The sequence below is a fragment of the Ruegeria sp. CF2 genome (genome assembly GCF_056537385.1).
The window spans coordinates 1119462-1173544 of sequence record NZ_JBQFRL010000001.1; the positions used below are offsets into that span (position 1 = coordinate 1119462).

The 54083-nt window shown below is 60.1% G+C and carries 61 protein-coding genes and 1 tRNA gene (1 of these 62 only partly in view); 30 read left to right on the forward strand and 32 right to left on the reverse strand.

The features are described from left to right. Positions 1 to 17: 17 nt before the first annotated feature. Positions 18 to 470 (reverse strand): iron-sulfur cluster assembly scaffold protein, encoded by a 453-nt coding sequence (locus ACR0IR_RS05480; RefSeq protein ID WP_170363493.1) that lies wholly within the window; start codon positions 468 to 470, stop codon positions 18 to 20. Positions 471 to 518: 48 nt separating this feature from the next. On the opposite strand from ACR0IR_RS05480, the gene hisI reads away from it, so the two are divergent. Further along, on the forward strand, positions 519 to 908 hold the full coding sequence (gene hisI / locus ACR0IR_RS05485; RefSeq protein ID WP_170363492.1) for a phosphoribosyl-AMP cyclohydrolase: 390 nt from the start codon (positions 519 to 521) through the stop codon (positions 906 to 908). 6 nt (positions 909 to 914) lie between these two features. Here the strand turns inward: hisI and gluQRS are convergent, their stop codons facing one another. The 4 genes from gluQRS to ACR0IR_RS05505 form a co-directional block, all read right to left on the reverse strand. Continuing rightward, positions 915 to 1802 (reverse strand): tRNA glutamyl-Q(34) synthetase GluQRS, encoded by an 888-nt coding sequence (gluQRS, locus tag ACR0IR_RS05490; protein WP_170363491.1) that lies wholly within the window; start codon positions 1800 to 1802, stop codon positions 915 to 917. After that, positions 1799 to 2413: a class I SAM-dependent DNA methyltransferase gene (locus ACR0IR_RS05495; RefSeq protein WP_480778987.1), complete on the reverse strand. Its 615-nt coding sequence runs from the start codon at positions 2411 to 2413 to the stop codon at positions 1799 to 1801. The genes gluQRS and ACR0IR_RS05495 overlap by 4 nt, the downstream gene beginning before the upstream one ends. Before the next feature lie 37 nt (positions 2414 to 2450). Further along, positions 2451 to 3791: a methylenetetrahydrofolate--tRNA-(uracil(54)-C(5))-methyltransferase (FADH(2)-oxidizing) TrmFO gene (gene trmFO / locus ACR0IR_RS05500; protein WP_170363489.1), complete on the reverse strand. Its 1341-nt coding sequence runs from the start codon at positions 3789 to 3791 to the stop codon at positions 2451 to 2453. Between the two features lie 274 nt (positions 3792 to 4065). After that, a complete protein-coding gene (locus tag ACR0IR_RS05505) occupies positions 4066 to 4851 on the reverse strand; it encodes an enoyl-CoA hydratase (RefSeq protein WP_170363488.1) in 786 nt (261 codons plus the stop codon). Positions 4852 to 4909: 58 nt separating this feature from the next. On the opposite strand from ACR0IR_RS05505, the gene ACR0IR_RS05510 reads away from it, so the two are divergent. Continuing rightward, on the forward strand, positions 4910 to 5353 hold the full coding sequence (locus tag ACR0IR_RS05510; RefSeq protein ID WP_170363487.1) for a PaaI family thioesterase: 444 nt from the start codon (positions 4910 to 4912) through the stop codon (positions 5351 to 5353). Between the two features lie 61 nt (positions 5354 to 5414). On the opposite strand, the gene ACR0IR_RS05515 is transcribed toward ACR0IR_RS05510, so the two are convergent. After that, a complete protein-coding gene (locus ACR0IR_RS05515) occupies positions 5415 to 5642 on the reverse strand; it encodes a DUF1127 domain-containing protein (RefSeq protein ID WP_093962029.1) in 228 nt (75 codons plus the stop codon). Between the two features lie 99 nt (positions 5643 to 5741). On the opposite strand from ACR0IR_RS05515, the gene ACR0IR_RS05520 reads away from it, so the two are divergent. The 4 genes from ACR0IR_RS05520 to ACR0IR_RS05535 all read left to right on the forward strand — a co-directional run bounded on the left by ACR0IR_RS05520 (position 5742) and on the right by ACR0IR_RS05535 (position 9201). Beyond that, complete coding sequence (locus ACR0IR_RS05520; protein WP_170339228.1) at positions 5742 to 7145, forward strand: aminotransferase-like domain-containing protein; 1404 nt, start codon at positions 5742 to 5744, stop codon at positions 7143 to 7145. A 164-nt stretch (positions 7146 to 7309) separates the two neighbouring features. Continuing rightward, the gene (rplM, locus tag ACR0IR_RS05525; protein ID WP_170339225.1) at positions 7310 to 7768 is read left to right on the forward strand and encodes a 50S ribosomal protein L13; all 459 of its coding nucleotides are present in this window, start codon (positions 7310 to 7312) and stop codon (positions 7766 to 7768) included. A gap of 6 nt (positions 7769 to 7774) precedes the next feature. Continuing rightward, positions 7775 to 8260 carry a 30S ribosomal protein S9 gene (gene rpsI / locus ACR0IR_RS05530; protein WP_005983014.1) on the forward strand — a complete coding sequence of 162 codons (486 nt, stop codon included), beginning with the start codon at positions 7775 to 7777 and terminating at the stop codon, positions 8258 to 8260. A gap of 221 nt (positions 8261 to 8481) precedes the next feature. Beyond that, on the forward strand, positions 8482 to 9201 hold the full coding sequence (locus ACR0IR_RS05535) for a class I SAM-dependent methyltransferase (protein WP_480778988.1): 720 nt from the start codon (positions 8482 to 8484) through the stop codon (positions 9199 to 9201). 49 nt (positions 9202 to 9250) lie between these two features. Here ACR0IR_RS05535 and ACR0IR_RS05540 read toward each other — a convergent pair whose 3' ends face one another. The 9 genes from ACR0IR_RS05540 to ACR0IR_RS05580 form a co-directional block, all read right to left on the reverse strand. Next, positions 9251 to 10411 carry an ABC transporter substrate-binding protein gene (locus ACR0IR_RS05540; RefSeq protein WP_170357792.1) on the reverse strand — a complete coding sequence of 387 codons (1161 nt, stop codon included), beginning with the start codon at positions 10409 to 10411 and terminating at the stop codon, positions 9251 to 9253. Between the two features lie 31 nt (positions 10412 to 10442). Beyond that, positions 10443 to 12329 carry an AMP-dependent synthetase/ligase gene (locus ACR0IR_RS05545; RefSeq protein ID WP_170363485.1) on the reverse strand — a complete coding sequence of 629 codons (1887 nt, stop codon included), beginning with the start codon at positions 12327 to 12329 and terminating at the stop codon, positions 10443 to 10445. Between the two features lie 5 nt (positions 12330 to 12334). Continuing rightward, the gene (locus ACR0IR_RS05550; RefSeq protein WP_170363484.1) at positions 12335 to 13108 is read right to left on the reverse strand and encodes an ABC transporter ATP-binding protein; all 774 of its coding nucleotides are present in this window, start codon (positions 13106 to 13108) and stop codon (positions 12335 to 12337) included. Then, positions 13105 to 13869, reverse strand: a complete 765-nt coding sequence (locus tag ACR0IR_RS05555) for an ABC transporter ATP-binding protein (protein ID WP_170338649.1) — start codon at positions 13867 to 13869, stop codon at positions 13105 to 13107. Before ACR0IR_RS05555 ends, ACR0IR_RS05550 begins: the two co-directional genes overlap by 4 nt. After that, positions 13866 to 14963, reverse strand: a complete 1098-nt coding sequence (locus ACR0IR_RS05560) for a branched-chain amino acid ABC transporter permease (RefSeq protein WP_170363483.1) — start codon at positions 14961 to 14963, stop codon at positions 13866 to 13868. Before ACR0IR_RS05560 ends, ACR0IR_RS05555 begins: the two co-directional genes overlap by 4 nt. A gap of 4 nt (positions 14964 to 14967) precedes the next feature. Continuing rightward, positions 14968 to 15843, reverse strand: coding sequence for a branched-chain amino acid ABC transporter permease (locus ACR0IR_RS05565; protein WP_005983028.1), 876 nt, complete (start codon positions 15841 to 15843; stop codon positions 14968 to 14970). A gap of 75 nt (positions 15844 to 15918) precedes the next feature. Then, positions 15919 to 16947 carry a zinc-binding dehydrogenase gene (locus tag ACR0IR_RS05570; protein ID WP_170363482.1) on the reverse strand — a complete coding sequence of 343 codons (1029 nt, stop codon included), beginning with the start codon at positions 16945 to 16947 and terminating at the stop codon, positions 15919 to 15921. A gap of 232 nt (positions 16948 to 17179) precedes the next feature. Continuing rightward, positions 17180 to 17731 (reverse strand): hypothetical protein, encoded by a 552-nt coding sequence (locus ACR0IR_RS05575; protein ID WP_170363481.1) that lies wholly within the window; start codon positions 17729 to 17731, stop codon positions 17180 to 17182. A gap of 208 nt (positions 17732 to 17939) precedes the next feature. Next, a tRNA-Ser gene (locus ACR0IR_RS05580) sits at positions 17940 to 18029 on the reverse strand. Positions 18030 to 18152: 123 nt separating this feature from the next. On the opposite strand from ACR0IR_RS05580, the gene ACR0IR_RS05585 reads away from it, so the two are divergent. The 9 genes from ACR0IR_RS05585 to ACR0IR_RS05625 all read left to right on the forward strand — a co-directional run bounded on the left by ACR0IR_RS05585 (position 18153) and on the right by ACR0IR_RS05625 (position 25623). Beyond that, positions 18153 to 18995, forward strand: a complete 843-nt coding sequence (locus ACR0IR_RS05585) for a DUF2059 domain-containing protein (protein WP_170363480.1) — start codon at positions 18153 to 18155, stop codon at positions 18993 to 18995. After that, the gene (locus tag ACR0IR_RS05590; protein ID WP_170363479.1) at positions 18995 to 19801 is read left to right on the forward strand and encodes a DUF2059 domain-containing protein; all 807 of its coding nucleotides are present in this window, start codon (positions 18995 to 18997) and stop codon (positions 19799 to 19801) included. The genes ACR0IR_RS05585 and ACR0IR_RS05590 overlap by 1 nt, the downstream gene beginning before the upstream one ends. 208 nt (positions 19802 to 20009) lie before the next feature. Continuing rightward, complete coding sequence (locus tag ACR0IR_RS05595) at positions 20010 to 20624, forward strand: 50S ribosomal protein L21 (RefSeq protein WP_170363478.1); 615 nt, start codon at positions 20010 to 20012, stop codon at positions 20622 to 20624. An 11-nt stretch (positions 20625 to 20635) separates the two neighbouring features. Further along, positions 20636 to 20905, forward strand: a complete 270-nt coding sequence (gene rpmA, locus ACR0IR_RS05600) for a 50S ribosomal protein L27 (RefSeq protein ID WP_005983052.1) — start codon at positions 20636 to 20638, stop codon at positions 20903 to 20905. Positions 20906 to 21001: 96 nt separating this feature from the next. Next, complete coding sequence (locus ACR0IR_RS05605; RefSeq protein WP_170363477.1) at positions 21002 to 21610, forward strand: LysE family translocator; 609 nt, start codon at positions 21002 to 21004, stop codon at positions 21608 to 21610. Further along, positions 21607 to 22143: a GNAT family N-acetyltransferase gene (locus ACR0IR_RS05610; RefSeq protein ID WP_170339204.1), complete on the forward strand. Its 537-nt coding sequence runs from the start codon at positions 21607 to 21609 to the stop codon at positions 22141 to 22143. The genes ACR0IR_RS05605 and ACR0IR_RS05610 overlap by 4 nt, the downstream gene beginning before the upstream one ends. A 37-nt stretch (positions 22144 to 22180) precedes the next feature. Continuing rightward, positions 22181 to 23215: a GTPase ObgE gene (obgE, locus tag ACR0IR_RS05615; protein ID WP_170363476.1), complete on the forward strand. Its 1035-nt coding sequence runs from the start codon at positions 22181 to 22183 to the stop codon at positions 23213 to 23215. After that, the gene (gene proB, locus ACR0IR_RS05620) at positions 23203 to 24309 is read left to right on the forward strand and encodes a glutamate 5-kinase (RefSeq protein WP_170363475.1); all 1107 of its coding nucleotides are present in this window, start codon (positions 23203 to 23205) and stop codon (positions 24307 to 24309) included. Before obgE ends, proB begins: the two co-directional genes overlap by 13 nt. A gap of 51 nt (positions 24310 to 24360) precedes the next feature. Further along, complete coding sequence (locus ACR0IR_RS05625; RefSeq protein ID WP_170363474.1) at positions 24361 to 25623, forward strand: glutamate-5-semialdehyde dehydrogenase; 1263 nt, start codon at positions 24361 to 24363, stop codon at positions 25621 to 25623. Positions 25624 to 25632: 9 nt separating this feature from the next. On the opposite strand, the gene ACR0IR_RS05630 is transcribed toward ACR0IR_RS05625, so the two are convergent. Continuing rightward, a complete protein-coding gene (locus ACR0IR_RS05630) occupies positions 25633 to 26229 on the reverse strand; it encodes a histidine phosphotransferase family protein (protein WP_170363473.1) in 597 nt (198 codons plus the stop codon). A 45-nt stretch (positions 26230 to 26274) separates the two neighbouring features. Here ACR0IR_RS05630 and ACR0IR_RS05635 point away from each other — a divergent pair, with 45 nt between their 5' ends. From ACR0IR_RS05635 to tsf, 5 genes are all read left to right on the forward strand, one after another. Then, on the forward strand, positions 26275 to 26457 hold the full coding sequence (locus ACR0IR_RS05635) for a DUF3553 domain-containing protein (RefSeq protein ID WP_170339192.1): 183 nt from the start codon (positions 26275 to 26277) through the stop codon (positions 26455 to 26457). Positions 26458 to 26565: 108 nt separating this feature from the next. Then, a complete protein-coding gene (gene olsB, locus ACR0IR_RS05640) occupies positions 26566 to 27321 on the forward strand; it encodes an L-ornithine N(alpha)-acyltransferase (protein ID WP_170363472.1) in 756 nt (251 codons plus the stop codon). Next, complete coding sequence (gene olsA / locus ACR0IR_RS05645) at positions 27308 to 28162, forward strand: lyso-ornithine lipid O-acyltransferase (protein ID WP_170363471.1); 855 nt, start codon at positions 27308 to 27310, stop codon at positions 28160 to 28162. Before olsB ends, olsA begins: the two co-directional genes overlap by 14 nt. A gap of 168 nt (positions 28163 to 28330) precedes the next feature. Next, the gene (gene rpsB / locus ACR0IR_RS05650) at positions 28331 to 29110 is read left to right on the forward strand and encodes a 30S ribosomal protein S2 (protein WP_093962056.1); all 780 of its coding nucleotides are present in this window, start codon (positions 28331 to 28333) and stop codon (positions 29108 to 29110) included. 76 nt (positions 29111 to 29186) lie between these two features. Next, complete coding sequence (gene tsf / locus ACR0IR_RS05655) at positions 29187 to 30062, forward strand: translation elongation factor Ts (RefSeq protein ID WP_093962057.1); 876 nt, start codon at positions 29187 to 29189, stop codon at positions 30060 to 30062. Positions 30063 to 30407: 345 nt separating this feature from the next. Here tsf and ACR0IR_RS05660 read toward each other — a convergent pair whose 3' ends face one another. The 3 genes from ACR0IR_RS05660 to ACR0IR_RS05670 all read right to left on the reverse strand — a co-directional run bounded on the left by ACR0IR_RS05660 (position 30408) and on the right by ACR0IR_RS05670 (position 32735). Continuing rightward, entirely contained in the window at positions 30408 to 31160 is a 753-nt protein-coding gene (locus tag ACR0IR_RS05660) for a LuxR family transcriptional regulator (protein ID WP_093962957.1), read from the reverse strand. Continuing rightward, entirely contained in the window at positions 31160 to 31609 is a 450-nt protein-coding gene (aroQ, locus tag ACR0IR_RS05665) for a type II 3-dehydroquinate dehydratase (protein ID WP_170339183.1), read from the reverse strand. Before aroQ ends, ACR0IR_RS05660 begins: the two co-directional genes overlap by 1 nt. 130 nt (positions 31610 to 31739) lie before the next feature. Further along, positions 31740 to 32735 carry an NADPH:quinone oxidoreductase family protein gene (locus tag ACR0IR_RS05670; RefSeq protein WP_170363470.1) on the reverse strand — a complete coding sequence of 332 codons (996 nt, stop codon included), beginning with the start codon at positions 32733 to 32735 and terminating at the stop codon, positions 31740 to 31742. A 154-nt stretch (positions 32736 to 32889) separates the two neighbouring features. On the opposite strand from ACR0IR_RS05670, the gene ACR0IR_RS05675 reads away from it, so the two are divergent. Genes ACR0IR_RS05675 through ACR0IR_RS05685 form a run of 3 tightly spaced genes read left to right on the forward strand, consistent with a single transcriptional unit; the run spans position 32890 to position 35571 of the window. After that, the gene (locus tag ACR0IR_RS05675; protein ID WP_170363469.1) at positions 32890 to 33708 is read left to right on the forward strand and encodes an SDR family NAD(P)-dependent oxidoreductase; all 819 of its coding nucleotides are present in this window, start codon (positions 32890 to 32892) and stop codon (positions 33706 to 33708) included. Positions 33709 to 33740: 32 nt separating this feature from the next. Continuing rightward, positions 33741 to 34766, forward strand: coding sequence for a phosphotransferase (locus ACR0IR_RS05680; protein WP_170363468.1), 1026 nt, complete (start codon positions 33741 to 33743; stop codon positions 34764 to 34766). Between the two features lie 10 nt (positions 34767 to 34776). After that, on the forward strand, positions 34777 to 35571 hold the full coding sequence (locus ACR0IR_RS05685; protein WP_367647654.1) for an IclR family transcriptional regulator: 795 nt from the start codon (positions 34777 to 34779) through the stop codon (positions 35569 to 35571). Positions 35572 to 35575: 4 nt separating this feature from the next. Here ACR0IR_RS05685 and ACR0IR_RS05690 read toward each other — a convergent pair whose 3' ends face one another. Beyond that, the gene (locus ACR0IR_RS05690; protein WP_170363466.1) at positions 35576 to 36181 is read right to left on the reverse strand and encodes a 2-hydroxychromene-2-carboxylate isomerase; all 606 of its coding nucleotides are present in this window, start codon (positions 36179 to 36181) and stop codon (positions 35576 to 35578) included. Between the two features lie 218 nt (positions 36182 to 36399). Here ACR0IR_RS05690 and ACR0IR_RS05695 point away from each other — a divergent pair, with 218 nt between their 5' ends. Then, a complete protein-coding gene (locus ACR0IR_RS05695) occupies positions 36400 to 37617 on the forward strand; it encodes a serine hydrolase domain-containing protein (protein ID WP_170363465.1) in 1218 nt (405 codons plus the stop codon). 49 nt (positions 37618 to 37666) lie between these two features. Further along, complete coding sequence (locus ACR0IR_RS05700) at positions 37667 to 38536, forward strand: acyl-CoA thioesterase (RefSeq protein WP_480778989.1); 870 nt, start codon at positions 37667 to 37669, stop codon at positions 38534 to 38536. Here the strand turns inward: ACR0IR_RS05700 and ACR0IR_RS05705 are convergent. Then, on the reverse strand, positions 38533 to 39300 hold the full coding sequence (locus tag ACR0IR_RS05705) for an SDR family oxidoreductase (RefSeq protein WP_170363463.1): 768 nt from the start codon (positions 39298 to 39300) through the stop codon (positions 38533 to 38535). The genes ACR0IR_RS05700 and ACR0IR_RS05705 overlap by 4 nt on opposite strands. A gap of 130 nt (positions 39301 to 39430) precedes the next feature. Continuing rightward, a complete protein-coding gene (locus ACR0IR_RS05710; RefSeq protein WP_170363462.1) occupies positions 39431 to 40660 on the reverse strand; it encodes an acyl-CoA dehydrogenase in 1230 nt (409 codons plus the stop codon). Positions 40661 to 40756: 96 nt separating this feature from the next. Between ACR0IR_RS05710 and ACR0IR_RS05715 the strand changes: the two genes are divergently transcribed. Further along, the gene (locus ACR0IR_RS05715; RefSeq protein ID WP_170363461.1) at positions 40757 to 41668 is read left to right on the forward strand and encodes a LysR family transcriptional regulator; all 912 of its coding nucleotides are present in this window, start codon (positions 40757 to 40759) and stop codon (positions 41666 to 41668) included. Position 41669: 1 nt separating this feature from the next. Here the strand turns inward: ACR0IR_RS05715 and phoB are convergent, their stop codons facing one another. The 7 genes from phoB to ACR0IR_RS05750 all read right to left on the reverse strand — a co-directional run bounded on the left by phoB (position 41670) and on the right by ACR0IR_RS05750 (position 47080). Beyond that, positions 41670 to 42359 (reverse strand): phosphate regulon transcriptional regulator PhoB, encoded by a 690-nt coding sequence (gene phoB, locus ACR0IR_RS05720; protein WP_170363460.1) that lies wholly within the window; start codon positions 42357 to 42359, stop codon positions 41670 to 41672. A 12-nt stretch (positions 42360 to 42371) separates the two neighbouring features. Further along, on the reverse strand, positions 42372 to 43073 hold the full coding sequence (phoU, locus tag ACR0IR_RS05725; protein ID WP_093962068.1) for a phosphate signaling complex protein PhoU: 702 nt from the start codon (positions 43071 to 43073) through the stop codon (positions 42372 to 42374). A gap of 16 nt (positions 43074 to 43089) precedes the next feature. Then, a complete protein-coding gene (gene pstB / locus ACR0IR_RS05730; RefSeq protein ID WP_260066122.1) occupies positions 43090 to 43869 on the reverse strand; it encodes a phosphate ABC transporter ATP-binding protein PstB in 780 nt (259 codons plus the stop codon). Positions 43870 to 43939: 70 nt separating this feature from the next. Beyond that, on the reverse strand, positions 43940 to 44986 hold the full coding sequence (locus ACR0IR_RS05735) for an ATP-binding protein (protein WP_170363459.1): 1047 nt from the start codon (positions 44984 to 44986) through the stop codon (positions 43940 to 43942). A 16-nt stretch (positions 44987 to 45002) separates the two neighbouring features. Then, positions 45003 to 45536 carry a gamma carbonic anhydrase family protein gene (locus ACR0IR_RS05740; RefSeq protein ID WP_170363458.1) on the reverse strand — a complete coding sequence of 178 codons (534 nt, stop codon included), beginning with the start codon at positions 45534 to 45536 and terminating at the stop codon, positions 45003 to 45005. Beyond that, positions 45533 to 46174 (reverse strand): guanylate kinase, encoded by a 642-nt coding sequence (gene gmk, locus ACR0IR_RS05745; protein ID WP_170363457.1) that lies wholly within the window; start codon positions 46172 to 46174, stop codon positions 45533 to 45535. The genes ACR0IR_RS05740 and gmk overlap by 4 nt, the downstream gene beginning before the upstream one ends. A 15-nt stretch (positions 46175 to 46189) precedes the next feature. Next, complete coding sequence (locus tag ACR0IR_RS05750) at positions 46190 to 47080, reverse strand: YicC/YloC family endoribonuclease (protein WP_170363456.1); 891 nt, start codon at positions 47078 to 47080, stop codon at positions 46190 to 46192. Positions 47081 to 47317: 237 nt separating this feature from the next. On the opposite strand from ACR0IR_RS05750, the gene ACR0IR_RS05755 reads away from it, so the two are divergent. Further along, positions 47318 to 47992, forward strand: coding sequence for a PAS domain-containing protein (locus ACR0IR_RS05755; RefSeq protein ID WP_170363455.1), 675 nt, complete (start codon positions 47318 to 47320; stop codon positions 47990 to 47992). A gap of 54 nt (positions 47993 to 48046) precedes the next feature. On the opposite strand, the gene ACR0IR_RS05760 is transcribed toward ACR0IR_RS05755, so the two are convergent. Next, the gene (locus ACR0IR_RS05760) at positions 48047 to 49417 is read right to left on the reverse strand and encodes a class II 3-deoxy-7-phosphoheptulonate synthase (RefSeq protein ID WP_093962074.1); all 1371 of its coding nucleotides are present in this window, start codon (positions 49415 to 49417) and stop codon (positions 48047 to 48049) included. A 169-nt stretch (positions 49418 to 49586) separates the two neighbouring features. On the opposite strand from ACR0IR_RS05760, the gene ACR0IR_RS05765 reads away from it, so the two are divergent. Then, a complete protein-coding gene (locus ACR0IR_RS05765; RefSeq protein WP_170338595.1) occupies positions 49587 to 50591 on the forward strand; it encodes a GlxA family transcriptional regulator in 1005 nt (334 codons plus the stop codon). A 3-nt stretch (positions 50592 to 50594) separates the two neighbouring features. On the opposite strand, the gene ACR0IR_RS05770 is transcribed toward ACR0IR_RS05765, so the two are convergent. Both ACR0IR_RS05770 and ACR0IR_RS05775 read right to left on the reverse strand, forming a co-directional pair. Beyond that, positions 50595 to 51005, reverse strand: a complete 411-nt coding sequence (locus ACR0IR_RS05770) for a hypothetical protein (RefSeq protein WP_170363454.1) — start codon at positions 51003 to 51005, stop codon at positions 50595 to 50597. Between the two features lie 32 nt (positions 51006 to 51037). After that, positions 51038 to 52135, reverse strand: coding sequence for a PQQ-dependent sugar dehydrogenase (locus ACR0IR_RS05775; protein ID WP_170363453.1), 1098 nt, complete (start codon positions 52133 to 52135; stop codon positions 51038 to 51040). A 167-nt stretch (positions 52136 to 52302) separates the two neighbouring features. On the opposite strand from ACR0IR_RS05775, the gene ACR0IR_RS05780 reads away from it, so the two are divergent. Together ACR0IR_RS05780 and ACR0IR_RS05785 are read left to right on the forward strand one after the other, a co-directional pair. Then, positions 52303 to 53484 (forward strand): ABC transporter substrate-binding protein, encoded by a 1182-nt coding sequence (locus ACR0IR_RS05780; RefSeq protein ID WP_170338589.1) that lies wholly within the window; start codon positions 52303 to 52305, stop codon positions 53482 to 53484. A gap of 131 nt (positions 53485 to 53615) precedes the next feature. After that, on the forward strand, positions 53616 to 54083 hold the 5' portion of the coding sequence (locus ACR0IR_RS05785; RefSeq protein ID WP_093962961.1) for an ABC transporter ATP-binding protein. The gene runs 321 nt beyond the window's last position; the window shows 468 of its 789 coding nt (coding positions 1–468); the start codon lies at positions 53616 to 53618; its stop codon lies beyond the right edge, outside the window.

Genomic DNA, 54083 nt, shown 5'->3' on the forward strand with positions numbered 1-54083 from the left:
GATTCAAAAGACCATGTTCAGGCGCAGTTGGCTTGTTCGGCCTTTTCGAAAGCCTCGGCGATCGCGTCCAGCGCAAGCATGATCGACGCGTGCCGGTTCTTGTAATCGCGGGCGGGCCGCAGAACTTCCAGTTCGTCAAACGGCGCATCCGGGGTGGGGCCGTCACTCTTGAGCATAGCCGCCAACTGGTCGCGCGCGGTTTCGATTTGGGGGCGGGTTGCCCCGATGACCGATGCACCGACCACCGCCGCTGCGGCCTGACCCAGTGCGCAGGCTTTCACGTCCTGACCAAACTCGGTAATCCGGCCGTCCCGCACTTTGATGTCCACGGCAACCGTCGAGCCGCACAAGGGCGACCGTTTCTTGACGGACGCATCCGGATCTTCCAACCGCTGCAGGTGCGGAATGTCGGCCGCCAGCGCCAGAATGCGCCCGGAGTAGAGCTTGATCAGGTCGGTTTCGCCGGACATGGGTTTCCCTCGGTGGCTGTTCCCCATACATAGTGGCCATGTTCTGGGATGCAAAAGGTTTTTGCGATGTCGCGCTCTGCTACGTTCGACCCGTCTACACTCAAATTCAATGAGGCTGGGTTGGTCCCGGCCATCGCGCAAGAGGAGAGCACCGGCGAGGTTCTCATGATGGCCTGGATGAACGCCGAGGCGATCCGAAAGACGCTGGAAACCGGGCGCGTCACCTATTGGTCGCGCTCGCGCCGGTCCTTCTGGGTCAAAGGAGAAAGCTCGGGTCACGTACAAGAGTTGGTGGATTTTCGCGTCGATTGCGATCGGGATTGCCTGTTGGTTCTGGTACGACAAAGCGGCCCCGCTTGCCACACAAACCGCCGAAGCTGCTTCTACACAGCCGTCCGGGAGGGGGAAGAGGTCGAAATGATGTCGCCGATGGTCTGAGGGCGCCTAGCAAACCTGAAGACCGACCATTGCGCGGACGTCTTCGGGCGTCGCTCCTTCGGCCCGGTATTTCGCAATTGCCCTGGCGTCGTCTCGCTTGGCCAGCCGTTTACCGGTATCGTCCCGGATCAGTCGGTGATGGTGATAGGTGGGCGTCTCCAACCCCAACAAGCGCTGCAGCACCACGTGAATCCCGGTTGCGTCAAACAGATCCTGACCGCGAACCACATGTGAGATGTTCTGGGCCGCATCATCCAGAACGACTGACAGGTGATAAGACGTGCCCATACCCCGTCTGGCGAGGACGACATCGCCGACGCCGTGCAGCATCTGTTCGTCCGACCTTTCGATCCAGCCAGTCGCGCCATCCGGACCGGACCCGGTCTCGCGAAACCTTAACCCGGTGGCGTCCTTCGCGATCCGGCGCAGCGCTTCGGACATATTGAGGCGCAGGGCCACATTCTCCGGGATCTTGGTCTGCACCTGATATGTCCATCTTTCACGGCATGTTCCGGGATATATGACGCCGTCAGGTCCGTGCAGAGGATACCCTTCCTGCGGCGCACTGGCGGCGGCCGCGACATCCTTGCGATTGCAGGTGCACGGATATAGCAGCCCTTGGGACCACAGCCGGTTCAAGGCCTGCCGGTAGAGCGGCATGCGATCGGATTGCCGCAACACAGGGCCAGGCCACGTCAAACCCAACCACGTCAGATCGTCATAGATCTGATCCTCCCAATGCTGACGCGCACGGGATTGATCGATATCCTCGATCCGCAGCAGGAACGTGCCGGAGTTTCGGTCAGCAAGGTCATACGCCAGCAATGCAGAATACGCATGACCAAGATGCAATGGCCCGGTTGGAGATGGGGCAAATCTTGTGGAGAATTTCACGTCTTTTCAACGATATATACGTCGGATTTCAAGTCCAGCCCTGGCAAGTGCGGTCCGTGTTCGCGAAACAGAAGGCGCGCCGCTCCCATGTCCAGCCATTCGTTCAGGCGCCCGGTATAGCCGGGGTCATCCAATGTATGGTCGTTGAACGAAAACGCCAGCAGGCCAACCTTGGGCAAGACTTTCATCAGCATGTCGAATGTCTGGGGCGGCGCGGCGCCGGCGCCGATCACTCCGATCGCGGCGATTGCCTTGTATGCCCCCGTCTCCAAAGGGTTGGGATCGGTGATGTCGATGGCAGCAAGGTTGCGGTAGACGCCCTTGGCAGCAGCACCTTTCAGCATCTCGGGTGTCGGATCGACGCCGTCGATTGCCCGGTATCCGACCTTGTGCAAGGCGACACCGGACAACCCGGTCCCGCAGCCATAGTCAAGGACAGGTGTGTCCGGTTGCGGCAACTTGGACCACAACGCCTCGGCCACGCGGCCCGGCGTGGCATACCCGTGCTCGGCCACCTCATCTTCGTAAGAGGCCGCCCATTTCTGGTAATGCGCCTGGGTTTCCTGCGGCGTGTTCAGATCATATGTGTTTTTGAGGAACTTCTCGCTCATGCCGTCAGTTTAGGCGCGTGGCCCGGTCTGCGTCCAGTCAGCTTTGCGTCAACCACTGCTGCCATGCCTCCTTGGCGCGATCGGTATAGGCTTTGTAGCGATCCTTGCGGCCGCGCCGTCCGCCTTTCAATCCGTCGACCGGTCGGAACAGGCCGAAATTCACGTTCATAGGCTGAAAGGTTTTGGCCTCGGCCCCGCCGGTGATGTGATGAATCAGCGCGCCCATGGCGCTGTCCTGTGGAACCGGGGGCAGGGCGTGGCCAAGGATCTCTACCGCCGCGAGACGACCTGCCAGCAGGCCCATCGCGGCGCTCTCGACATATCCTTCAACTCCGGTGATCTGCCCGGCAAATCGGATGTTTGGCTTGGATTTCAGGCGCATCTGCGCATCCAGCAAGGTGGGCGAGTTGATGAACGTGTTGCGATGGATGCCGCCCAGACGGGCAAAACTGGCATTCTCCAGCCCCGGAATCATCCGGAACACCTCGGTCTGTGCGCCATATTTCATCTTGGTCTGGAACCCAACGATGTTGAACAGCGTGCCCAAAGCGTTGTCGCGACGCAGTTGAACCACGGCATGGGGTTTTACGCCCGGCTGATGCGGATTGGTTAGGCCCACCGGTTTCATGGGCCCGTGGCGGAGGGTCTCGCGGCCCCGTTCGGCCATGACCTCGATCGGCAGGCAGCCATCAAAATAGCCGGCGGTTTCACCTTCGTGGAACTCGGTCTTGTCAGCGGCCAGCAGCGCGTCGATGAAGGCCTCGTACTGGTCACGGTCCATCGGGCAGTTCAGATAGGCGGTACGCTCTTCCTCGGTTTCACCCTTGTCATAGCGCGACTGCATCCAAGCCTTGCTCATGTCGATCGTGTCAGCGTAGACGATCGGGGCGATCGCGTCGAAAAAGGCCAGCGCCTCGGCCCCGGTCTCGCGCTGGATCGCTGCGCCCAACGCTGGCGAGGTCAGCGGACCGGTGGCAAATATCCAATGTCCATCGTCCGGAAGCGTAGTGACTTCCTCACCGGTGACGGTGACGCGTGGGTGCGCCTTCAGCTTGGCGGTCACCGTTTCGGCAAAAGGTTCACGGTCTACGGCAAGAGCGCCGCCCGCAGGAAGTCGGTGGGCGTCTGCCGTGGTCATGATCAACCCATTGGCCGCGCGCATTTCCCAATGCAGCAAACCAACGGCATTCTGCTCGTCATCATCAGACCGGAACGAGTTGGAACAGACCATCTCGCCCAGGTTGCCGGTTTGATGCGCAAAAGTGCCCACTTTGGGGCGCATTTCGTGAATCACGACGTCCACGCCCATTTCGGCGGCCTGCCATGCGGCCTCGGATCCGGCCATGCCGCCGCCAACGATATGCAATTTCTGTGTCATGTGCGTCCAAATAGGGCAGGTGGCCCGCGCGTGCAACGGCCATCGAAAACTGCCGCCAACAAGGCAGCAACGCTATGATTTTATTGGGAAGTCTTGGGGTCGCCGCTGCGGGAATGTCTGCGCCGGTGAGAGAAACCAGCTTGGAGGGACCTTCCGCCCACGGCGACCCAAAAGATAGTGAGGGCCTCAGCCCTGTCTCAGCTTTGCCACAGAGATGCCCTTTTGAAAAGTGCAAAAATGCGAACAGTCGATAATTTTAGCCATAACAATTGCGTCATTGGGTCCAATTTGGTGAGCGTTTTTCGATAAATGCGGAAATACCTTCCTCGGTATCTCGGTGCAGCATATTTTCGGCCATTACGCCTCCGGTATAGGCATATGCCTGATCCAAAGGCATCTGAAGTTGCTGATAAAACGCCTGTTTCCCGATCTTTACCGCCGCGCCCAGTTTGGACGCCAACTGCTCGGCCAACGACAGGGTTTCATGCTCCAGCAGCGTTTCCGGAACGACACGATTGACCAGGCCCAGCTCGGCGGCCCGCTCCGCTGGTATGAAATCACCGGTGGTCAGCATCTCAAACGCCAGTTTGCGCGGGATGTTGCGGCTCAGCGCCACCATCGGCGTCGAGCAGAAGAGACCGATGTTCACGCCATTGACGCCGAATCGCGTTCCTTCGGCCGCCACGGCCAGATCGCAGGTCGCCACCAGTTGGCAGCCGGCGGCCGTTGCAATGCCATGGACCTGCGCGATCACCGGTTGGGGCAGGGATTGGATCGACATCATCATTCGGGCGCAGCGATTGAACAGATCGGTGAAGTATGCCTTGCCGCCATCTTCAGCCTGCCGGCCCGCGGTCATCTGCTTGAGGTCATGACCGGCACAAAACGCCTTGCCTGCCCCTGACAGTATCACAGCGCGGATCGTGCGATCATCGCGCAGCGTATCCAATTCAGATTGCAGTGCCTCCAGCATTTCGTCGCTCAGCGCATTCAGCCGCTCGGGCGTATTCATTTTCAGATGAGCGATCGCGCCCGTGTCGTTACGTTCCAAAATTGCCATCTTGCCCTCCTGCCGGCTGTGGGGCCAACTTTAGGTCGGCAAATCGAGGAGGGGAAGCATGTCATTGGCAATGAACAAGGAAGAGCTGACGGAATATCTGGCGCAGGTCTTCCCGCAGGTGCACAAGGATTTCGTCGTCATGGATCTGACCGACGACTCGATCCGCATGCGCCTCGTTGTCGAAGATCGGCATCTGCGTCCGGGCGGAACTGTGTCCGGACCTTCGATGTTCGCCCTGGCCGATGTCTGTGTCTATTCAATGGTTCTGGCGCGAAAGGGTCGTCAATCCCTGGCCGTGACCACCAGCAGTTCTATTGATTTTCTGCGCAAACCTGCCGGTGGAGCCGACATGATTGCCGAGTGCAGGTTGCTGAAACTGGGGCGTACGCTGGCTGTTGGCGACGTCCTGATGTACTCGGAAGGGCAGGAGGCGCCGGTGGCGCGCGCAAGCATGACCTACTCGCTGCCACCTGCCGGCTCCGCCGCAGCTGCGTTCGGATAAAAAAATGCCGGGGACAAGCCCCGGCACAGGAAGAGGTCCCGTAATTGGGACTGGGGATATTCTAGCCAAGCCAGAATTGGCGGCGTGCTTCGCGGTCAGCCTCAAAGCGCGTCAGTCCGACATCCTTCAGCAGACGGTCGTCCAGCCTGCTCAGGTTGACGCGACTGCGGCGCCGGCGTTCCCATTGGGTGACAGTCGCCGCAAAACGCACGGCCAGCGCAGCGATCAGAGGCAGCCGGGGGCTGTCGTTCAGCAGCAAGAGGGCGGGGGTGTGCATTGCGCGTGTCATGGTAAGTATCCTTTCAAATTGTATTGACACAAAGCATAAATGTTCGGTACATTGTTGTGATACATTCACGATTGTGTTGAACGCAAAGGAAGAATTGTAATGGATACAATTTGGCCGACAGATCTGCCAAAATCCAAGGGGCCAAAGTACACACTGGTCGCAGATACAATTCGAAAAGCCATCGAAAACAAGCAGCTGGAAGTCGGGGTGAAGCTTCCTCCGGTGCGGGAACTGGCGTATCGATTGCAAATCACACCGGGAACGGTCGCCCGGGCCTATTCCATTCTGACCGAGGAGGGGTTGCTGCAGGCCGAGGTGGGGCGTGGTACATTCGTGGCACCACCGAAAATGCCATTGCTGGACGATGTCTGGTCACGGCAGCTTCATCTTCGCGACGACAAGTATGACGCCAATGTCAGCCTGTTCAGCCCGCGACTGCCAGATGTCGGACAGGTGTCCCTGATACGGTCATGCCTTGCCAAGGTGGCGCAGGGGGATCCGAAGATGTTCATGAACTATCCCACCCGCGACGCTTACCTGCCTGTACGCCAGGCGGTCGTTGATTGGCTCTCCGACTTGCCGCTGGGCGCTTTGAACGCCGATGACATCGTTCTTACGCATGGCGGGCAAAGCGGACTGTGCGTCGTGTTTCAGACCGTTCTGCGCGATCCGAAACCCGTTGTTCTGGTCGAGGACCTTTCTTATGCGGGATTCCGTCGCGCCGGTGAGTTGATGCGCGCTGAAGTTGTTGGTGTGAAAATGGACAAATGGGGTATCAGCCCGGATGCGCTGGACCACATCCTTCGTCAAACTCGGGCGCAAGCGATCTGCGTGTCGCCCGAAGTTCAGAATCCGACCGGTGGGCATTCGCCTCTTGAACGCCGCAACGAGGTGATCGAGATCGCCCGCCGCCACGATCTGCAAATCATCGAAGACGATTGCTATCGTATGGGCGAGGCGCGCGCGCCCAGCTACAGGGCTCTTGCACCCGAACGCGGCTGGCACGTGTCGTCGATTTCCAAGACCCTCACGCCGGCGTTGCGCGTGGGGTTCGCCATCGCTCCGCGGGAACGCAGCGGAGACCTGCGCCGATCGGCGGAATACGGGTATTTCGGATTGGCGCAGCCATTGGCGGAACTGACCCGCTTGCTCCTCAGTCACCCTCAATCCCGGCAAATGGCGCGGGATGTTCGCGCGAAGATGGGTGAGTATGTACGGGTGGCCGTCAATGCACTGGGTGGCTTCAATCTGAACTGGGACGCCGACATTCCCTTTGTCTGGCTAAGCCTGCCCTCCGGCTGGCGTGCTGCAGCCTTCAGCAGAGCCGCCGAGCGGGAGGGCATTCAACTCCGATCAGCAGATGAATTCGCGCTGAGGGATGGACGAGCGCCAAATGCCGTGCGCATTGCCATGAACGGGCATGTCTCGCTGAAGCAGTTCGAATCCGCCATGCTGCGTCTGCGCGCCTTACTGGACAATCCCCCCGAACAAATCAGCGTTTGATTTGGGGTAAATAGATACCTATTTTATAAGCTGATGTTTTATAATAATTAATTGGACGCTACCATTCTTGACGTGCACTTACGGGCCGTCTAAATACCCATCCATCGAATTCGGGCCGGTCCACCTTTGGGGCGGCCTTTCACATCAAACAGGATTGTCCTGACATGAAAACCTTCTCTGCAACTCCTGCAGACATCGACAAGAAGTGGATCCTGATCGACGCCGAGGGCGTTGTTCTGGGCCGTCTTGCCTCGATCGTCGCCATGCGCCTGCGTGGCAAGCACAAGCCGTCGTTCACCCCGAACATGGACATGGGCGACAACGTCATCGTCATCAACGCCGACAAGATCCAGATGACCGGCAAGAAGCGCGACGAGCACTTCTACTGGCACACTGGCCACCCGGGCGGCATCAAGTCGCGCACCAAGCAACAGATCCTGGAAGGCGCGCACCCCGAGCGTGTGGTCTTTCAGGCCGTCAAGCGCATGCTGCCGGGCAACCGTCTGTCGCGTCAGCAGATGACCAATCTGCGCATCTATGCCGGTGCCGAGCACCCGCACGAAGCCCAGGCCCCCGAAGTTCTGGATGTCAAATCCATGAACAAGAAAAACACCCGGAGCTAATGACCGATGGCTGATCAGATCAATACTCTCGAAGAGCTGAGCGCCGTCGCAGGCGTTGAAACCGTGGCCGAAGAAGTTGTTGTGCGCGAGCCCGTGCGTGACGAACTGGGTCGCTCCTATGCAACCGGCAAGCGTAAAGACGCTGTTGCCCGCGTTTGGATCAAGCCGGGTTCCGGCAAGGTCACCGTGAACGGCAAGGACCAGGACGTGTATTTCGCACGCCCCGTTCTGCAGCTGATCCTGCGCCAGCCGTTCCAGGTTGCTGGTGTCGAAGGTGAATTCGACGTTGTGGCAACCGTCAAGGGCGGTGGCCTGACCGGTCAGGCCGGTGCAGTCAAGCACGGCATCTCGAAAGCGCTGCAGCTGTACGATCCCAGCCTGCGCGGCGCGCTGAAGGCAGCCGGCTTCCTGACCCGCGACAGCCGCGTCGTGGAACGGAAGAAATACGGCAAGCGTAAAGCCCGCCGTTCGTTCCAGTTCTCGAAGCGTTAATCTACTCGCGTCTCGAGAATCAAGTATCTGGGCGCCTGCGCAAGCGGGCGCCCTTTTGCATGTGCATTATGCAACAAGCCACAAAAGAAATTTGCCTTCGGGTACAATGCATTTGGCCAAGCAGCTTCGGTGTAAGAACATCTCCCGGTGGCTGCATCGATTTCACGACAGCGGATCGTTTGCCGGCACGTCAAAAAGAAACAGCAGACTCCGGGACAGCAATGGACGATAAATCGATTGACCAAATTGTCGAAAACTCGATCCTTGTGAGTTCGAATAGACAAGAGCTTTGGGTCAATCTTGTCGCGGGACTGGAGTGTCGAAAGATCTGTGAAGTCGGTGTCTGGAAAGGGCGATTTGCCGAAGTTTTGCTGAACGGCGTCCCAGCAATCGAGAGGTACACCCTGGTCGATCCTTGGCGCAACCTCGCCGATTGGAACAAGCCTGCGAACAAGTCGAGCATTGAGTTCGAAGACATACGGAACGAAGCGCTGACCCGCGTCGCACCTTTCAAGACCAAAGTGGTCGAGATCCGAGATACGACGAAAAACGCTCAATCACGAATACCGAATGGCTCTCTGGATATGGCCTATATTGACGGCGATCATACGCTGCGCGGGATAACCATCGACCTTTATTCGATGCTGCCCAAAATACGACCGGGAGGTTTCATCGGTGGGGACGATTTTACCAAGTCGATCTGGCAACACTCCGAAGAATTCAGCCCCAGCGAAGTGTTCCCATACTCCATCTATTTTTGCGAGGCGCATGATTTGCCGATTTACACTTTGCCGTTTGATCAGTTTATGATCGTCAACACTGCAACCGGCTTTCGCGTGGTTGATCATGGCGAATACGCGGGTTTGGAACCGAGAGAAATCTACGGTCGCCCAAAAAGGCGTTCGTTCAGGAACAAGTTGAAAAAGATATTCAAGTCTTGAAACCGGAAAGGGGCTGCGGCCCCTTTCCGTTGAGCTATGGGTCGTGGTTTTACTCTTCGTAGACCATTTTCCACGCGCCGTTTTCCACCACGTTGACGTAGACCGTATCGGCGCCCTGATGGTCATCGGGGCCAAAGGTCATGTGGTTGCCGACCAGTTCATCCTGATAGTCCAGCGTCTCCATTGCTGCGATAAAACTCTCCTGGGTCAGGTCGGGGCCTGCCGCCTCCAACGCCTTGACCATCATTTCGGCCGCGGCATAGCCCAGCATCGAAAAGCCCACCGGGTCTTCGCCGGTGGCAGCCTTGTATTCCTCGATGAAGGCCTTGGGGGCGGGTTCATCCGCGCGGGCCCACAGGTCCTGCCACGAGGCGGCGGCGTAGAAGCCATCGGTCACGCCACCCGGCACCTGTGCCACCACGGTCAGGAAACTGGCCGAGGTGCCCAGGAACTTCATGTCCGTCAGGCCCATCTTCTTGGCGGTGCCGACCACGGTGATGGCCTGCCGCACGCCCAAGGCGATTGTGACGATGTCGCAGCCTTCTTCCTTCAGCTTGCTGAGCGAGCCCACGAAATCGGTTTCGTCAGGTTTATGAGTGGTTTCCGCGGCAAAGGTAATGCCGGCTTCCTTGGCGCCTTCCTGGCTGCCTTCAAGGATTTCCTTGCCGAAATCGGTGGGCAGATACATCGCGCAGACCTTGTCGCCGCCGAATTCCTGCGCCAGATACTTCACGCCCACGCGCGCCTGGTCGTAATAGCTGGAAAACGAGGTGAACTTATTCTTCATCGGTTCCTGCAGCATCTGCCGCGCGGCCGACAGGGGGGCGACGTTGGGAATGCCTTTCGGGTCCAGCAGTTTGAACCCGGCCAGGTTCATCGGCGTTCCCAGCGATTGCAGCATGGCAAACACCTTGTCGCGGTTCAGCAGCTTGTTGTAGCCCTGCATCGCGCGCGGCATCTGGTATCCGTTGTCCTCGACCACATAGCGGATCTTGCGGCCATGCACGCCGCCATTGGCGTTGACCCGGTCGAACACCACGTTCGCGCCCTTGGTGGCCGGAACCCCCACGGCGGCGAAAATGCCGCTGAGGTCATTGACCGAGCCGATGACGATTTCGTCGTCGGTCACGCCTTGCGTTTCGGCCCAGCCCATCGAGGCCAGGGCGGATAGGGCGGTTGCTGCCGCCAGCCGTCTGATTGCTTTGGTCATGTGTTTTCCTCCCTTGGGATTGATCCCTGTTCTATTTGTACATGTCTTCAATGAGATGCGCGTGTTTCTTTTCCACCAGGCTGCGTTTCAGTTTCATCGTCGCGGTCAGTTCGTCGTCTTCGGCGGTCAAGAGCACGTTGATCAGGCGGAAATCCTTGATCTGCTCGACCCGCGCGAATTCCTTGTTCACCGCGGCCACTTCCGCGCTGATCAATTCGCGCACCTCGGCCGCAGCGCAGAGCGAGGCGAAGTTCGAGAACGGCACCTTGCGGTCCTGCGCGAACTTCTCGACGTTTTCCTGATCGATCATCACCAACGCCGTCAGGTACTTGCGGCGGTCGCCGATGATCACCGCGTCCGAGATGTAATGCGAGAACTTCAACCGGCTTTCGATCTCGGCCGGGGTGATGTTCTTGCCGCCGGCGGTGATGATGATGTCCTTGAGGCGGCCGGTGATGGTGACATAGCCGTCCGCGTCCACGTGCCCCATATCGCCGGTGCGCAGCCAGCCGTCGGCGGTGAAGGTCTCGGCGGTCTTGGCATTGTTGCGCCAATAGCCCTGGAACACGTTCAGGCCGCGGATCTGGATTTCGCCCTCGTCCGAGATGCGCAGGTCGATCCCCGGTGCGGGCTTGCCGATGGTACCGATGTGGTTGGCCTCGGGCGTGTTCAGCGTGGCGATGCCCGAGGTCTCGGTCATGCCGAAGCCCTCGACCAGCGGCACGCCGATGGCCCAGTACCATTTCAGCAGCTCAGGAGAGATCGGGGCCGCACCGGACCCGCCGCGCCGCAGCCGGTCCATGCCCAGCATCCGGCGCAGGTTGCGCAGCACCAGCTGGTCCCACAGCCAGAAATTCGCGGCCACCGCCGGCGGCACCGGTTTGCCCTGCAGGATATACTCGGCCCGTTTCATCCCGGCCTTCAACGCCATGCCAAAGGCGGCGCGCCCGGCCGGGGTGGCCTCTTGCGCCATGATCAGCACCTGCGAATAGATCTTCTCCCACACGCGCGGGACGGCGGTGAAGGTCGAGGGCGACACTTCCTGCAGGTTGGCAAAGACCGTCTCGGGGCTTTCGGCGAAGTTCACCGTGCATTTCGAAGCCAACGGGAAATAGATCGAAACGTCGCGTTCAAGGATATGGCACAGCGGCAAAAAGCAAAGCTGTTCGTCGGTTTCCAGCGCGGGCAGGCAGCGTGCGCCGCATTCGATCGCGGCCATGATGTTTTCGTTGCTCAGCATCGCGCCCTTGGGCATGCCGGTGGTGCCCGAGGTATAGATCAGCAGCGCCGTGTCCTGCGGCGTGGCCAGCGCGATTTCAGCGTCGAAGCGGCCCGGTTCTTCGCGCTCGGCCGCGCGGCCGAGGGCGTAAAGATCCTCGATCATCATGCAGCGGGGATGGGCCAGGTCGTGCAAGCCTTCGTCTTCAAGGATGATGACCTTCAACAGGCCGGGCACCTCGTCTTCGATGTCCAGGAATTTGTCCAGCTGCTCTTCGTCTTCGACGATCAGAAAGCGGCTGTCGCTGTCATTGACCAGGTATTTCAGCTGGCTGGCGGAATCGGTGGTGTAGACGCCCGAGGCGATGCCGCCGACGCATTGGATGCCAAGATCGAACCACGCCCATTCCTTGCGGTCCTCGGACAGGATAGAGACGACCTCGCCGCGCTGCAGCCCCAGCTTGCGCAGCGCCAGCCCGATCCACTTGGCGTGCTGCCAGTAGTCGGCCCAGGAATAGGATTTCCAGATGCCCAGATCCTTTTCCCGATGCGCGGTGCGGTCGCCCAGGGCGGCGCAGCGTTTCTGGAACAGCTCGGGGATGGTTACGCAGCCATCGACCCGCACGGGGCGCTGGCCGGGGGTGGCGTTGAACTGGACGCCGTTGATGGTGGTCTGCGGGGGCAGGGTGGTCATGTTCATCCGGCTCACCTCCACGTCTTCTTGCGTTTCCAGCGGCGGTTTTCCCGCGCGCCTTCCTCCTGCACGCCCAGATAGAAGTTCTGGATGTCCTCGGACCGCATCAGCACGTCGGCGGGGCCGTCCATCACGATGCGCCCGACCTCCATGACATAGCCATGATCGGCCAGTTCCAGCGCGGCGTTGGCGTTCTGCTCGACCAGCATCATGGTCATGTTCTGTTCGTCGTTCAAACGTCTGAGGATGCCGAAGATCTCTTGGACCAGCAGCGGCGACAGGCCCAGCGAGGGTTCGTCCAGCAGCATGATGCGCGGGTTGGCCATCAGGCCGCGGCCGATGGCCAGCATCTGCTGCTGCCCGCCCGACAGGGTGCCGGCCTCTTGATTGCGGCGTTCCTTCAGGACCGGGAAGTAGGAAAACACCAACTCGCGGTCGCGCTCGATCTGGGCCTTGTCATGCAGGGTATAGGCCCCCAGGCTGAGGTTCTCGTTCACCGTCAGCAGCGGGAACACCTCGCGCCCCTCGGGCACATGCACGATGCCCTTTTGGACGATCTTGTGCGGCTCCAGCCCCTGGATTTTCTCACCGTCGAAGGTGATCGTTCCCTTTTCCGGGTCCATCACGCCCGAGACGGTCTTCATCAACGTCGTCTTGCCCGCCCCGTTGGCGCCCAGGATCGAAACGATCTGGCCCGGGCGCACGTCCAGCGACACGCCGCGTATCGCCATGATCGGACCATAGAAGCTTTCGATGTTGCGGATGCTCAGGATCGGTGCGCTCATGAAGCTTTCCCCAGATAGGCTTCGACGACGGCGGGGTGCGATTGCACCTGCGCCGGTGTCCCAAGGGCCAGTTTCGCCCCGTCGGCCATGGCCAGCACCCGGTCGGACACGCCCGAGACCAGCCCCATGTCATGTTCGACCATCAGCACCGTGATCCCCATCTGCCGCCGGATGTCGTCGATCCACCAACGCATGTCGGTTGTTTCCTCGACCGACAGCCCCGAGGCCGGTTCATCCAACAGCAGCAGCTTGGGGTCGGTGGCCAGCGCGCGCGCGACCTCGACCACCTTGCGCACGCCATACGGCAGGCCGGCGATCATCTTGTCGCGATAGGCTTGCAGATCGAGGAAATCGATGATCTCTTCGACCTTCTCGCGGTTCTCCAGCTCTTGCCGGCGAGCTGATGGGGTAAAGAACACCTCGGACAGCAGGTTGGTCCGCCGGTGGCGGTGCCGCCCGACCAGCAGGTTCTGCAACACGGTGGCATGTTCGAACAGTTCGATGTTCTGGAAGGTGCGCGCGACGCCATAGGCGGCCACGCCCGAGGGTTTGACCTGCAGCAGATCATGCCCGTCGAACCGGATCTGGCCCGCGAACGGGTCGTAGAAACGCGAGATCAGGTTGAACACCGTGGATTTGCCCGCCCCGTTCGGGCCGACGATGGCAAAGACCTCGCCTTCTTCGACCGAAAAGGACAGATCGTTCACCGCCGTCAGGCCACCGAATTTCAGGGTGACGTTCTCGAATTCCAGCAGGCTCATCTCAGGCGCTCCGTCTTGAGATAGGATTTCTGCCGCTTGAACATGTCCTTGCGGTAGAAGGGGAACAGCTCGAACCAAGTGCGGATTTTCAGCCATCGGCCGTAGATGCCCATCGGCTCGAACAGGATGAACCCGATCAGGATCATGCCGAAGATGCCGAATTCAAGCCCCGGAATGGCGACGGTTCCGCCACCGAACAGGGCGGCTGCGTATTCCTTGGCGATCGACAGGAACTGCGGCAGAAACCCGATGACGATGGCGCCCAGAAACGCGCCGTGGATCGAGCCCAGTCCGCCGATCACGATCATCATCAGCAGCTGGATCGAGATCACAACGCTGAAGGTTTCGTTGTTGAAGGCCCCGGCATACAGGCCCATCAGCGCCCCCGCCCATCCAGTCACGGCGCAGGACAATGCGAAGGACACGGTCTTGGTGCGCGCGATGTCGATGCCCATCGCCTGCGCGGACACTTCCGAGTCGCGCACCGCGATGAAGCTGCGCCCCAGCGGCGTACGCAGAAGGTTGATATAGCCCAGCGTGACCAGAACCGTGACGGCCAGAACCAGCCAGTAGAACTGCTCGGGCGTGCCCCAGCGATCGACCAGATGGCCGAATATCTCGACCCCGCCCATGTATTTGCCCGCCACGCCGCCGGTGATCGGTTCGGCCAGAACGATGAGGTCGTCCATCAGGATCGACAGGGCCAGGGTGAAGATCGCCAGATAGATTCCGTGTAGCCGCAGGGCAGGGATGGCAACCGTGACCCCGGCGATCCCGGTCAGGATGCCGGCCAACGGAAAGGCCACCAGAAACGGCACGCCTGACTCGATCAGGATCACGTTGGCATAGCAGCCAAAGGCCAGAAACGCCGCGTGGCCCAGGCTGGCCTGGCCGGTATGCCCGGTCAGGATCATCAGACCCAGCCCGGCGATGGCCCAGATCAGAACGTTCGTCAGCTCTCCCAGATAGAACGCGTCCAGCCACCACGGCGCGGCAAAGACCACCGCCAGCAGGATCAGGTAGAGCGACAGTTGGTATCCGTCCTTCCACGGGCGGATGTCCTGCATGTAGTCGGTTTTGAAAACGATCCTCATGCGCTCAGACCTTCTTGACCCGGACCTGGCTGAACAGGCCGTGCGGACGGAAGATCAGCACCGCCAGCAACAGCGCATAGGGCGCGATCTGGCTGTAGCCCGCAGCGATGTAGCGGCTGGCGAAGGGTTCGATCACGCCGACGATCAGGCCGCCCGCCAAGGCTCCGGGCAGGCTGCCGAATCCGCCGATGACCGCGGCCGCGAAGGCCTTGATCCCCAGCAGCCCGGTGGTCGGATCGACCGAACCCTTGGCGGCGAACAGGATGCCCGCGATCCCGGCCACGACACCGGCCAGACCCCAGATGAAACCCTGCACGCGCTTGACCGGGACCCCCATGTAATAGGCCGCCAACTGGTTCTGCGAGGCGCCCTGCATCGCCAGCCCCAGCTTGGTCTTGCTGAAGAACACATAGAGCCCCCAGGTCAGCAGCACGGTCACGACGATGACCGCCACGTCCTCCATCCCCAGAACCAGCCCGCCAAAACGGACCTCCTTGCCGGCCAGCGGATTTTCCAGCGTCTGCGGCTCGTGGCCCCAGATCAGCCCGGCGACAAAGCGGATCACGAAACCCAGGGCGATGGTCAGGATGACCACGGCGGTCTGGCTTTCCCCGAACAGGCGGCGGATGATCAGCCGGTCCAGCAGATACCCCAGCGCGCCCATGATCCCCAGCGAGATGGGCAGGGCCAGCCAGAAGGGCAGGCCCATATATTCGGTATTGGTCAGCCCGATGGTGACGAAGGCGCCCAGCATCATGAAATCGCCTTGGGCGAAGTTCACGGCCTCGGTCGCCTTGTAGATCAGAACGAAGCCAAGCGCGATCAGGCCGTAGACACAGCCATTCGCCAGCCCGCTGATCAGCAGCTGTGCGTTGTCCAAATTCTCCTCCCCATGCCGGTTTGCCCGGCGTCCTAACGCCCCGGATCTCCTCCAATCACCGGGGCGCCTGTTCTACTATGGCGTGATTATTACCTTACCGTCACTCTTTTTCAGTGCAACTGCCAGATCGGAAACGATTTTGTTCAGCGGGACATGCGCCGAGACATCCGTTTTCCACCGTCCGTCCGCAAAGCGGGCCTGCACCTCGGCAACCGCGCGCATCTGCTCTTCGGGTGGCGTGGACATCATCCATTTGGTCAGCCAGAAGCCCTCGATCTGCTTGCTCATGAAGATCAACTGGCCCATCTGGGTCAGCTTCGGCGGCTCGCTGCTGAGTTTGCCATAAGACACCCAGCGCGCGCCGTTGGGCATGGCGCAGAAGACCTGCTCGGACAGCTGATCCGAGACCGCATCCAGAAACACCCGCGGCTTGAGTTGCGCGCTGATGGCAGCAAACTTGGAGACGGCATCGTCTTCGGTGGTTACGATAACCTCGGCCGCTCCGTGGCTTTTGAGCAAGTCGACCGTTTCGGGGCGCCGCACCATCGCAATCGGCTTCAGGCCAAGGTCTCGGCCCAGCCCGCACATCAGCTTGCCCAACTGGCTGGTGGCCGCGGAAACGACAAAGGCCTCTCCTTCGGAACGCGCGATCTCAACCATTGCCATGGCGGTCAGCGGATTGACGATCTGTGCGGCACCGTCATCGTCCGAGATCTCGGGCCGCAAAGGAATGCACATCTGCGCCTGTGTCAGGGCATACTCGGCCCATGCACCGGACCCGGAGGCGACGAAGGCGACTCTTTGCCCCGTCAGCGCTTCGGCGCCCGCGCCGGTGGCCACGACGTCCCCGCACCCTTCGAAACCGGCCGGGGCACCCTTGACCCGCGGCTGACCGTACTCACCCTTGATGAAATGAAGGTCCGAGGGGTTCACCGATGCGGTGCGCAATTTGATCAGCACCTGGCCGGGGCCCGGCGTGGGCACCGGGATCTCGGCATTCTCAACCCAGTCGGCGGCGTCCTCGATCGCCGGGCCCGTGGCGGTACCCGAGTATCCGTCAAATTTCTGGATCACGGCAAACATGGATTTGGGGAGGTCAGTCATTCTTTTTCCTTTGTTTCCGACATTTTCAAGCAAACGGGTCGATCCGAGTGCACGCCCCGGGGCAGGGCGCACCGATGCCGACAATAGGTCGTCCCGACTTGATGCGACTGGTTGAGCCAAGCCAAACAAATGGCACCGGACAGGTCAATCGACCACAGGGTTAACGTTGGGGAATTGGGAAGCCGGTGCAGGTGTGACAAGGCCGGACAAATGCCGGCCTTGTCGAATGATCTTATTGCGTCAACAGGTTGCGCAGTTCCTGGATCTTGAGCGCAGCCGTTTCCGGCGCTTCCTTGATGCCATCGAGGATCTTGATCACCTGGTCCTGGATTTCCTGGCTCAGCTGGCTGTTTTTCACGGATTCAACCATCGCGTCATAGTCGAACTGCTCGGCCGACAGCATGCCTTCGTCAACCCAGGTATTCAGCAACTCCTGCCCTTGGGCAGTGAGGGCTGCAACCTGATCGCCTGCCTGGTTGGCCAGATCCGTCGCAGCATCGCCGGCCTGGTTAACCAGATCCGTGGCTGTCTGACCGGCTTGCTCGGCGGCTTCACCGGCCTGTTCGACGGCGGCCGAGGCTGCGTCACCCGCTTGCTGCGTGGCCGTCGACAAAGCCTCGCTGGCAGCTTCCTGGGCTGCGGTTGCGGCCTCGCCAACGGCCTCGCCGGCTTCTTTGGCGGCAGATTGCAGTTTCTCGGCCGGGGTGGGCTCGGGCTGATTCAGGTAGAAATACGCGCCGGCACCCAATCCGGCGATGATAATTAGGATGATAATGCGGGACATTGGGGTCTCCTTTTCGGATGTGTGCCGCTGATGTGGGGAGAAACTACCTGAGATCAAAGGGGAAATCCCAAAGATTCGGCGCATGTTCGGGGTTTGGGCCACTCGGCGCTGATCAGTCAGACGATCGGCGGCAACAACACGCCGCCGGCGAAAATACACGGTTGCAACCATCAGGCGAACAAGAAAGGGGGGCGTCATTGGGAAGTAGTGGCGGAGAGACAGGGATTCGAACCCTGGGTGGGCTTGCACCCACAACGGTTTTCGAGACCGCCCCGTTCGACCACTCCGGCACCTCTCCGCGGGGGTCTGTGAGGGGGGGATTTAGTTGTGATCGCCGAGGGGTGCAAGCAGAAAATTCCCGAATTCGCCAAACCGTGGATTTTCCATTGCCAGTCCGACGAAATCTCCTAGGCTGACATGTATGAGACATCTTCTGCACCGCATTTCGCTTCTGCTCATCCTGCCCGTGTTCGCGTTCGCTCTGATGGCTCAAAACGCCTTGTCCGCCAGCCGGGATCGGATTGAGGCTTTTCTGACGACGACGGGTTTTGACGTGGCGCTGGAAAGCATCGCACTGGCCTCGGCCTCGGCGCCTCAGATGCTGGGGATCGACCCCGAGGGTTTTGGCTCGCAATGGACGCGTCTGACGGAAGAGGTGTTCGACACCGATGACATGCATGAAACAGCGGTTGCGATTCTCGAACAGACGCTGAGCGACGAGGCCCTGAACCACGCGGTCGAGTTTTATGCCTCGGATCTGGGGCAACGGCTTGTCGAGGCGGAAAATGCCTCGCACCTTGTCGAGGATGACGAAGCCAAGCAACTTGAGGGGCAGGAGATCATATCCGATCTGGTCAAGTCCGGTTCGAGCCGCATCGAAAGCCTGAAGCGGATGAACAGCGCCATCGATGCCAGCGAAACCTCGTTGCGGGCGCTGCAGGAGATCCAGCTGCGGTTCCTGCTGGCCGCCAGCGCCGCCGGAGTGATCGACCTGCAGTTGGACGCGGACGGGCTGCGCCAGATGATGAAGCTGAACGAACCCGAGATGCGGCAGTCATTGCAACTGTCCGCCTTGGCCAACGCGGCCTACACCTATCAGGATTTCTCTGACGCGGATGTCGACGCCTATACCAAAGCGCTGGAACAGCCGCTGATGCAGGAAGTCTACGAGCTGTTGAACGCAATCCAGTACGAGATCATGGCCATGCGGTTTGAAGTGCTGGCAGCGCGCATGGCCGAACTGCGTCCGGCTCAGGACATCTGATGCGGCTGTTTCTGGCTCTGTGGCTGGTTTTGGCCGGTTGGGCCAGTGCGGTCACGGCGGACCAGGTCGACCGTCTGACCAAGGCAATGCATTTGTCCGACGTGATGCAGATTCTGCGTGATGAGGGTGTCGCGCAGGGGCGCGAACTGGACAAAAGCCTGCTGGACGGTGAGGGCGGATCGTTTTTCGAGGCCCAGGTTGAAGACTTGTACGACAAGGCGTGGATGCAGGCCAAGATTCACGACGCCCTGGCTGGCGGTATGTCCGAAGGACAACTGGAGCAGGCTGCTCTGTTTTTCGAAAGCGATCTGGGCCGCGCCGTCGTGTCCCTGGAAAACTCGGCCCGTCGAACTTTTTCCGACGAAGCCATCGAAGAGATGGCCATGGCCGCATATCGGGAGGCCGATCGTGATGCGGCCTATTTTCGTCTGATCGATGAGTATGTCGAGATCAACGACCTTGTCGATCGGAACGTGCGCGGAGCGTTGCAGGCCGATTACAATTTCTTCCGTGGGTTGGCGGACGGGCAGGGCATCACGGGCGACGACGGCGAAATGTTGGCCCAATTGCTGGCGCAGGGTGCGCAGTCCGAGCAACAAACCCGCGAGTGGCTGTACTCGTTTCTTCTGTTTGCGTACCAACCCCTCAGCGAGGCCCAGCTGCGCGAGAATATCGCCTTTTCACGTACTGAGGCAGGGCAGGCCTTGAACAACGCCTTGTTCGCGGGTCTGGACACCATGTTCAACGAGTTGTCCTACCAGCTGGGCGTAACGGTGGCGCAGGTTCTGCAAGCGTCGGATCTTTAGGCCGGTTTGCTGTTGACTTTGCCGTGTGATCCGTGGATAAGCGCGCATCCCGGCCGGAACCTCCGCGCCGGGTATCGTTATTGTTGGCCTGACGGGTGCGCCCTGACGGTCGTTCATCCGCCCGAAAAGGGCGCGCTGTTCGAGGTGGCCTTGGCCGAAACACCCGTCTGACGGGGACCACAGAACGCGGTAGAAAAAGGAAAGACGCATGTTTGCAGTCCTCAAGACTGGCGGCAAGCAGTACAAGGTTCAGGCGGGCGACATCCTCCGCGTTGAAAAACTGGCTGCCGACGCAGGTGAAAAAGTCCAATTCAACGACGTTCTGATGCTGGGTGGCGATGCCCCCGTTGTCGGCGCGCCGTTCATCGATGGTGCGGCCGTTCAGGCGGAAGTGATCGAACAGATCAAGGGTGACAAGGTCATCAAATTCGTCAAGCGCCGCCGCAAGCACAGCTCGAAGCGCACCGTTGGCCACCGTCAGAAGCTGACCCTGGTCAAGATCACCGACATCCTGCCCTCGGGTGCGGACAAGTCGGGCGTCAAGGCCGCAACCGGTTCGGCTCCGGCAGGTGAAGTTGCGAAAGCAGCGAAACCCGCCAAGAAAGCCGCTGCCAAGGCAGAAGCCCCGGCCGCTGCTGCTGCCGCTGACGATCTGACCAAGATCACCGGTGTTGGTCCCGCAGCTGCCAAGAAACTGGCCGAAGCCGGTATCGAAAGCTTTGCCGCTCTGGCCGCCTTGTCGGACGAGCAGATTGCTGCTATCGAGACGGTCAAAGTGAAACCCGAATGGGTTGAGCAGGCCAAAGATCTGGCCAAAGGCTAAGGAGAGAGAGAATGGCACATAAAAAAGCTGGCGGTTCCTCCCGTAACGGCCGCGACTCAGCGGGTCGTCGCCTTGGCGTGAAACTGTATGGTGGCCAGGCCGCCGTTGCAGGCAACATCATCGTGCGTCAGCGCGGCACCAAGTTCTGGCCGGGCGAAGGCGTGGGCATGGGCAAGGATCACACCATCTTTGCAACTGTCGATGGCGCCGTGAAGTTCCACAAGGGACTGAAAAACCGCACCTTCATTTCGGTCCTGCCAGTGGCGGAGGCCGCAGAGTAAGCCGAAACCCAGAAGGTTTAAGAAAAATTCATGGGGGACCGGCACAAAGTGCCGGTCCCCTTTCTCGTTTTGACGCAGATTTGATCGAAAGCCCCGATGCCCGTTGCAACCACCAGTTTCCTGATCTTTGCCGCCAGCCAGGTCGGCACGCCGGGACCAGCCAACATGGTCCTGTTGGGAACGGGTGCGCGCTATGGGTTCCGCGCTGCGCTGCCTTTCGTGGCAGGCGTGATTCTGGGCAAGCAGCTGATCATCTGGCCGTTGGGCTTTGGCCTTCTGCAACTGGCAGAACAAGCCCCCACCGCGTTTGCGGTTCTGAAATATGCTTCGGCGGCCTATATTTGCTGGCTTGCGTGGAAAATCGCCAACCTCCGCCTGTCCCATCAGGACGCGGGCGAGGCGGTTCCGGGTTTCTGGGCCGGGCTGGTGGTGCATCCGCTGAACCCCAAGGCCTGGGCGATGATCATCGCGGGATTCACCGGGTTCGTCGCGGCGGGAACGTCGGTGCTGAGTGCGACGCTCACGATCGCGCTCGTTTTGTTGACCTGCCAGTTGGTCCTGCACCCGATCTGGACCTTTGCGGGCGATAGAATTGCACGCGTGGTTGCGGGACGGCCGGCGGAAAAATATCTGATGTGGACTCTCGCGGGTCTGACTGTTGCATCCGTACTTTTCGTGTTGTTCGGAGGAGGAACACACCAATGAAACTTGAGGCAATCATAAATCAGCCGGTCATTGAAACCGAGCGGTTCGACCTGCGCCCGCTGCGCCGGTCGGACATGGGCCTGATCGAGCACTACGCCGGGGACGAGCGCGTGGCGCGCATGACCACGTCGATCCCGCACCCCTTGCCGCCCGGTTCGATCGAGGCTTTCGTGACCCGCGCCATGGCCGAGGACCGGGACGAGGACGTCTGGGCGATGGACGCCACCAAGGATGGCGGGCCCGAGTTGATCGGGGTGATCTCGCTCAAGCGGCTGGATCGCAACCAGTCCGAAGTGGGCTATTGGGTCGCGCCCTTGTATTGGAACACGGGCATCGCCTCGCTGGCGGTGGAAACGCTGGTTCAGGCGAATCCGTTGGAAAACGCCACGATGTTTGCCAGCGTGTTTCAGGACAATCCCGCCTCGGCACGGGTTCTGACCCATTGCGGGTTCCAGTATCTTGGCGATGCCGAAAGCTTTTCGGTGGCGCGCGACGCAAATGTGCCCACCTGGACGTACAGCAAAAAACTCTGACTTGTGGCCGATGGGGCCTTTGCAGTAGGGGACTGACATGAAATTTCTCGATCTTGCAAAGGTCTACATCCGGTCCGGGGCCGGCGGTAGCGGGTGCGTCAGCTTCCGACGCGAAAAGTACATCGAATACGGCGGCCCTGATGGCGGGGACGGCGGCAAGGGCGGGTCCGTCTGGGCCGAGGTCGTGGACGGACTGAACACCCTGATCGACTTCCGCTATCAGCAGCATTTCTTTGCCAAGAACGGACAGCCCGGCCGGGGTCAGCAGCGCACCGGCAAGGATGGCGACGACATCATTCTGCGCGTGCCCGTCGGAACCGAGATCCTGGACGAGGATCAGGAGACGGTGATCGCCGACCTGACCGAGGTGGGGCATCGTGTCCTGCTGGCGCGGGGCGGAAATGGCGGTTTCGGCAACCTGCATTTCAAATCGGCCACCAACCAGGCGCCGCGGCGGGCCAACCCTGGGCAGCCGGGCGTGGACCGCACGATCTGGCTGCGTCTGAAGCTGATCGCCGATGTGGGTCTGCTGGGCCTGCCGAACGCGGGCAAATCGACCTTTCTGGCCGCGACATCGAACGCCCGGCCCAAGATCGCCGATTATCCGTTCACCACGCTGCACCCCAATCTGGGCGTCGTCGGCGTGGACAACGTGGAATTCGTTGTGGCCGACATTCCCGGCCTGATCGAAGGCGCGCACGAAGGCCGCGGCATCGGCGACCGTTTTCTGGGCCATGTCGAACGCTGCGCGGTGTTGCTGCATCTGGTCGACGGCACGTCCGAGACCATCGCGCAGGATTATCACACCATCATCCACGAGCTTGAGGCCTATGGCGGCGCGCTGGCTGACAAGCCCCGGATCACCGTGTTGAACAAGATTGACGCGCTGGACGAAGAACAGCTCGAACTGGCCAAGGCCGAGTTGAAAGAGGCCGTGAGCGGCCCTGTCATGACCATGTCGGGCGTCGCCCGGCAGGGCGTGACCGAAGTTTTGCGGGCCCTGCGCGCCCAGATCGACGAAAACCGCCTGCGCCAGAAACCCACCGAGGAGCGCGAGACGTGGCAGCCCTGACCGACGCAAAGCGCCTGGTGGTCAAGATCGGCTCGGCTTTGCTGGTCGATCGTGCGACCGGCAAGCTGCGTTCGGAGTGGTTGCATTCGCTGGCGCAGGACGTGGCGTGGCTCAAGGGGCAGGGGGCCGATGTGGTTCTGGTCTCGTCCGGTTCGATAGCGCTGGGGCGCGGTGTTCTGGGCCTGCCCGCAACCGCGCTCTCGCTAGAGCAGTCCCAGGCCGCCGCCGCCGTCGGGCAGATCCGGCTGGCGCGGGCCTATGAAGAGGCGTTGGCCCCGCACGACATCACCACGGCGCAGGTTCTGGTGACGCTGGAAGACAGCGAGAACCGCCGCCGGTACCTGAACTCGCGCGCGACGCTGGAAACTCTGCTGGGGTTGGGTGTCGTGCCCATCGTGAACGAAAATGACACGGTGGCCACGGATGAAATCCGATACGGCGACAATGATCGACTGGCCGCGCAGATCGCCGTGACCGTCGGTGCGGATCAGTTGATCCTGCTGTCCGATGTCGATGGGTTCTACACCGGCAATCCAGCCGAAGACCCATCCGCCACCCGGTTTGACGTGATCGACCCGATCACGCCTGAGATCGAGGCGATGGCCGGTGACGCCGGTTCGGGGCTGTCCAAGGGCGGCATGAAGACCAAGCTGATGGCCGCGCAGATGGCGACGGCGGCGGGCTGTGACATGGCGATTACGGAAGGATCGCCTTTGAACCCGCTGAAACTGCTGAACAATGGCGCGAACAGCACTTGGTTCAAGGCCAAGCTGGACCCGCATGCGGCGCGCAAACGCTGGATCTCGGCGATGAAGCCGCGCGGCGAGATCACGGTCGATGCAGGGGCAGCGCAGGCGCTGGAGAATGGCAAAAGCCTGTTGCCGGCCGGCATCGTCGAAGTGACGGGCGATTTCGGACGGGGCGACCCGGTGGCGATCAAGGATCACGAAGGCCGGCGTTTGGGATTGGGCCTCAGCCGCTATACCGCGCACGAGGCCGATGCCATCAAGGGGCGCAAATCCTCCGAGATCGAGGACGCACTCGGCTATCCCGGCCGTGCGGTGATGATCCACCGTGACGATCTGGCTTTGTAGCCGCGAAAACTGATAGATTTGGCTGGTCCGACGACCGGAAAGGCAGATGACATGAAGGACTTTGATAGCATTCCCGCCCTGATGGCCGATCTTGGCAAGCGCGCCAAGGATGCGTCTCGGGATCTGGCCTTCGCTTCGGCCGAGCGCAAACACGCCGCGTTGATCGCCGCCGCCGAAGCCGTGTGGAAGAACCGCGCGCAGATCATCGAGGCCAACAGGAAAGACCTGGACTATGGCCGCGAAAAAGGTCTGAGCCCGGCCATGATGGACCGCCTGATGCTGGACGAGTCGCGCATTCAGGGCATGGTCGACGGGTTGCGCACCGTGGCCGAACAGTCCGATCCGGTGGGTGAGGTTCTGGCCGAATGGGATATGCCCTCGGGGCTGAACATCCGCCGGGTGCGCACCCCTCTGGGCGTGATCGGCGTGATCTATGAAAGCCGCCCGAACGTGACCGCTGATGCCGGGGCGCTTTGCCTCAAGTCGGGCAACGCCGTGATCCTGCGCGGCGGGTCGGAAAGCTTTCATTCCTCGACCGCGATCCACGCCTGTCTAGTCGATGGTCTGAAGGCCGCCAACCTGCCCGAGGATGCGATCCAGCTGGTGCCGACCCGTGACCGGGCGGCGGTGCAGGAATTGCTGACCATGACCGACTATGTCGACGTCATCGTGCCGCGCGGCGGCAAGGGACTGGTTGGGCTGGTCCAGCGCGAGGCGCGGGTGCCGGTCTTTGCCCATCTTGAAGGGATCGTGCACATCTACATCGACAAGGCTGCGGATCCGCAGAAAACGCTGGACGTGGTGCTGAACGCCAAGACCCGCCGCACTGGCATCTGCGGGGCGGCCGAATGCCTGCTGGTGCATCAGGATATCGCGGAAACGCTGGGGCGCGACGTGATCGCCGCGCTGCTGGCCGCGGGCGTCGAGGTCCATGCCGCGGGCGCGCTGGCCATCGACGGCACCGTGCCGGCCAGCGATGACGATTGGGGCAAGGAGTTTCTGGACAGCATCATCGCCGCAAAACCGGTGGCCGATATCGACGAGGCAATTGCGCATATCCGGCAATACGGATCGAACCACACCGATTGCATCATGACCGAGGATCAGTCCGCCGCCGACCGCTTCTTTGAACGGCTCGACAGTGCGATCCTGATGCACAACGCCTCGACACAATTTGCCGACGGGGGTGAGTTTGGAATGGGCGCCGAGATCGGGATCGCCACGGGCAAGATGCACGCGCGCGGCCCGGTGGGGGCGGCGCAGTTGACCAGTTTCAAATACCTGGTGCGCGGCAACGGCACGACGCGCGCCTGAGGCGCTGCGTCAGAACCGCAGCACCACGCGGGTTGCGCCCGTCTCGGCCGAAACCCGGCGGCCCTGAGCGGCCGCCGTCTGCGGCAGCAGGGCGAACTGCACCTGCGCCGGCGTGACCTTGTTGGCGAATGTGCCGGTTGGGAGGCCTTTCCACAGGTCGGGATCGACATTCATGCGGTCGGCCGTACCAGTGACCGTCCATTTGTCGCCCACGCTGTCGATCTTGACCTCGCCGCCCATCGGCATGGCGCTTTCGCAGCACATGATGGCCAGAAAGGCCAGTTTGATCTGATTGCGCGGCATCGCCTCGGTGACGTTCCAATGAACCCGGACTCGGCCCGCACGCTCGACATCGCGCAGCAGGTCGGCCACTTCGCTGCGGCCCAACGGCTGATCGCTGGCCCCGCCAAAGGCCACGCGAAAGAACCGGATCCGCGCCCCGGCGCTGCCAACGCTGCCGGTGATCAGTTCCATCTCGGGGCCCTGGGTGCCACCAACCATCTCCAACAGTTCCAAACCGTTCGTGATCGCGCCGATCGGGCTGATCAGATCGTGGCAGATCCGAGAGCCGATCAACTCGGCCAGGTTGACGTTGGTGTCGCCCATGCGTACCTCCTGTGGTATCCCCCATGCCCGACCCGGAGCCGTCGCATGACAGATCTGAATGCCATTCTTGCACCGGGCATGTTTGTCCGCCACCCAGATTTCCCTGACTGGGGCGTTGGACAGGTCCAGTCCAACATCGGGGGCAAGATCACCGTGAACTTTCGCGACCAGGGCAAAGTGGTGATTGACGGAACACGCATCGCCTTGATGCCGGTTCTTGATCCATGAAACTGGTTTAGGAAAGGTTAACGGGGCTCGCCACCCGGTTCGTGTTGCCATTCGCCGCGCAGCTGCGGTATCAGCGCTGGGATCGCAACAAGACGACGACCATTCCACATGCCGGATACGGGCCCTTCATTCACTGTCAAACTTGCCGAAACCGACGAGGAACTGCGCGCGGCGCAGCGGCTGCGTTATGACGTCTTCGTGCGTGAATTGGGCGGTGGCGGAGAGATGGTCGATCATGCAGAGGGCCTGGAACGCGACCAGTTCGACCCGTATTTTGATCACATGCTGGCCTATGACGACGCCACCGGAGAAGTGGTCGGAGTCTATCGCCTGTTGCCGGGTGACCGCGTAGCTGAAGTCGGACGGTTCTACTCTGAGGATGAATACGACCTTACCGTTCTAAAAAACAGCGGCCGCAAATTGCTGGAACTCGGTCGGTCCTGCCTGCATCCAGACTATCGCGGCGGAACCGCAATGTATCATTTGTGGAATGGCCTCGCGAAATATGTGTCCGAACGGGAGATCGAGGTTCTGTTCGGCGTTGCCAGTTTTCACGGCACAGACGTCAAGCACCTTGCCCAGCCTCTGTCGATGCTGCATCACAACCACCTGGCTCCACCCGAACTGCGGGTGCGGGCGCAGCCGGAAGTTTTTCAGAACATGAACTTGGTTCCGAAAGATGCGCTGGATCGACGGAGTGCGATGTTGCAGGTTCCGGCCTTGATCAAGGCCTATCTTCGATTGGGCGGGTTTGTGGGCGAGGGGGCATTCATCGACCATGCATTCAACACCACCGACGTTTGCCTGATCCTCGACACCACACGGATGAACGAAAGACAGAGACGCATCTATGGCGGAGCGTGACGTGCCAAACGGTGCTGTCTGGCACAGCTCGGACGACCCGGACCCGGTTGAGTTGGGCGTGTGGGGTTGGATTTTGGTGATCCTCCGGGGGCTTCCTCTGGCTGTGCTGGTGTTCGGTGGTCTGATCGTTCTTTTGCTTGTGCGCCTGGTCGAAAGACCCATCTTTGGTCTGCGTCGACCAATAACGCCGTTCATTGCCCAATTCGTGTGTCGCAATGCGTTTCGAATTCTGGGGATCGGATTTTCAAGCTCGGGTGAGCTGATGCAGCAGCGCGGGGCTGTCGTCGCCAATCACACGTCCTGGCTGGACATCTTCGCGCTCAACGCCCGCAAGCGTGTGTACTTCGTGTCCAAGGCCGAGGTGGCGAATTGGCCCGGCATCGGTTGGCTGGCCCGGGCCACCGGAACCGTGTTCATCGAACGCAATCCCAAGAAAGCGCGCGAGCAGACCAGATTGTTCGAAGACCGTCTGAAGGCCGGGCACAAGCTGTTGTTTTTTCCAGAGGGCACATCGACGGACGGACTGCGGGTTTTGCCATTCAAAACAACGCTTTTTGCGGCATTCTTTGCAGATGAACTGCGTGATTTCATGTATGTTCAGCCGGTTTCGGTTGTCTATCACGCGCCCGATGGGCAGCCGGATCGGTTCTATGGCTGGTGGGGCGACATGGATTTTGCCCCGCATCTTCTGAAGACGCTGGGCGCGCGGCGGCAGGGGCGGGTCGAATTGATCTATCATTCTCCGGCCCGGGTCAGCGATTTCGACAACCGCAAGGCTTTGGCCGCGCATTGCGAGCAGGCCGTTCGCCACGGGCATGCCTTGGCGCGGCCAGAAAAATAGGGGCAAAAGCCCCTTGCACCGTCAGTCAACCTGCCGTATACGCGCGGCATTCAAATCCGCAGGCGGGGTTTGGTCGTTTTGAGGGAGACATCCTCATCAAGGCCGCCGGTTGGAGCAAACGCTTCTTTCACCCCCGCCAAGGCGAAAACCGGAAAAGGAAAACATAGCATGGCTCTTCCCGAGTTCACCATGCGTCAGCTGCTGGAAGCTGGCGTTCACTTTGGTCACCAGACACAGCGTTGGAACCCCCGCATGGCGCCTTTCATCTATGGCGCACGCAACGGCATCCACATCATGGACCTGACCCAGACCGTTCCGATGCTGGACCAGGCGCTGCAGGCGGTACGTGACACCGTCGCCAAAGGCGGCCGCGTTCTGTTCGTCGGCACCAAGCGTCAGGCTGCACAGCCGATCGCCGAAGCCGCTGAAAAGTCGGCCCAGTATTACATGAACCACCGCTGGCTGGGCGGCACGCTGACCAACTGGAAAACCGTTTCCCAGTCGATCAACCGTCTGAACCAGATCGACGAAGCCATGGAATCGGGCGCTGAAGGCCTGACCAAGAAAGAGCGTCTGGGCATGGAGCGTGACCAGGCCAAGCTTCAGGCTTCGCTGGGCGGCATCCGCGAGATGGGCGGCGTTCCTGACCTGCTGTTCGTCATCGACGTCAAGAAAGAAGCACTGGCCATCGCAGAAGCCAACAAACTGGGTATCCCGGTTGTGGCCGTCGTCGACACCAACTGCTCGCCGGATGGCGTGGACTACATCATCCCCGGCAACGACGATGCTGCCCGTGCAATCGCACTGTATTGTGACCTGGCCGCACGCGCTGCGCTGGACGGCATGACCGCTCAGCTGGGCGCCGCCGGCGTCGACCTGGGCGAGTTCGAAGAAGCACCGGTTGAAGAAGCCGTTGCAGAAGAAGCCGAAGCGTCGGCCGAAGCGTAAGCTGCCCGTCACGTAAATGACATATGGGGCAGGGTAGACCTGCCCCAATTCCGTTTGAATTGAGGAGAGCCAAGAGATGGCAATCACTGCAGCAATGGTGAAAGAACTGCGCGACTCGACCGGCGCAGGCATGATGGACGCTAAAAAAGCGCTGACCGAAACCGGCGGCAACATGGACGAGGCCGTTGACTGGCTGCGCACCAAAGGTCTGGCGAAGGCCGCAAAGAAATCCGGCCGTACCGCAGCAGAAGGCTTGGTTGCCGTTCACGTCGAAGGTGGCAACGGTGTTGCTGTCGAAGTGAACTCGGAAACCGACTTTGTCGCGAAGAACGCCGAGTTCCAGGAAATGGTCGGCAAGATCACCTATGCAGCCCAGGGCGTTGACTCGGTTGAGGAACTGCTGGCTGCTGATCTGGGCGGCAAGTCGGTTGCCGACACGCTGACCGACAAGATCGCCACCATCGGCGAAAACATGTCGGTCCGCCGCATGGCCAAACTGTCGGGCGACACCGTAGTCTCGTATGTCCACAACGCCGCAACCAACGGCATGGGCAAGATCGGTGTTCTGGTTGCTCTGTCGGGCGGCGATGAAGCCATCGGCAAGCAGGTCGCGATGCACATCGCAGCCGTGAACCCGGCCGCTCTGTCCGAAGCCGACCTGGATCCGGCCGTTGTCGAAAAGGAAAAGCAGGTCCAGATGGACATCGCGCGCGAATCCGGCAAGCCCGAGCAGGTCATCGAAAAGATGATCGAGGGCCGCATGAAGAAATTCGTCGCGGAATCGACCCTGCTGAGCCAGCAGTTCGTTGTGAACCCCGACCTGACCGTGGAAGCAGCGGCCAAGGAAGCCGGCGCAACCATCACCGGTTTTGTTCGCCTGGAAGTTGGCGAAGGCATCGTGGTCGAAAAAGAAGACTTTGCTGCCGAAGTCGCCAAAGCGGCTCAGGGCTGACGCCTGTTCAGCCCGGGTTTTCCGGGCTGCTCCAAAAACATCCGAAACCGGTTGCGCGACGCGCGACCGGTTTTTTATTGGCGAATTTCCGATTGATCAGAGTAGTAATTGGAGGGCCCCGCAAGATGGGGATGGTCGAGGCCCCCCAAAATTTCCGACATCGGCACGCGGACGAATAAGCGCCCTTTGTCAGAGCGAACGGAGAGCCTTGGCAATACAAAGATCCGTCCAAATGTTCCTTGGCTAAAGCCACCACTCACGGAACAGGATCAATGTGCAATTTCTGCGCAGTTTTAGGAAGTCATGTATTCCTTACCTAAGGTCAACTGTCGTGCGACAGCGGCTTCAGACCTCCATTACGAACATCTGATTCTGCAGCGAAGCCTTCAAAACCGCCTGTGCGGTCGTTTCGACGGAAAGAGCCTCGCGCGCCAGCCTGAGGTGTTTTTCAACAGTTGCCGAGGTCAGTCCCATCAGCAGGGCAATGTCCTGGGTGGTTTTGCCGTCACCCACCCATTCCAGAGCCTCGCGCTGCCGCTTGGTCAGGGCGCGGTTCGGGGGATTGTAGGGCAGGGTCAGGATCTTGAGATGGGCGATGTTGTTCATCAGCAGGATGTCATCACCATGCTCGGCCCACATCTCGTCCATCTCGTCCTGGCTGCGGTTCAGAGCGGCCAGCGAAATTGCCCCCTTCGACCGCATGGACACCGAAGTGAAACTGATCGTGTAACCGACCGTGATCCCTTTCGAGCGGTTGAACTCGTACACCTTGCGTTCTTCGTTGGTCATCGTGCCGCTGGACATCATCTCGCGGATCATGCTCCAACTTGCAGCTCCCTCGTGATCCAGCGCCCATTTCAGCATGGGCGCATGGAAATACAGACCATCCCGAAGGAAACCGTCCATGTATTCCTTGCAGTGATTGGTCAGGATCACGAAGTCTTCAGGGTCGCCCAAAGACGTTTGGGTGCGGTATTGTGTGTGTCCGTACAACAGGCGGTCAAAACCATACTTGGCCATCTGTTCGGTGTGCGCGGCCCAAAGCTCCTCGAGGGTTTTCACATAGCTCAGAAAGTTGAGGTATTCCTTGAGCGTCATCATGCGCCGCCACCCTCCTGAAGATGCGCGGCCAGCGCTTCCAGCGCCAGAACATAGCTTTGAGCGCCAAAGCCGCAGATCTGCCCGATGGCGACGGCCGAGATGTAGGACTTGTGCCGAAATGCCTCGCGGGCGTGGATATTGGACAGGTGAACCTCGACCACCGGCAGTTGCGCCGACGAAATGGCATCCATCAACGCTATTGACGTGTGGGTATACGCGCCGGCGTTCAGGACGATCCCGTCATGGGTCCCGCGCGCGGCGTGGATAGCATCGATCAACACACCTTCATGGTTTGATTGGGCGCACTCGACACGCAACCCGATCGATGCACCATGCGAAACGCACAAGTCTTCGATCATCTTCAAGGTGGTATGACCATAAACCTCGGGCTGCCTTGTGCCCAAAAGGTTCAGGTTCGGTCCGTTCAATACAAGAATACTACGCATTATTTTTCTGTCCCCATACCTGTTTCATAGCCGCGAATTGAAAACGCGTCTACCGGCTTTGCTCTCATGAGGCGAGCAGGTGCAGGTCAGGTCATGGGGTCATGCTGTGAAACGACCGTGAATGTCGTTCCTAGTCGATGGACACGACAACTTTGCCGAGAACCGACCGATCGCCCAGCATCTCCAAAGCTTCGGCGGCGCGGGGCAAGGAAAAGCGGGCGCTGATACGCGGCTTTATCTTGCCGCCATGATACATGGCAAACAGTTCCCGCAAGTTTTCGGCATGTCCGGCCGGATCGCGGAATACGGACGCGCCCCAGAATACGCCGACGATCTCACAGCCCTTTAGCAAAGGCAGATTCAACGGGATATTGGGGATTCCGGCCGGAAAACCAACGACCAGAAACCGCCCCTTCCAGGCCATCGCGCGCAATGCCGGTTCGGCATAGTCGCCGCCAACCGCATCATAGACCACGTCAACGCCATCACCGCCCGCCAACTTCTTGATTTCGGCGGAGAACGCTTTTTGCGCCTCTCGCGTCATCTCTTTGGAGTAGACGATCGTCTCATCAGCGCCCAAATCCTTGCAGAACTGAGCTTTGTCTTCCGTGGACACCGCGGCAATTACACGCGCGCCCATCGCTTTGCCCAATTCAACCGCGGCCGAGCCGACACCACCGGCGGCCCCAAGAACCAACAAGGTCTCACCGCCCTTGAGCCCGGCGCGATCCTTCAGCGCATGGTAGGACGTTCCGTAGGTGAAGATGAAACAAGCCGCATCCTCGTACGGCATGGACTCCGGGATCGGAACGGCGCTGGCGGCCGGAATGCACAGCTGCTCGGCGAAACCTCCGTGGCCTGTCAGGGCCAGAACGCGGTCACCGATCTTCAGATCGGAAACACCATCTCCAACGGCGATCACATCGCCCGACACCTCTCCTCCGGGCGCGAAGGGGCGCGGTGGTTTCATCTGGTACAAATCGCGGATGATCAGCGTGTCCGGAAAATTCACGCCTGCCGCACGTACCCGGATCAGTACCTGACCCTTTTTGGGCGTTGGATCGGGCAGGGTGGTCAGTTCAAGTGTTTCCGGACCACCCGGGGCGACGCTGAGTAATGCTTGCATTTCGTTTTCCGATCTCCGCCATTTGTTGGCCCGAAGGTCGGGTCCTGACACTATGTTGTCAAGGCAGATGTGAAATGCAATTCTGCACAGTGAAACTGACCCGACCTGAAATAGAACTCAGGACGCAACAAAAACGAATTATGGGGAGAGGCTGATGAAACCGGAGAACTTATTTTCGCTAGCGGGCAAGACTGCTCTGGTCACGGGCGGCGCGACCGGCATTGGTCGGATGGCAGCCGAGGCTCTGCTGCGCGCGGGAGCGCGGGTGCTGATCGCTTCGCGCAAGGGCGAAGCCTGCGAAGCTGTGGCCGCCGAACTGAACGCGCTGGATGCGCCCGGAACCGCCGAAGGGTTTGCCGGTGACGTCAGCAGCGAGGCCGGTATTGATGCGCTGGTCGAAGAGGTAAACAACCGCACCCAAAAGCTTGATATCCTTATGAACAATGCCGGCGTTTCGTGGGGCGCGCCAATGGGACAGTTTCCCTATGACGCCTGGGACAAAGTCATGTCCGTGAATGTCGCCGGCATCTTTCATCTGACCCAGAAGCTGCTTCCTCTGCTGATGCAATCGGGTTCGGACGATGATCCTGCACGGGTGATCAACGTCGCATCGGTGATGGGAGAGGTTCCCATGGGAGATGGCGCCTACAGCTATTCCGCGTCGAAGGCGGCCGTCATCCATCTGACCAAGATCATGGCAAAGGAGCTGTCGCCCTACCGCGTGACTGTGAATGCTCTGGCACCGGGACCGTTCGTTTCGCGCATGACCGCCTTTGCCACCGCTGACGAGGAAAAACGCGAGAAAGTGGGCAAGTCGGTCCCGCTGGGCCGTGTCGGGCGCGACGAGGACATCGCGGGCTGTATGCTGTTCCTCAGCGGGCGCGGTGGCAGTTACGTGACCGGCGCCGTGATCCCGGTTTCGGGTGGAATCAACGTTCTGACCGGAGGAAACATCTTTGCCGATGCCCTGTGAACCCTGGTCCAGTGTCAAGCGAGGCCGATCGCATGAGCGATGACCCGAACACCCTCGACCTTGTCGCCGTAGATGCCTATCTGAGCGCCAACCTGCAAGGCTATGCCGGTCCGCTTGAGGCGACGAAGTTCACAGTTGGTCAGTCCAATCCGACCTACGAACTGCGCACGCCGGGCAAATCCTATGTTCTGCGGCGTAAACCGCCCGGAGTTCTGCTGAAATCTGCCCACGCGGTCGACCGCGAATTCCGTGTTCAGACCGCGTTGGCGCACAGCAAAGTGCCGGTGCCGCGCATGTACGTGCTGTGCGAGGATGACAGCATCATCGGCTCTGCCTTCTATGTCATGGAGCGTCTGGACGGTCGGAATTTTCTGGAACCGACTATGAAGGGCGAAACCAACGAAACCCGCAGCGCCGTTCTGGAAGAGATGAACCGGGTTCTGGCCGAATTGCACATGGTCGACATCGACGCCGTGGGCCTGTCCGACTACGGACCGACCGGCAACTACTTTGAACGCCAGATCGCGCGCTGGACCAAACAGTATCGCGCCTCGGAAACCGAAACGGTTGCCGACATGGATGCGCTGATCGACGCGCTGGAAAGCTCGATCCCGGCGGATGATGGCCAACGAACGCTGGTTCATGGCGACTATCGCATCGACAATCTGATGTTCGAGCGGGACGGCACCCGCTGCATCGGGGTCCTGGATTGGGAGTTGTCCACCATCGGCCATCCCTATGCCGATCTGGCGGCCGTAATCATGCAATGGCAGATGCCGCCGGGCAAAGAGGGGCGGGGGCTGGCCGGTGTTGACCGAAGCAGCCTTGGGTTGCCCAGCGATCAGCAGTTCATCGCCTCATACTGTCAGCGGCGCGGACTACCGGGCATCGACAATTTCGGCTTCTATCTCGCGTTCAACTTTTTCCGCATGGCCGGAATTCTCCAGGGCGTCTACAAACGCGCCCTGGACGGGAACGCCTCCGATCCGGCCCGGGCGCGTGCATTCGGAGCCTATGTGCCGATGTTCGCCAAACATGGTCTGGCAGCGCTGGGATAGAGGGGCAGGCGTGGTATCCGAGACATCATCAAGCGCCGACATTGGCAAGGATCGGAACTTCGTCACTGCACTGGCGCGGGGGCTTGAACTGCTGCGGTGCTTTCGCCACGGCGAAACGGCCCTGACCAACACGGATTTTGCTGAACGCACGGGTCTGCCCAAGCCAACGATCTCGCGGTTGACCCATACGCTGTGCCAACTGGGTTACCTTGTTCAGGATCACTCAGGCGGTTCGTATCGGCTTGGCGTCGGAGTGCTGCGGCTGGGATTCGGAGTTCTGGGTGCGGCTGACATATGCGAGCGTGCCGTCGAGGTGCTGAGGGAACTGCGCGATGGAGCCAATCCGTACCTGACGGCCGCCCTGGGCGAAGCACATCGGGCCGAGGTCGTATACGTCGCGGTCAGCAGGTCGACGCAGAATGTGGCGCTCACCATGCATGTCGGATCCCGGCTGCCGTTGTTCTCCTCGGCCATGGGGCGGGCCATTCTGGTTGGCATGACCGAGGATCAAAGGGAAACGGCGATTGACGCTGCTCGACGCGATCTGAACCTGCCCGAAAATCACCTGCGCGACTCGATAAAAACCGCGTTGGATGAATACGATACACAAGGTTATTGTACCGGATATTCTCTGTGGCGGGACGACGTCCATGCCATTTCCGTTCCGGTGTCCACCGCCAGCGACGGGCGGGTATTTGGATTGAATATCGGCGGGCCCAGCTTTTACGTGACCCCGGAAGAGCTTGAAGGAGACCACGCGCACAAGCTAATAGATGCCGCCCGGCAATTGGGATTGCGTCCCTGAAACCTCAGTGTGACGCCTCGAGTTCAAGTTCTACGTTGGCCAGGCTGTTCTTACCAAAAAACATCTCGGACCCGACAAACAGGCTGGGCACCCCGAAAACTCCGCGGCGAACGGCCGCCTTTGTCTGATCCTTCAAGGTCTGCTTGGCCAAATCGCCGGTGATCGCCTCACGGATTTTTCGTACGGGCAGGTCACGTTCTTGAATGATGTCGGTCAAAACATTCAGGTCGTCAATCTTCTGCCCGTGCACCCATATTGCGTCAAAAACGGCGTCTACATATCTGTCTTCCCATGATTTTCCCATCGCTGCGACCGCCCCACGCATGGCGAATTTCGTGTTCAGCGGAAAATAGGGGCTCATATGAAGGTTCAAGCCGCGCCGCCGCGCAAAGCGGTGCAGGTCATGGGTCAGATACGCCGATTTCTTCCGATTTTCCGAGAACGCCCGAAATGGGCTCTGGTTGTTGGTAGCCTTGAAAACTGTGCTCAGAAGAACGGGCACAAAGCGAATCGCGGCCCCGTGGCGCGCGGCGAGATCTGGCAAAACCTTATGAGCGAGGTAAGCGTTCGGGCTGCAAAAGTCGTATACGAATTCCACGTTCTGCGTCATCTGGCACCTCCGGCCGGTGGCGAATTCAGGGGTAACGGCTGCAAATCACGAATCCAGAACGCCGTCAGTCTAGCAGTGTCGCGGGTCGTGGCCGAGAGCAGACTTGCAGATCGCCCGCCCGGCAGTTTTCGCCGGCTGTGTTTTTAGGGCTGTTTTTCTTTGCCACAGGACGGCAGGATTGCGCGCAGGTGAAAGAAAAAACGGGGAAATTTCGGCCAATGCAGTTTGATCGGACGAGGCTGAACCGCATTCAGACATGGATGCAAAGGTATGTGGACGAACGAAAATACCCCGGGTGCGCCTTTCTGTTGAAGCAGCACGGGCGCGAAGTTTTCTTTCACGATTGCGGATTGCGCAGTCTCGAGAGTGATTTGCCGTACGACCGCGAGACCTTGGTTCGCATCTACTCGATGACCAAGCCGGTGACCACGACAGCGCTGATGATCTTGGTAGAGCAAGGTCTGATGCACCTTGAGGCGCCGGTATCCGAGTTTCTGCCGGAATTCGCCGAAATGAAGGCGTTGCGGAAAGACGCGCAATCCATTGAACAAACAGAAGACTCGACGCCGCCGACCCTGCATCAACTGCTGACCCACACCAGCGGGCTAAGCTATCCGTTCAATCCGGGCCTTCTGCCTGCTGCGATGGATGCTCAGGACCTGATGTTCAAACCGGACCAGGGTCCACTGGCCGATCAGGTTCGGGCCGTGGCTGCATTGCCGCTGGCGTTTCAACCCGGCAGCCGCTGGGAGTATTCGGTCGGAATCGACGTTATCGGACGGGTAGTCGAAGTCGTGTCCGGCAGGAGTTTGGACCAATTCTCTGCCGATGAGATCTTTGGGCCGCTTGGGATGGCCGAAACCGGGTTTTCGGTTCCCAAAGGGGCAGGGGACCGGTTCGCCTCGCTCTACACACCGCTCGAGGGAGACGCGATGGCCCTGAACGCGGCCAGGTCCGGCGGCGAAACGTTGCGATTGGTGGATCAGGCCGGAAACTCGCCATTCGAAGCGGCCACGCTGTTTTCCGGCGGTGGTGGGCTGGTCAGCACGATCGACGATTTTGCCCGTTTCGCCGAGATGCTGCGCGCCAAAGGGCAGGTGGGTGATCAACGACTGCTGGGCCCGAGCACGGTGGATTTCATGATGCGCAACCACTTGCCGGGCGACATCGCGTCCATGGGTCCTCAAAGCTTTGCCGAACAGCCGATGGACGGCATGGGGTTCGGGCTTGGCGGCGCTGTGGTTTTGGACCCGGGCCGTGCACGTACCCCTGGATCGGTAGGAGACTTCAGTTGGGGCGGAATGGCGTCGACCTTTTTCTGGGTCGACCAAAAGAACGACCTGTCGGCTGTTTTCTTTACACAGCTATCGCCCTCCAGCTCCTACCCGTCACGCTCAGAACTCAAAGCCCTGGTTCACGCCGCCCTCATTGAATGACCCGCGCGGGCCTGCTAGGCCGATCACGAACAGAACCAGAGAGAGTCGAATGACCGAAGCCGAACGCATCCTGTTGGATTTGCTGGACATTGAACGCCTTGAGGTAGACTTGTTCCGAGGCACCGGGTCCGGCGGTGAATCGCCCACGCGGATATTTGGCGGTCAGGTCATTGCGCAGGCTCTGGCGGCCGCGTACCGAACGGTCGAAAACCGCCTTTGCCATTCACTGCATGCCTATTTCATCCGTCCGGGTGATCCGGAAATTCCGGTTATCTATCAGGTAGATCGCGCGCGGGATGGCGGGTCGTTCACCACACGGCGCGTGGTGGCAATCCAGCACGGCAAGCAGATCCTCAACATGTCGGCCTCGTTCCACATTCAGGATGAAGGCTGGAACCATCAGCACGCGATGCCTGATGTCCCAGCGCCCGAAACGCAACCGTCCCGCGATGAATTGCGGCAGAAATACCTGAGCCGCGTTCCCGAAAGGCTGCGCACCGAATTGCTGCGCGAACGTCCGATCGAGGTGCGCGAGATTGATCCCCGGGACATATTCCAGCCCGAAAAAAGCGACGACCGAAACCATCTTTGGTTCCGCATGGGAGCAGCGGAACAGGCTGATCACGTGACCCAACACCTGTTGCTGGCCTATGCCTCGGACATGGCGCTACTGAGTTCCGGCATGCGTCCACACGGGTTGAGCTGGTTCACGGGCGAAATCAATGGCGCGAGCCTGGATCACGCGATCTGGTTTCATGCGCCGGTTCAATTCCAGAATTGGCATCTCTATTCCATGGAGTCGCCATGGACGGGGCAGGGACGCAGCTTCAACCGCGGGTCAATCTATGCGCAGGACGGTACCTTGGTCGCCTCCGTCGCGCAGGAAGGCCTTCTGCGCCGCGCCCGAAAGAAAGTCTAGGTATCGCCTGCAAACTGCTGATTTAACTTGTTCATTCCTGAAATCCAACGGTCGTAATCGGCGGTTTTCAAGCGCATGTAATCCAGAACCTGCGGATGCGGCAGAATCAGAAAGGTCTCGGTGCCAATGGCCTCGACACAAGCCTGTGCCACGTCCTCGGGTTCAAGCATGCCATCAATCGCGGCAACTGAGTCTTCAAACCCTTTGGTCATTTCCGATCGGACGGCCTGAGGACACAAGACCGAGACCCGGATGCCTTTGTCGGCATAGGTCAAAGCCAGCCATTCCGCGAAACCAACCGCCGCATGTTTGGTGACTCCGTATGGCACGGCTCCGGGCTGGTTGAGCAGCCCCGCAGCGGAAGCCGTGATCAATATGTAGCCGCCGCCGCGCGCAATCATCCGCGGCACCAGATGGCGTGCCGTCCACACATGAGACATGACGTTGATCTTCCAGATCCTGTCCCAATGCGCATCGGGAACATCGAGACCGCCAAGCGTCAGAATGCCGGCGTTGGCACAGAACAGATCAATGGGGCCGATCCTGGATTCAACGCTTTCGATCATTTGCTGGATATCGTGTTCGTCGGCCACATCGCATTTGACCGAATGCCCGCCAATGTCCTGGGCGACTGCTAGGGCGCCGGCTTCATCAATATCCGCACAGATCACACGCGCGCCGTCCGCCGCGAAGCGCGTCGCCATACCTTTGCCGATGCCTTGGGCTGCACCGGTAACAACTACGATTTTTCCCTGAAGGTCCATCAGCGCATCCTGTCTTGGGTTCACACAGGACCGTAACAGGTTGAAATAGCACCGCCAACGCGAACGTAGCGGTGCCAAGTCTCACAGTTTTATTTACATAATACCGATTACGCGATCTTTAGATTGCGGATCAGTAGAATGCCTGCAACCCGGTCTGCGCCCGCCCCAAGATCAACGCATGAACATCATGCGTGCCCTCGTAGGTATTAACGGTCTCAAGGTTGACCATGTGCCGAATGACTTGGAACTCCAACGAGATCCCGTTGCCACCATGCATGTCCCGCGCCATCCGCGCGATATCCAAGGCCTTGCCGCAGTTGTTCCGCTTGATGATCGAGATCATCTCAGGCGCTGCTTCGGCTTTGTCCATCAACCGTCCGACCGTGAGGCTGGCTTGCAAGCCCAAGGCGATTTCAGTCTGCATGTCCGCCAGTTTCTTTTGGAACAGCTGTGTCTGCGCCAACGGACGATTGAACTGCTTGCGATCCAATCCGTACTGACGAGCTGCGTGCCAGCAGCATTCTGCGGCCCCCATGACACCCCAACTGATGCCATAGCGTGCTCGGTTCAGGCATCCGAACGGCCCTTTCAGGCCCTGGACGTGCGGCAACAAGGCACTTTCGTCGACCTCCACGCCATCCATAACGATTTCGCCGGTGATTGACGCGCGCAGGCTGAGCTTGTTTTGGATCTTGGGTGCGCTTAGGCCCTTGGCGCCTTTTTCCAGTACAAAGCCGCGGATCTTTCCGTCATGCGCATCGGACTTGGCCCAGACAACAAACACATCGGCAATTGGCGCGTTGGAAATCCACATCTTGCTGCCGGTCAGACGGTAGCCGCCGTCGATCTTCTCTGCCCGGGTTTTCATACCAGCCGGATCAGACCCCGCATCCGGTTCGGTCAGGCCAAAGCAACCGATCCATTCACCACTGGCCAGTTTCGGCAGGTATTTCCGGCGCTGCTCTTCGCTGCCATAGGCATAGATCGGATACATCACCAGCGAGCTTTGCACCGACATCATCGAGCGATAGCCGGAATCCACACGTTCGACCTCGCGCGCGACGAGACCGTAGGTTACGTAACCGGCGCCAATCCCACCGTATTCTTCGGGAATTGTGGTGCCCAGCAGGCCCATTTCGCCCATCTCGCGGAAGATTTCAGGATCGGTTTCCTCGTTCTGAAACGCCTGTGTCACCCGAGGCTGCAGCTTTTCCTGCGCATACGCACGCGCGCTGTCGGCGATCAGGCGTTCATCCTCGGTCAGTTGATCAGACAGGCGGAACGGATCGTCCCATGTAAAGCGGCCAAGATCGGGCGCATCCTTTGCGCGCAATGCAGGTTTGGTGTCGGGGGCGTTCATCTTCTGGCTCCAAACTGAAGTTCATACGCACCCTACCCTGCAATTTACGCAAAAAACAGCGAGACATTTGCAAGTTTTCATGAGTAAAACGCATAGATGGATACGCCTCGTCGACTCTTTCCGTCAATTTCTTCGCTTCGCGCGCTCGAAGCGTTGGACCGTTTGGGTTCCGCCTCGGCCGCCGCGGAAGAGCTTGCGCTGACCCAGAGCGCCGTCAGCCGGCAACTGCAGACGCTCGAGACCCAGCTGGGCGTGCAGCTCATTCTGCGTGACAAGAAGCGATTGGCGTTGACGCCGGTGGCGCAGGAGTATGTCGCGGAAATACGACAAGGTCTGAACCAAATTGCGCAGGCCTCCCTGAAACTGCACGTCGCGCCAGTGGGTGGAACGCTGAATCTGGCAATCCTGCCGACATTCGGAATGCGTTGGCTGGTGCCACGGCTGCCGGATTTCGCCCGTTTGCATCCTGACATCACGATCAACATGTCCACGCGTCTGAGGCCATTCAACTTCTCATCAGAACCCTTTGATGCCGCGTTACATTTCGGGGAACCAGATTGGCCCGGAACTGAGCGTCTGCTGCTGAAGGTGGAAAGGGTTCTGCCGGTATGTGCCCCCTCGCTGCTGCCAGGAGGCGCGCCGGACGATCCGCGCGAATTGCTGAAACTGCCCCTTCTTCACATCCAGACCCGCCCGCGCGCCTGGCAAGACTGGTTCAAGCAAATGGGCGTTCCGCATTCAGGCGCCCTGCCCGGTACGGTGCACGATCAATTCACGACCATCAATCAAGCCGCCCTGCATGGGCTGGGCGTCGCCCTGCTGCCCAACTATCTGATCGAGCAAGACCTGGCGACCGGCAGGCTTGTTGCAGCCTGCAAGGATCCGGTTGAAACCATGGGGGCATATTACCTGGTCTGGCCAAGCTCAAAGTCCGAAGATCCGACACTTCGGCACTTCCGTCACTGGTTGGCGTCTCAGGCCCAAAACGACGAAACACTGCCCAGATAGGCTAATCCAGCGCGTAACCAGCACCTCGAACCGTTCGAAGGGGGTCGGCTCCGCCAAACGCCGTCAAAGCCTTGCGCAGTCGACCAACATGGACATCCACGGTGCGGGAATCGACATAGACGTCGCGCCCCCAGGCACGGTCCAATAGCTGATCGCGACTGAACACGCGCCCCGGTTTTTCCATGAAGGTGCACAGCAGCCGGAATTCGGTTGGCCCCATCCGGAGCGGCTTGCCCGCCCGACTGCCCTTGTGGCTTTCGAGGTCCACGACGATGTCGTGATATTCTAGGGTTTCCGCAGCCGCCGCCGGGCGTACCCGACGCAGTTGAGCTCGGATCCGCGCCATCACCTCCGCCATCGAATATGGTTTGGCCACATAGTCATCGGCCCCCGTCTCCAAACCGCGCACCTTGTCCGCCTCATCGGACCGCGCCGACAGCATGATAATCGGAATCGCGCGAGTCTGCGGGCGTGCCTTTAGCTGACGACACAGCTCAATCCCGCTGAGATTGGGCATCATCCAGTCAAGAACAATCAGATCAGGCGCCACCTCTTGAACCAGCACCAGGGCTTCTTCGCCGCTTGCCGCCTGAACCACTTCGTACCCGGCGGACTGCATGTTGTAGGCCAGCACCTCGCGCAGCGCGGGCTCATCATCGACAATCAGGATAGTCGGCTGGCCCGTCGGCATGCCGGCCACCCCCTACAGAGATTGCGAGGTGTTGTCTGCTTTCGGGCGGGCTTCGGTCGGCCGTTCGCCGGTCACCAGATAGATAACCTGTTCGGCGATGGCAGTGACGTGGTCGCCCATCCGCTCGATGTTCTTGGCGATGAAATGGAGATGCATGCAGGCCGTGATGTTGCGCGGGTCTTCTGCCATGAAGGTCAGCAACTCGCGGAACAGGCCGTTGTACATCTGGTCCACTTCCTGGTCCCGATCGATGACGTCACGGGCCAGTTCAGCATCCCGTTGAATATAGGCATCCAATGCGTCACGCAGCATCCGCTCGACCTCGCGCGCCATGCGGCGCAGTGCGGCGGTGCTGCCGCCGATCTGGTTGGCCTCGACCAGAATGGTGGTGCGCTTGGCGATGTTCTTTGCGTAATCGCCGATGCGTTCCAGGTTGGCCGAAACCTTGAGAACGGACAGCACCAACCGTAGGTCGCCGGCGGTGGGCGCCCGCAGAGCGATTACCCGGGCGGTTTCCTCGTTGATCAGGTCCTCAAGCGCATCAATCGCCTTGTCGCCCTGCCGTACCTGCTGTGCAAGCTCCTCATCCCGCGTTTCCAGCGAACGGGCCGCACCTGTAATCGCGGCCTCGACCAGACCACCCATTTTCATGATGTGGGCTTGAACCGCCTCAAGATCGCGGTCGAAGGCAGATGCAATATGTTGTTCGCTCATGGTCTTTTACCTGTTCTCAGCCGATACGGCCGGTGATGTAGCTTTCGGTACGCGGGTCTTCGGGGTTGGTGAAGATTTGGGCGGTATCACCGAACTCGACAAGATTGCCCAAGTGAAAAAACGCCGTTTTCTGGCTGACGCGCGCCGCCTGTTGCATCGAGTGGGTGACAATCACGACCGAAAACCTCTCACGCAGTTCATCAATCAGCTCTTCGACCTGGGCGGTGGCAATCGGGTCCAGTGCCGAACAGGGCTCGTCCATCAACAGAACTTCGGGTGCCGTGGCGATGGCGCGTGCGATACACAGGCGCTGTTGTTGCCCTCCTGACAAACCAGTACCAGGGGCATCCAGGCGATCCTTCACCTCGTCCCAGATGGCGCCGCGGCGCAAGGATTTCTCGACGATCTCGTCAAGTTCGGCCTTGGTCTTGGCCAGACCATGAATGCGCGGGCCGTATGCGATGTTGTCATAGATCGACTTTGGAAAAGGGTTGGGTTTCTGAAACACCATGCCGACCTTGGCGCGCAGTTGCACGGGGTCGATCCGCTTGTCATAGATGTCTTCCCCATCCAGGCGGATTTCACCCTCGACCCGACAGATGTCGATGGTGTCGTTCATCCGGTTCAGACACCGCAAAAAGGTAGACTTGCCGCACCCCGAGGGCCCGATGAACGCCGTAACGGTCTTGTCCTGGATTTCTACATTCACGTCCTTGATGGCGTGCGTGTCACCATAGAACACGTTCACGTTCCTGGCTGAGACCTTGAGGGTTTCGGTTTCCAATGCGCTATCCACGGGTGGCGGGTCCTTCGTTTTTTGGTCCGAGTACTCGGCTTGACCGTTCCTAGCCTATCACGCGCCAGTCTTACATGGGCAAAATGACGGTGAACACCGCGCCCTTTCCCAAATCACTTTCCACCCGCAACCGACCGCGGTGGCGGTTGATGATGTGCTTGACGATAGCCAGGCCCAGCCCCGTCCCCCCCAACTCGCGCGAGCGGTGGCTGTCGGCGCGGTAAAACCGTTCGGTAAGTCGAGGCAGATGAACCGGATCGATGCCAGGGCCCTTGTCGATGACCCTCACCCGGGCGGCCGGTCCCCGGATCGCGGTATCCTGATCTGAAACCGTCACTTGCACATCGACACCGCCACCGCTGCCGCCATATTTGATCGCGTTTTCAATCAGGTTGGTGAAGACCTGCCGCAGCTGGTCATTGTCGCCCGGAAGGCGAACGGGGTTATCCGGGGCGCTCAGAGACAGGCAAACGCCCGCGTCATCCGCCAAGGGGCGCAACGTCTCGAGCGTCACGCGCAGCAGCTCGATCAGTTCAATCTGCTGCCTTGGCCGAATGCGCTCTTCGCTCTCGACCCGATTCAAGGACAGCAGGTCACCGACCAGGCGATTCATCCGGTTGGCCTCGGCTGTCATGATCTTCAGGAATCTGTCCCGGGCCGCCGCGTCATCCTTCGCCGGTCCTTGCAAGGTCTCGATGAAGCCCATCAGAGCGGTCAGTGGGGTACGAAGTTCGTGGCTGACATTGGCAACGAAGTCACGGCGCATCTGGCTGGCCTGTTCAAGGTGGGTCACATCCATGAACGTTGCCAGAACCGCGCCACCGGAAACCGCGCCAACGCCCTGCATGTACCGACAGTGGACCTGAAACGCAGTGTCCTGTGCGCCGTCGTTCGCCAGATGCCGGCTGTTGGCCGGCCCCTTGCTCCGCAAGCTTTTCTCCATCGCTTCGATGACCTGCGGCTGTCGCAGGATCGTCGCAAAATGGCGACCGTCGATGTTTCGGCCCAACAGCGCACGCGCATCCGCGTTCGAGGCGATGATCCGCTCGGTCTGATCGACCATCAATGCGGGCATCGGCAAAGCAGAGACGACTTCGGCAAGCAGTTCGTTGCTCATGACCGGTTCACAGGACCTATGCGACGGGCGAAACGGGCGTCAGCGTTTCCCGGAACTTGCGCATGTTCTCTTGATAGTGGAGCGCGCTGAACGTGATCCGCCGGGCCGCCGCTTCGTCCAGTTGCCGGACCACCTTGCCAGGGGCTCCCATCACCAGCGAGTTGTCGGGGATCTCCTTGCCTTCCGTGATCAGGGCCCCTGCCCCGATCAGGCAGTTCCGGCCGATCTTCGCGCCGTTCAGGACGATGGCTCCCATACCAATCAGGCTGTTGTCGCCGATGGTGCAGCCATGCAGCATCACTTTGTGGCCGATGGTGCAATTCTTTCCGATCGTCAGAGGAAAACCGGCGTCGATATGCATCACGCAGTTCTCCTGCACGTTGCTGCCCTCGCCCACGCGGATTTCTTCGTGATCGGCTCGGATCGTGCACCCGAACCAGACGGATGCACCTTGCTCAAGGACGACTTTGCCGATCAGGTTCGCGTCCGGTGCAACCCAGCTGTCTTCGTGAATCTGCGGGACGTCCTGTCCCAATGCGTAAATGGTCATGACATGCTCTCGAATTCGTATTGAAGGGCGCGGACGTGATCCTGCAACCGGGGCTGCTGAATACGGCGCATCCGCTCGGCGCTGACGATCGTCTTCAGCTTTTCCTCGGTTGCGGCCAGATCGTCATTGATCAACACATAGTCGTAGTATCCCCAATGGCTGATTTCGTCCCAGCTTTTCATCATGCGCTTGGAAATGACGTCGGCGCTGTCCTGACCGCGGGTTTCAAGCCGGCGGCGCAGCTCTTTGATCGATGGCGGTAGAATGAAAATGGACAAAGCATGTTTGCCCAGCTCGGAATTCCGGATCTGCACTTCACCCTGCCAGTCTACGTCAAACAGCACGTCCCGCCCGCTCTGGATCGCTTCGCGCACTGGTCCAGCGGGTGAGCCGTAGAAATTGCCGAACACATGGGCATGTTCCAGCATCTGCCCGTTTGATACCTGCTGGCGGAAATCATCTTCGCTAAGAAAATAGTATTCGCGTCCATGTTCCTCACCCGGGCGCGGGGCGCGTGTGGTGGCCGAGATCGAAAACTCGAGTTCGGTGTCCCACTCCATCAGGCGACGGGCCAAAGTGGATTTCCCGGCACCCGAGGGCGACGACAGGATGATGAGTAGACCGCGGCGATCCGCCATTACGCTTTCCCTTGCTTATTCAACATTTTGCACCTGCTCTCTCAACTGGTCGATCACCGCCTTCAACTCCAGACCGACTGATGTCAACTCCGAGTTCTGGGATTTGGAGCACAGCGTGTTGGCCTCGCGGTTGAACTCCTGCATCAGGAAATCCAACTTGCGGCCGACCGGGGCCTCCTGCTCCAGCAGTGCGCGTGCGGCTACGACATGCGCGGCCAGGCGGTCCAGTTCTTCGGTGATATCCGCTTTGACCGCGATCAGGGCCAACTCCTGCGCCACCCGGTCGGGATCAGCGCCCTGGCTGTTTTCCATGACCCGCGCTAGGTTCTGGCGCAGAGTGTCGGCCATGGCTTCCTTGCGCCGCTCGGCCAACTCGGTGGCCTGCTCGGTCAGGGTCTGGATCTGATCCAACTGGGCCGACAGGACGGAAGCCAGGGCTTGCCCCTCATCCCGGCGCATTTCCACAAACTCGGCCAGCAGACTACCAAATTCGGATTTCAACGCCTCGACCAGCGGCGCGGGATCGTCGTCTTCGGCTGCCGCGTCCAGCATCCCTTTGATCATCAGCAGATCGCTGGCCTTTGACGGTGCAAACGCGACACCCTTGTTGACCGCCAATTCCTCGGCCTGCGCCAACGCATCCAGCGCGGCGGTCATTGCGCCTTCGTTCAGTTTCAGTTCGGCAGCGGTTTCCTCGCGGGCGACGCGCAGGCTCAGCGTCACGTTGCCCCGGCTGACCTGTTTGGACATATCCGCGCGCAGCGCAGCCTCAAGTCCCGTCAGCCAGTCCGGCACCCGCAACCGCATGTCCAGGCCCTTGCCGTTGACGCTGCGCAGTTCCCAGCTCCAGCTGTGCGGCCCCAATGCGCCCTTTCCGGATGCAAAACCGGTCATGGATTTGATCATGCCTGCCCTTTCCCACTGCTGCGCAGCCTTGTTCTGCTGCACCTAAAGCTATCGTACCCCATAGGGCAAGACCTTGCCGGATGTGCAATTCAACGCAAGAAGTTAACCATTCCTTAAAGATTTGGTCCAAAATTGAATAAACCCGTGTCAATCTGTCAGTCGAAGGATGGGTCGGCCGCTATCGCTTCGCATGGCGCACGGACCGGATGGCCGCCAATCGACACGAGGTGCATGGTAATGAAAACCTTCTTCTGGAATGGTTCCGGGTCGAAAGCTGGAAAGATCATCGCAATGGATCGCTTTGACAGTGGGCGCAGTCTGTCCCCCATCCGTCAGGCCGAGGCGTATTGGACCGCGCTGCTGAGCGGCGACGGCGTTCCCAAGCGTTCCCAGATCGACCCACGCGGCCTCGAAAACATTCTGGAATACACATTCATTCTGGAACGCATCGCGCCCGGCCTCGCCCGGTTTCGACTGGCGGGAAGCCATCTGAACAAGATCGCGGGGATGGAGGTGCGCGGAATGCCTCTGACCGCCTTCTTTGATCCCAGCGCCCGTGATCAGGTGTCAGAGGCCCTGGAAGAGGTGTTCGCCGCTCCGGCGATCGGTGAGTTCAGCCTTGTTTCAAAAGGCAAGCTCGGCCGGACGCGGCTGCAGGCCCACATGATCCTGTTGCCCCTCAGAAGCGATCTGGGGGATGTCAGCCGGGTGCTGGGTGTGATGGTCAGCGATGGCACGATAGGCGCTACGCCGCGACGGTTCGGAATCGAGGACACTCGGATCCGCACACTGGTGAACATTCAGGATCAGGCCCACAACAGCCGGCCTTTCGAGGCGGGCTTTGCCGAGGATCAGGCCGATTTCCAGAGACCGGCGAAACACCTGCGGCTGGTCTTCTCTCGCGACGAGTGAAAAGCAGAACGGCGGACCCGAGGGCCCGCCGTTTGCGTTTCAATCCGACATGCCTCAGCTTGCCGCGCGGTCCTTTCGGTCACGGCGCAGGTTGGTCAGCTCTTCAGCCACCAGGAACGCCAGCTCCAGCGACTGCGATGCGTTCAAACGCGGGTCGCAGGCGGTGTGGTAGCGGTCCGACAGGTCCTCTTCGCTGACGGCGCGGACGCCGCCGGTGCATTCGGTCACGTCCAGTCCGGTCATCTCGAAATGCACGCCGCCGGGGATCGTGCCCTCGGCCTGATGCACGCCGAAGAAATCCCGCACCTCGCGCAGGACCGATTCGAACGGCCGGGTCTTGTAGCCGGTGGCCGACTTGATCGTGTTGCCGTGCATCGGGTCGCAGACCCAGGTCACCTTGGCGCCCTCTTCCTTGACGGCCTTGATCAGGCGCGGCAGGTGCTCGCCCGCTTTGCCCGCGCCGAAGCGCGCGATCAGGGTCAGACGGCCTTCTTCGTTGTCCGGGTTCAGCTTGGACATCAGAACCTTGAGGTCCTCGGCCGTGGTGGTCGGGCCGCATTTCAGGCCGATCGGGTTCAGCACGCCGCGGCAGAATTCGACATGCGCGCCGTCGGGCTGACGGGTGCGGTCGCCGATCCAGATCATATGGCCCGAGCCGGCCAGCCATTTGCCCGAAGTCGAATCCAGTCGCGTCAGCGCTTCTTCATACTCCAACAGCAGTCCTTCGTGGCTGGTGTAGAACTCGACGGTCGAGAATTCATGCGTGGTATCCGCGGTGATGCCGGCGGCCTCCATGAAGTCGATCGTGTCCTGAATGCGGTCGGCGATCTCGGAATACTTCTGCACGTCCTGTTCGTTGGTGAAGCCCAAGGTCCAGGAATGCACACGGCTCATGTCCGCGAAACCGCCGGTCGAGAACGCGCGCAGCAGGTTAAGAGTAGCCGCGGCCTGGGTATAGGCCTGCAGCATCTTTTCCGGGTTCGGGATACGCGCCTCGGGCGTGAAGGCCAGTTCGTTGATGATGTCACCACGGTAGCTTGGCAGTTCTACGCCATCGACCACTTCGGTCGGCGCGCTGCGCGGTTTGGCGAACTGGCCGGCCATACGGCCCACCTTGACCACCGGAACCTTGGCACCATAGGTCAGAACCATCGCCATCTGCAGCATCACCTTGAAGGTGTCGCGGATCGCATCGGCGCTGAACTGGTCGAAGCTTTCGGCGCAGTCCCCACCCTGCAGCAGGAAGGCCTCGCCACGGCCGGCCGCACCCAAGTGCTGTTTCAGACGCCGGGCCTCGCCCGCAAAAACCAGCGGGGGATACTGCGAAAGCTTGGCCTCGACTTTGGCCAGCGCGGCCGCGTCGGTATAGTCTGGCATCTGAACCCGCGGCTTGCTGCGCCAGTTCGTTTTTTGCCACTCGGTCATAGCTTTGATCTCCGCTGAGGTAATTCAGGTGGTCTCTATACAAAATCCATAGACCAGAGACCATATCCGATTTGCGCCTCTTGACGTCGGAAACAAGCTTTGAGCATGGTGTCGGTCAAATTCGCCGCAGGCCTTGGGCCTCGGCCCGCCGAATCAAGGACAGTTCGCCATGCAAGAGCAACGCCAAGTTGTCACTGTGGACAAGCGCGCGGCCAAGCCGCTCAATTTCGTATTCGTGTTGCTCGACAAGTTTTCGTTGCTGTCTTTTGCCTCGGCACTGGACAGCCTTCGGATTGCCAATCGTATGGCGGATCAGCAGATCTATACCTGGTCGCTGGCCGGTGAAGGCGGAGAGGTGGTCAGCTGCTCGGCCGGGACGACGTTCGAGCTTGACCGCGATCTGGACGAACTGCAGCGGGACGAAGTGATCCTTGTTTGTGGCGGCGTCGATGTTCAGGCGGCGACCACCAAAAAGGTTCTGAACTGGCTGCGCCGCGAGGCCCGCAAAGGCTTGAAGATCGGTGGCTTGTGCACGGCGGCCTATACCCTCGCCAAGGCCGGCCTGCTGGACGGCAAGCGGGCCACCATCCACTGGGAAAACGCCGACAGCTTTGCGGAAGAGTTCGAAAACGTCGAACTGACGAAATCCGTCTTTCTGATCGACGGCAACCGGATGACAACGGCCGGTGGCACCTCGTCAATCGACCTGATGCTGAAACTGATTGCCGATGACTACGGTGAAGAGTTGGCCAATGCCGTGGCTGACCAGATGATCTATTCCTCTATCCGCACCGATCAGGACACCCAGCGCCTGTCGACGCCCACGCGGATCGGTGTGCGCCACCCCAAGCTGAGCCAGGTCATCCTGATGATGGAGAAGAACATCGAGGAGCCCATTTCGCCCTCGATCCTGGCCAAGGATGTTGGCATGTCGACCCGCCAGCTCGAGCGGCTGTTCCGCCGGTATCTGAGCCGTTCGCCCAAGCGTTATTACATGGAACTGCGGCTGCACAAGGCGCGCAACCTGCTGATGCAGACCGACATGAGCGTGATCAACGTGGCCTTGGCCTGCGGTTTTGCCAGCCCCAGCCATTTCTCGAAATGCTACCGTGCGCATTACAACACCACGCCCTATCGCGAGCGTGGCACGCAGAGCGGGCGGCTGTCGGTCTGACGCCTAGAACATGCCCAGAATGGGCTCGGCGCGCGTGTTGATGCTGAACTGCAGAACTATCACGCCATCGTCGCGTTGATGCAGGAGACCGTAATAGTAGAGATAGCTGTTCTTATCGTTCCAGTAGATCCGCATTTCCTGCGCGAACCCGTTCTCAAGCTCGACCCGTTTGGCAACGTCGGCATTGGTCAGGTAGTACGGAACAAGGTCACGTAGCTGCCCTTGCAGGACTTGCATCTGCTGCGGCGTGTATTCGTCGGCGCCGCCCAACCGGGTGATGACGTTCGAGAACTCGCGGTTCTTGATCTTGGTGTCGACGAAGGCTTCGTAATCGGGATAGGTCGCAAAAACCTCGTCGGCCGCGGCGGGAAGTGTCGAAAGGGACAAAAATATCGCTGCGAGAATGCGGAACATATCAATCCTCTTAGAAGTGTATCGCTGCACTCCTAGGACGAACGGGAAATCCTGTAAACCGCGCCCTGCCCGACCGAGATGAACCAGATCGCACCGTCTGGGGCCTGCACGATGTCGCGGACCCGCTCGGTCTCGGGGCCTTTGATTTGCTCGACCTCGCGCAACGGGTTGCCGGACAGCCGTGCGATATAGTCGAATTTCAGCGAACCCACGAAGATGTCACCCCGCCATTCGGGAAACATCCCGCCGGAATAGACCATCAAGCCCGACGGCGCGATGGACGGATCCCAATACAAGCGCGGCTGTTCCATTCCGTCTTTGCTGGTGCCTTCGCCAATCTTCTCTCCGGAGTAATGCGTCCCGTAGGAAATGACCGGCCAACCGTAGTTGGCGCCGGGCTTCACAAGGTTCACCTCGTCCCCGCCCTTTGCGCCATGTTCCGAGACCCACAACCGGCCGCTCGTATCGATATTAGCGCCTTGCGGGTTGCGATGACCAAAGGACCAGATCTCGGGGCGGATGCCTTCTTGCGCGACAAACGGATTATCTGCCGGGATCGAGCCATCGCGGTTGATCCTAATGACCGTCCCCATGTGGTTCGAGCGGTCCTGTGCGGTCGGCCTGTCGCCACGATCCCCCAAAGTGATGAACAGTGTCCCGTCCTGCGCCTCGACCACGCGCGATCCGAAATGCCGGCCGCCCGAGCCGCCGGGAACCGCTTCGAATATCACCCTCAGGTTGGCCAGCCGCTTGCCGTTCTCGGACAGGCGCGCCACGGCAACCGCCGTACCGGCCCCGCCGCTCTGCGGCTTCGAGAATGTGAGAAACACCTTTCTTGTGCGGTCAAAATCGCGGGCGATGGTTACGTCCAGCAGACCGCCCTGCCCTTGCGCCGCGACTTTCGGAACGCCCCGGACCGTGGTGGCTTTGCCATCACGCGCCAAAAGCAACTGGCCGTCGCGCTCGGTGACCAAGAAACTGCCATCAGGCAACAAGCCGATCGCCCAGGGCGTTTCCAGACCCCCCAACATGGTCGTGACCGAGACCTCGCCTGCGGATGTCTTCAATGACTCGGCCCACGCGACGCTGCCGCAAATCATCAGAATGAGAATCGTGAAAACCCTGATCATATCTATCGCTCCAATCCCTGTCAGAATGAGCCGCCCGGGAACCAAACCCTAGAAAACAAATAGAGTTGTTCAGCCAAAAGACACATTCCTGTTTGGACTTTTCTTTTCTGAACAGCTTGCCTAGGGTCTTGCTCAGAACGAATACGTTCCAACAAGGGAGTAACCTAATGAAAAAGCTGCTTACTGCGACTGCAGCAACCGCATTGCTGGCTGGTGCCGCAATGGCCGAAGACGTCAAACTGGGCGTTCTGTTCGGGTTTACCGGGCCGATTGAATCGCTGGCCCCGGCAATGGGTTCGGGCGCCGAACTGGCGATGGCCGAAGTGACCGAATCCGGCAAGCTGCTGGGCGGCGCCACCGTCACCCCGTCGCGTGCCGATACCGGCTGCATCGACAACGGTCTGGCCACCTCGAACGGCGAACGCATGATCGCCGATGGCGTTGCCGGCATTATCGGCGGCGACTGCTCGGGTGTAACTGGCGCAATCCTGCAGAACGTCGCTATTCCGAATGGCATGGTCATGATCTCGCCGTCGGCGACCTCGCCCGGTCTGTCGACAATGGAAGACAACGGTCTGTTCTTCCGCACCGCCCCGTCAGATGCGCGTGAAGGTCAGGTTATGGCCGACATTCTGAAAGACCGCGGCATCAATTCGATCGCTCTGACCTATACCAACAACGACTACGGCAAAGGTCTGGCCGACGCGATCCAGTCGTCGTTCGAGGCTGTAGGCGGTGAAGTGACCATCGTTGCAGCACATGAAGACGGCAAAGCGGACTATTCGGCCGAAGTCGGCGCACTGGCCTCGGCCGGCGGTGACATCCTCGTGGTTGCCGGCTACCTGGATCAGGGTGGTCTGGGCATCATCCAGTCCGCTCTGGACAGCGGCGCGTTCGATACGTTCGGTCTGCCGGGCGGCATGATCGGTGACTCGCTGCCTGCGAATGTCGGCCCCGATCTGGACGGCTCGTTTGGTCAGATCGCCGGTTCCGGCGGTGAAGGCGCCGAGAAATATTTCGCCATGGCCGAAGCCGCGGGCTTTGACGGCTCGTCGCCCTACTCGCCTGAAAGCTATGACGCAGCCGCGCTGTTCATGTTGGCCATGCAGGCCGCAGGGTCGGCCGATCCGGCCCAGTACGGTGGCAAGATCCTGGATGTGGCCAATGCCCCCGGCGAGAAGATCTATCCGGGTGAACTGGCCAAGGGTCTGGAACTGCTGGCCGCTGGTCAGGACATCGACTATGTCGGCGCTTCAGGCGTCGAACTGATCGGTCCGGGCGAAAGCGCTGGGTCCTACCGCGAGATCGAAGTGAAAGACGGCAAGAACGAGACCGTCAAGTTCCGTTGATCCGTCAGCTGACCGCATGATACCAAGCAGCCCGGGCCTTGTGCCCGGGCTGTTTCAATGACAAAAGGCGCCACCTTATCTTGAGGATGGGGCAACACGAAGAACCGCGAAAGCCGCGGACAGGGGAACACATGATCGTCGTCGAGGACGTGCACAAGCATTTCGGCGGTTTCCATGCGGTGGACGGGGCATCGCTGGAGATCGAAAAGGGCTCGATTACCGGCCTGATCGGCCCGAACGGAGCCGGAAAAACCACTCTTTTCAATGTGATCGCGGGTGTTCTGCCTCCGACCAGCGGCAAGGTCTGGATGGATGGCGAAGACATCACCGGCCTGCCGCCCCATGATCTGTTTCACAAGGGGCTGTTGCGCACGTTCCAGATCGCGCACGAGTTCTCGTCGATGACATGCCGCGAAAACCTGATGATGGTCCCCGGTGGCCAATCCGGTGAATCGCTGTGGAACACGTGGTTCGGCCGCAAGCGGATTGCGGATGAGGAACGCGCCCTGCGCGCCAAGGCCGACGAGGTGCTGGAATTCCTGACCATCGAACACTTGGCCGACCACAAGGCGGGTCAGGTCTCGGGCGGCCAGAAAAAG

Excerpts from the sequence above, each read along its gene's own strand:
- hisI (WP_170363492.1), top strand. The coding sequence starts at position 519 with ATGCAAAAGGTTTTTGCGATGTCGCGCTCTGCTACGTTCGACCCGTCT.
- ACR0IR_RS05780 (WP_170338589.1), top strand. The coding sequence starts at position 52,303 with ATGAAAAAGCTGCTTACTGCGACTGCAGCAACCGCATTGCTGGCTGGT.
- ACR0IR_RS05740 (WP_170363458.1), bottom strand. The coding sequence starts at position 45,536 with ATGACCATTTACGCATTGGGACAGGACGTCCCGCAGATTCACGAAGAC.
- ACR0IR_RS05495 (WP_480778987.1), bottom strand. The coding sequence starts at position 2,413 with ATGAGCGAGAAGTTCCTCAAAAACACATATGATCTGAACACGCCGCAG.
- ACR0IR_RS05765 (WP_170338595.1), top strand. The coding sequence starts at position 49,587 with ATGCAAGAGCAACGCCAAGTTGTCACTGTGGACAAGCGCGCGGCCAAG.
- phoU (WP_093962068.1), bottom strand. The coding sequence starts at position 43,073 with ATGAGCGAACAACATATTGCATCTGCCTTCGACCGCGATCTTGAGGCG.
- ACR0IR_RS05705 (WP_170363463.1), bottom strand. The coding sequence starts at position 39,300 with ATGGACCTTCAGGGAAAAATCGTAGTTGTTACCGGTGCAGCCCAAGGC.
- olsB (WP_170363472.1), top strand. The coding sequence starts at position 26,566 with ATGCCGGATACGGGCCCTTCATTCACTGTCAAACTTGCCGAAACCGAC.
- trmFO (WP_170363489.1), bottom strand. The coding sequence starts at position 3,791 with ATGACACAGAAATTGCATATCGTTGGCGGCGGCATGGCCGGATCCGAG.
- ACR0IR_RS05715 (WP_170363461.1), top strand. The coding sequence starts at position 40,757 with ATGGATACGCCTCGTCGACTCTTTCCGTCAATTTCTTCGCTTCGCGCG.
- ACR0IR_RS05775 (WP_170363453.1), bottom strand. The coding sequence starts at position 52,135 with ATGATCAGGGTTTTCACGATTCTCATTCTGATGATTTGCGGCAGCGTC.
- rplM (WP_170339225.1), top strand. The coding sequence starts at position 7,310 with ATGAAAACCTTCTCTGCAACTCCTGCAGACATCGACAAGAAGTGGATC.
- aroQ (WP_170339183.1), bottom strand. The coding sequence starts at position 31,609 with ATGCGTAGTATTCTTGTATTGAACGGACCGAACCTGAACCTTTTGGGC.
- ACR0IR_RS05520 (WP_170339228.1), top strand. The coding sequence starts at position 5,742 with ATGGATACAATTTGGCCGACAGATCTGCCAAAATCCAAGGGGCCAAAG.
- ACR0IR_RS05515 (WP_093962029.1), bottom strand. The coding sequence starts at position 5,642 with ATGACACGCGCAATGCACACCCCCGCCCTCTTGCTGCTGAACGACAGC.
- ACR0IR_RS05555 (WP_170338649.1), bottom strand. The coding sequence starts at position 13,869 with ATGAGCCTGCTGGAATTCGAGAACGTCACCCTGAAATTCGGTGGCCTG.
- ACR0IR_RS05680 (WP_170363468.1), top strand. The coding sequence starts at position 33,741 with ATGAGCGATGACCCGAACACCCTCGACCTTGTCGCCGTAGATGCCTAT.
- ACR0IR_RS05560 (WP_170363483.1), bottom strand. The coding sequence starts at position 14,963 with ATGAGGATCGTTTTCAAAACCGACTACATGCAGGACATCCGCCCGTGG.
- ACR0IR_RS05660 (WP_093962957.1), bottom strand. The coding sequence starts at position 31,160 with ATGACGCTCAAGGAATACCTCAACTTTCTGAGCTATGTGAAAACCCTC.
- ACR0IR_RS05590 (WP_170363479.1), top strand. The coding sequence starts at position 18,995 with ATGCGGCTGTTTCTGGCTCTGTGGCTGGTTTTGGCCGGTTGGGCCAGT.
- rpsI (WP_005983014.1), top strand. The coding sequence starts at position 7,775 with ATGGCTGATCAGATCAATACTCTCGAAGAGCTGAGCGCCGTCGCAGGC.
- ACR0IR_RS05550 (WP_170363484.1), bottom strand. The coding sequence starts at position 13,108 with ATGAGCGCACCGATCCTGAGCATCCGCAACATCGAAAGCTTCTATGGT.
- ACR0IR_RS05625 (WP_170363474.1), top strand. The coding sequence starts at position 24,361 with ATGAAGGACTTTGATAGCATTCCCGCCCTGATGGCCGATCTTGGCAAG.
- ACR0IR_RS05610 (WP_170339204.1), top strand. The coding sequence starts at position 21,607 with ATGAAACTTGAGGCAATCATAAATCAGCCGGTCATTGAAACCGAGCGG.
- ACR0IR_RS05710 (WP_170363462.1), bottom strand. The coding sequence starts at position 40,660 with ATGAACGCCCCCGACACCAAACCTGCATTGCGCGCAAAGGATGCGCCC.
- ACR0IR_RS05675 (WP_170363469.1), top strand. The coding sequence starts at position 32,890 with ATGAAACCGGAGAACTTATTTTCGCTAGCGGGCAAGACTGCTCTGGTC.
- ACR0IR_RS05505 (WP_170363488.1), bottom strand. The coding sequence starts at position 4,851 with ATGGCAATTTTGGAACGTAACGACACGGGCGCGATCGCTCATCTGAAA.
- ACR0IR_RS05760 (WP_093962074.1), bottom strand. The coding sequence starts at position 49,417 with ATGACCGAGTGGCAAAAAACGAACTGGCGCAGCAAGCCGCGGGTTCAG.
- rpmA (WP_005983052.1), top strand. The coding sequence starts at position 20,636 with ATGGCACATAAAAAAGCTGGCGGTTCCTCCCGTAACGGCCGCGACTCA.
- obgE (WP_170363476.1), top strand. The coding sequence starts at position 22,181 with ATGAAATTTCTCGATCTTGCAAAGGTCTACATCCGGTCCGGGGCCGGC.
- ACR0IR_RS05635 (WP_170339192.1), top strand. The coding sequence starts at position 26,275 with ATGACAGATCTGAATGCCATTCTTGCACCGGGCATGTTTGTCCGCCAC.
- ACR0IR_RS05570 (WP_170363482.1), bottom strand. The coding sequence starts at position 16,947 with ATGACTGACCTCCCCAAATCCATGTTTGCCGTGATCCAGAAATTTGAC.
- tsf (WP_093962057.1), top strand. The coding sequence starts at position 29,187 with ATGGCAATCACTGCAGCAATGGTGAAAGAACTGCGCGACTCGACCGGC.
- ACR0IR_RS05750 (WP_170363456.1), bottom strand. The coding sequence starts at position 47,080 with ATGATCAAATCCATGACCGGTTTTGCATCCGGAAAGGGCGCATTGGGG.
- ACR0IR_RS05510 (WP_170363487.1), top strand. The coding sequence starts at position 4,910 with ATGTCATTGGCAATGAACAAGGAAGAGCTGACGGAATATCTGGCGCAG.
- ACR0IR_RS05585 (WP_170363480.1), top strand. The coding sequence starts at position 18,153 with ATGAGACATCTTCTGCACCGCATTTCGCTTCTGCTCATCCTGCCCGTG.
- ACR0IR_RS05770 (WP_170363454.1), bottom strand. The coding sequence starts at position 51,005 with ATGTTCCGCATTCTCGCAGCGATATTTTTGTCCCTTTCGACACTTCCC.
- olsA (WP_170363471.1), top strand. The coding sequence starts at position 27,308 with ATGGCGGAGCGTGACGTGCCAAACGGTGCTGTCTGGCACAGCTCGGAC.
- ACR0IR_RS05545 (WP_170363485.1), bottom strand. The coding sequence starts at position 12,329 with ATGAACATGACCACCCTGCCCCCGCAGACCACCATCAACGGCGTCCAG.
- ACR0IR_RS05605 (WP_170363477.1), top strand. The coding sequence starts at position 21,002 with ATGCCCGTTGCAACCACCAGTTTCCTGATCTTTGCCGCCAGCCAGGTC.
- phoB (WP_170363460.1), bottom strand. The coding sequence starts at position 42,359 with ATGCCGACGGGCCAGCCGACTATCCTGATTGTCGATGATGAGCCCGCG.
- ACR0IR_RS05575 (WP_170363481.1), bottom strand. The coding sequence starts at position 17,731 with ATGTCCCGCATTATCATCCTAATTATCATCGCCGGATTGGGTGCCGGC.
- ACR0IR_RS05695 (WP_170363465.1), top strand. The coding sequence starts at position 36,400 with ATGCAGTTTGATCGGACGAGGCTGAACCGCATTCAGACATGGATGCAA.
- ACR0IR_RS05595 (WP_170363478.1), top strand. The coding sequence starts at position 20,010 with ATGTTTGCAGTCCTCAAGACTGGCGGCAAGCAGTACAAGGTTCAGGCG.
- gmk (WP_170363457.1), bottom strand. The coding sequence starts at position 46,174 with ATGGCGGATCGCCGCGGTCTACTCATCATCCTGTCGTCGCCCTCGGGT.
- ACR0IR_RS05690 (WP_170363466.1), bottom strand. The coding sequence starts at position 36,181 with ATGACGCAGAACGTGGAATTCGTATACGACTTTTGCAGCCCGAACGCT.
- ACR0IR_RS05540 (WP_170357792.1), bottom strand. The coding sequence starts at position 10,411 with ATGACCAAAGCAATCAGACGGCTGGCGGCAGCAACCGCCCTATCCGCC.
- ACR0IR_RS05535 (WP_480778988.1), top strand. The coding sequence starts at position 8,482 with ATGGACGATAAATCGATTGACCAAATTGTCGAAAACTCGATCCTTGTG.
- rpsB (WP_093962056.1), top strand. The coding sequence starts at position 28,331 with ATGGCTCTTCCCGAGTTCACCATGCGTCAGCTGCTGGAAGCTGGCGTT.
- ACR0IR_RS05670 (WP_170363470.1), bottom strand. The coding sequence starts at position 32,735 with ATGCAAGCATTACTCAGCGTCGCCCCGGGTGGTCCGGAAACACTTGAA.
- ACR0IR_RS05755 (WP_170363455.1), top strand. The coding sequence starts at position 47,318 with ATGAAAACCTTCTTCTGGAATGGTTCCGGGTCGAAAGCTGGAAAGATC.
- ACR0IR_RS05700 (WP_480778989.1), top strand. The coding sequence starts at position 37,667 with ATGACCGAAGCCGAACGCATCCTGTTGGATTTGCTGGACATTGAACGC.
- ACR0IR_RS05480 (WP_170363493.1), bottom strand. The coding sequence starts at position 470 with ATGTCCGGCGAAACCGACCTGATCAAGCTCTACTCCGGGCGCATTCTG.
- ACR0IR_RS05630 (WP_170363473.1), bottom strand. The coding sequence starts at position 26,229 with ATGGGCGACACCAACGTCAACCTGGCCGAGTTGATCGGCTCTCGGATC.
- ACR0IR_RS05735 (WP_170363459.1), bottom strand. The coding sequence starts at position 44,986 with ATGAGCAACGAACTGCTTGCCGAAGTCGTCTCTGCTTTGCCGATGCCC.